At 70.5% G+C, this 54,138-nt stretch carries 58 protein-coding genes and 1 pseudogene (1 of these 59 only partly in view); 18 read left to right on the top strand and 41 right to left on the bottom strand.

All coding sequences use genetic code 11. The features are described 5' to 3' along the window. Window positions 1-161 carry the 5' portion of a TetR/AcrR family transcriptional regulator gene (locus Apa02nite_RS42760; RefSeq protein WP_203830197.1) on the bottom strand. The gene continues 490 nt to the left of window position 1, outside the view, so the window shows 161 of its 651 coding nt (coding positions 1-161); its start codon is at window positions 159-161; the stop codon falls past the left edge of the window. Between the two features lie 118 nt (window positions 162-279). On the opposite strand from Apa02nite_RS42760, the gene Apa02nite_RS42755 reads away from it, so the two are divergent. Further along, on the top strand, window positions 280-726 hold the full coding sequence (locus Apa02nite_RS42755; RefSeq protein WP_203830196.1) for a YybH family protein: 447 nt from the start codon (window positions 280-282) through the stop codon (window positions 724-726). A gap of 63 nt (window positions 727-789) precedes the next feature. Here Apa02nite_RS42755 and Apa02nite_RS42750 read toward each other — a convergent pair whose 3' ends face one another. Next, complete coding sequence (locus Apa02nite_RS42750; RefSeq protein ID WP_203830195.1) at window positions 790-1,158, bottom strand: VOC family protein; 369 nt, start codon at window positions 1,156-1,158, stop codon at window positions 790-792. A 62-nt stretch (window positions 1,159-1,220) separates the two neighbouring features. On the opposite strand from Apa02nite_RS42750, the gene Apa02nite_RS42745 reads away from it, so the two are divergent. Then, the gene (locus Apa02nite_RS42745; protein WP_203830194.1) at window positions 1,221-1,679 is read left to right on the top strand and encodes a MarR family winged helix-turn-helix transcriptional regulator; all 459 of its coding nucleotides are present in this window, start codon (window positions 1,221-1,223) and stop codon (window positions 1,677-1,679) included. 116 nt (window positions 1,680-1,795) lie between these two features. Here Apa02nite_RS42745 and Apa02nite_RS42740 read toward each other — a convergent pair whose 3' ends face one another. From Apa02nite_RS42740 to Apa02nite_RS42720, 5 genes are all read right to left on the bottom strand, one after another. Then, window positions 1,796-2,686, bottom strand: coding sequence for an aminoglycoside phosphotransferase family protein (locus Apa02nite_RS42740; RefSeq protein WP_203830211.1), 891 nt, complete (start codon window positions 2,684-2,686; stop codon window positions 1,796-1,798). Between the two features lie 108 nt (window positions 2,687-2,794). Then, the gene (locus tag Apa02nite_RS42735; RefSeq protein ID WP_203830193.1) at window positions 2,795-3,646 is read right to left on the bottom strand and encodes an ATP-binding protein; all 852 of its coding nucleotides are present in this window, start codon (window positions 3,644-3,646) and stop codon (window positions 2,795-2,797) included. A gap of 177 nt (window positions 3,647-3,823) precedes the next feature. After that, a complete protein-coding gene (locus tag Apa02nite_RS42730; RefSeq protein WP_203830192.1) occupies window positions 3,824-4,225 on the bottom strand; it encodes an STAS domain-containing protein in 402 nt (133 codons plus the stop codon). 176 nt (window positions 4,226-4,401) lie between these two features. Beyond that, entirely contained in the window at window positions 4,402-5,127 is a 726-nt protein-coding gene (locus Apa02nite_RS42725; protein WP_203830191.1) for a GAF and ANTAR domain-containing protein, read from the bottom strand. 42 nt (window positions 5,128-5,169) lie between these two features. After that, window positions 5,170-5,895 (bottom strand): GAF and ANTAR domain-containing protein, encoded by a 726-nt coding sequence (locus tag Apa02nite_RS42720; RefSeq protein ID WP_239164951.1) that lies wholly within the window; start codon window positions 5,893-5,895, stop codon window positions 5,170-5,172. A gap of 363 nt (window positions 5,896-6,258) precedes the next feature. Between Apa02nite_RS42720 and Apa02nite_RS42715 the strand changes: the two genes are divergently transcribed. Genes Apa02nite_RS42715 through Apa02nite_RS42700 form a run of 4 tightly spaced genes read left to right on the top strand, consistent with a single transcriptional unit; the run spans window position 6,259 to window position 10,405 of the window. Further along, window positions 6,259-6,867 carry an STAS domain-containing protein gene (locus Apa02nite_RS42715; protein WP_203830190.1) on the top strand — a complete coding sequence of 203 codons (609 nt, stop codon included), beginning with the start codon at window positions 6,259-6,261 and terminating at the stop codon, window positions 6,865-6,867. A 39-nt stretch (window positions 6,868-6,906) separates the two neighbouring features. After that, window positions 6,907-7,215 carry a hypothetical protein gene (locus Apa02nite_RS42710; protein ID WP_203830189.1) on the top strand — a complete coding sequence of 103 codons (309 nt, stop codon included), beginning with the start codon at window positions 6,907-6,909 and terminating at the stop codon, window positions 7,213-7,215. Next, window positions 7,215-9,866 carry a DUF4132 domain-containing protein gene (locus Apa02nite_RS42705; protein WP_239164950.1) on the top strand — a complete coding sequence of 884 codons (2,652 nt, stop codon included), beginning with the start codon at window positions 7,215-7,217 and terminating at the stop codon, window positions 9,864-9,866. The genes Apa02nite_RS42710 and Apa02nite_RS42705 overlap by 1 nt, the downstream gene beginning before the upstream one ends. Then, on the top strand, window positions 9,863-10,405 hold the full coding sequence (locus Apa02nite_RS42700; protein ID WP_203830188.1) for an SMI1/KNR4 family protein: 543 nt from the start codon (window positions 9,863-9,865) through the stop codon (window positions 10,403-10,405). The genes Apa02nite_RS42705 and Apa02nite_RS42700 overlap by 4 nt, the downstream gene beginning before the upstream one ends. A 32-nt stretch (window positions 10,406-10,437) precedes the next feature. On the opposite strand, the gene Apa02nite_RS42695 is transcribed toward Apa02nite_RS42700, so the two are convergent. Both Apa02nite_RS42695 and Apa02nite_RS42690 read right to left on the bottom strand, forming a co-directional pair. After that, on the bottom strand, window positions 10,438-11,289 hold the full coding sequence (locus Apa02nite_RS42695) for a HEAT repeat domain-containing protein (RefSeq protein WP_203830187.1): 852 nt from the start codon (window positions 11,287-11,289) through the stop codon (window positions 10,438-10,440). 95 nt (window positions 11,290-11,384) lie between these two features. Further along, window positions 11,385-11,834 carry a DUF4259 domain-containing protein gene (locus Apa02nite_RS42690; protein WP_203830186.1) on the bottom strand — a complete coding sequence of 150 codons (450 nt, stop codon included), beginning with the start codon at window positions 11,832-11,834 and terminating at the stop codon, window positions 11,385-11,387. Between the two features lie 154 nt (window positions 11,835-11,988). On the opposite strand from Apa02nite_RS42690, the gene Apa02nite_RS42685 reads away from it, so the two are divergent. Together Apa02nite_RS42685 and Apa02nite_RS42680 are read left to right on the top strand one after the other, a co-directional pair. Then, window positions 11,989-12,699, top strand: a complete 711-nt coding sequence (locus tag Apa02nite_RS42685; protein WP_203830185.1) for a hypothetical protein — start codon at window positions 11,989-11,991, stop codon at window positions 12,697-12,699. Between the two features lie 274 nt (window positions 12,700-12,973). Further along, window positions 12,974-13,522 carry a YciI family protein gene (locus Apa02nite_RS42680; protein WP_203830184.1) on the top strand — a complete coding sequence of 183 codons (549 nt, stop codon included), beginning with the start codon at window positions 12,974-12,976 and terminating at the stop codon, window positions 13,520-13,522. A 49-nt stretch (window positions 13,523-13,571) separates the two neighbouring features. Here the strand turns inward: Apa02nite_RS42680 and Apa02nite_RS42675 are convergent, their stop codons facing one another. Continuing rightward, window positions 13,572-15,041 carry an RICIN domain-containing protein gene (locus Apa02nite_RS42675; protein ID WP_203830183.1) on the bottom strand — a complete coding sequence of 490 codons (1,470 nt, stop codon included), beginning with the start codon at window positions 15,039-15,041 and terminating at the stop codon, window positions 13,572-13,574. 236 nt (window positions 15,042-15,277) lie between these two features. Here Apa02nite_RS42675 and Apa02nite_RS42670 point away from each other — a divergent pair, with 236 nt between their 5' ends. Then, window positions 15,278-16,441 (top strand): DUF5005 domain-containing protein, encoded by a 1,164-nt coding sequence (locus tag Apa02nite_RS42670; RefSeq protein ID WP_203830182.1) that lies wholly within the window; start codon window positions 15,278-15,280, stop codon window positions 16,439-16,441. Window positions 16,442-16,478: 37 nt separating this feature from the next. Here the strand turns inward: Apa02nite_RS42670 and Apa02nite_RS42665 are convergent, their stop codons facing one another. From Apa02nite_RS42665 to Apa02nite_RS42605, 13 genes and pseudogenes are all read right to left on the bottom strand, one after another. After that, the gene (locus tag Apa02nite_RS42665; protein WP_203830181.1) at window positions 16,479-17,000 is read right to left on the bottom strand and encodes a GAF domain-containing protein; all 522 of its coding nucleotides are present in this window, start codon (window positions 16,998-17,000) and stop codon (window positions 16,479-16,481) included. Continuing rightward, on the bottom strand, window positions 16,997-17,293 hold the full coding sequence (locus Apa02nite_RS42660) for a hypothetical protein (RefSeq protein WP_203830180.1): 297 nt from the start codon (window positions 17,291-17,293) through the stop codon (window positions 16,997-16,999). The genes Apa02nite_RS42665 and Apa02nite_RS42660 overlap by 4 nt, the downstream gene beginning before the upstream one ends. A 233-nt stretch (window positions 17,294-17,526) precedes the next feature. Further along, the gene (locus Apa02nite_RS42655; RefSeq protein ID WP_203830209.1) at window positions 17,527-18,300 is read right to left on the bottom strand and encodes a hypothetical protein; all 774 of its coding nucleotides are present in this window, start codon (window positions 18,298-18,300) and stop codon (window positions 17,527-17,529) included. 97 nt (window positions 18,301-18,397) lie between these two features. Next, on the bottom strand, window positions 18,398-19,840 hold the full coding sequence (locus Apa02nite_RS42650) for a GGDEF domain-containing protein (RefSeq protein ID WP_203830179.1): 1,443 nt from the start codon (window positions 19,838-19,840) through the stop codon (window positions 18,398-18,400). Between the two features lie 185 nt (window positions 19,841-20,025). Next, window positions 20,026-20,421, bottom strand: a complete 396-nt coding sequence (locus Apa02nite_RS42645; protein WP_203830178.1) for a hypothetical protein — start codon at window positions 20,419-20,421, stop codon at window positions 20,026-20,028. Between the two features lie 93 nt (window positions 20,422-20,514). Continuing rightward, a pseudogene (locus Apa02nite_RS42640) lies at window positions 20,515-20,616 on the bottom strand (zinc-binding dehydrogenase); the annotation flags it as partial. A 101-nt stretch (window positions 20,617-20,717) separates the two neighbouring features. Next, entirely contained in the window at window positions 20,718-21,248 is a 531-nt protein-coding gene (locus Apa02nite_RS42635) for an SUKH-4 family immunity protein (RefSeq protein ID WP_203830176.1), read from the bottom strand. After that, window positions 21,245-21,778 carry a hypothetical protein gene (locus tag Apa02nite_RS42630; RefSeq protein WP_203830175.1) on the bottom strand — a complete coding sequence of 178 codons (534 nt, stop codon included), beginning with the start codon at window positions 21,776-21,778 and terminating at the stop codon, window positions 21,245-21,247. Before Apa02nite_RS42630 ends, Apa02nite_RS42635 begins: the two co-directional genes overlap by 4 nt. Further along, window positions 21,775-22,335, bottom strand: coding sequence for an endonuclease (locus tag Apa02nite_RS42625; protein ID WP_203830174.1), 561 nt, complete (start codon window positions 22,333-22,335; stop codon window positions 21,775-21,777). Before Apa02nite_RS42625 ends, Apa02nite_RS42630 begins: the two co-directional genes overlap by 4 nt. Continuing rightward, window positions 22,328-22,822, bottom strand: a complete 495-nt coding sequence (locus Apa02nite_RS42620) for a WXG100-like domain-containing protein (RefSeq protein WP_203830173.1) — start codon at window positions 22,820-22,822, stop codon at window positions 22,328-22,330. The genes Apa02nite_RS42625 and Apa02nite_RS42620 overlap by 8 nt, the downstream gene beginning before the upstream one ends. Before the next feature lie 3 nt (window positions 22,823-22,825). Continuing rightward, window positions 22,826-23,149, bottom strand: a complete 324-nt coding sequence (locus tag Apa02nite_RS42615) for a WXG100 family type VII secretion target (RefSeq protein WP_203830172.1) — start codon at window positions 23,147-23,149, stop codon at window positions 22,826-22,828. Further along, window positions 23,146-23,571 carry a YbaB/EbfC family nucleoid-associated protein gene (locus Apa02nite_RS42610; protein ID WP_203830171.1) on the bottom strand — a complete coding sequence of 142 codons (426 nt, stop codon included), beginning with the start codon at window positions 23,569-23,571 and terminating at the stop codon, window positions 23,146-23,148. The genes Apa02nite_RS42615 and Apa02nite_RS42610 overlap by 4 nt, the downstream gene beginning before the upstream one ends. Before the next feature lie 131 nt (window positions 23,572-23,702). Continuing rightward, window positions 23,703-25,565, bottom strand: a complete 1,863-nt coding sequence (locus Apa02nite_RS42605; protein WP_203830170.1) for a ricin-type beta-trefoil lectin domain protein — start codon at window positions 25,563-25,565, stop codon at window positions 23,703-23,705. Between the two features lie 537 nt (window positions 25,566-26,102). Between Apa02nite_RS42605 and Apa02nite_RS42600 the strand changes: the two genes are divergently transcribed. Both Apa02nite_RS42600 and Apa02nite_RS42595 read left to right on the top strand, forming a co-directional pair. Continuing rightward, window positions 26,103-26,744 (top strand): DUF6000 family protein, encoded by a 642-nt coding sequence (locus Apa02nite_RS42600; RefSeq protein ID WP_203830169.1) that lies wholly within the window; start codon window positions 26,103-26,105, stop codon window positions 26,742-26,744. Between the two features lie 157 nt (window positions 26,745-26,901). Next, the gene (locus tag Apa02nite_RS42595; RefSeq protein WP_203830168.1) at window positions 26,902-27,984 is read left to right on the top strand and encodes an MFS transporter; all 1,083 of its coding nucleotides are present in this window, start codon (window positions 26,902-26,904) and stop codon (window positions 27,982-27,984) included. 34 nt (window positions 27,985-28,018) lie between these two features. On the opposite strand, the gene Apa02nite_RS42590 is transcribed toward Apa02nite_RS42595, so the two are convergent. Beyond that, window positions 28,019-29,041 (bottom strand): LacI family DNA-binding transcriptional regulator, encoded by a 1,023-nt coding sequence (locus tag Apa02nite_RS42590; RefSeq protein WP_203830167.1) that lies wholly within the window; start codon window positions 29,039-29,041, stop codon window positions 28,019-28,021. Between the two features lie 164 nt (window positions 29,042-29,205). Between Apa02nite_RS42590 and Apa02nite_RS42585 the strand changes: the two genes are divergently transcribed. The 3 genes from Apa02nite_RS42585 to Apa02nite_RS52130 are packed head-to-tail and all read left to right on the top strand — an operon-like array spanning window position 29,206 to window position 31,310. Next, window positions 29,206-30,468, top strand: a complete 1,263-nt coding sequence (locus tag Apa02nite_RS42585) for an MFS transporter (RefSeq protein WP_203830166.1) — start codon at window positions 29,206-29,208, stop codon at window positions 30,466-30,468. Window positions 30,469-30,481: 13 nt separating this feature from the next. After that, window positions 30,482-31,093 carry a DUF1349 domain-containing protein gene (locus tag Apa02nite_RS42580; protein WP_203830165.1) on the top strand — a complete coding sequence of 204 codons (612 nt, stop codon included), beginning with the start codon at window positions 30,482-30,484 and terminating at the stop codon, window positions 31,091-31,093. Continuing rightward, window positions 31,074-31,310 carry a DUF4253 domain-containing protein gene (locus Apa02nite_RS52130; protein WP_203830164.1) on the top strand — a complete coding sequence of 79 codons (237 nt, stop codon included), beginning with the start codon at window positions 31,074-31,076 and terminating at the stop codon, window positions 31,308-31,310. The genes Apa02nite_RS42580 and Apa02nite_RS52130 overlap by 20 nt, the downstream gene beginning before the upstream one ends. A gap of 12 nt (window positions 31,311-31,322) precedes the next feature. Here Apa02nite_RS52130 and Apa02nite_RS42570 read toward each other — a convergent pair whose 3' ends face one another. Both Apa02nite_RS42570 and Apa02nite_RS42565 read right to left on the bottom strand, forming a co-directional pair. Then, the gene (locus Apa02nite_RS42570; protein ID WP_203830163.1) at window positions 31,323-31,700 is read right to left on the bottom strand and encodes a VOC family protein; all 378 of its coding nucleotides are present in this window, start codon (window positions 31,698-31,700) and stop codon (window positions 31,323-31,325) included. Continuing rightward, complete coding sequence (locus Apa02nite_RS42565) at window positions 31,697-32,569, bottom strand: helix-turn-helix transcriptional regulator (protein ID WP_203830162.1); 873 nt, start codon at window positions 32,567-32,569, stop codon at window positions 31,697-31,699. Before Apa02nite_RS42565 ends, Apa02nite_RS42570 begins: the two co-directional genes overlap by 4 nt. 147 nt (window positions 32,570-32,716) lie before the next feature. On the opposite strand from Apa02nite_RS42565, the gene Apa02nite_RS42560 reads away from it, so the two are divergent. After that, window positions 32,717-33,412: an SDR family NAD(P)-dependent oxidoreductase gene (locus Apa02nite_RS42560; RefSeq protein WP_203830161.1), complete on the top strand. Its 696-nt coding sequence runs from the start codon at window positions 32,717-32,719 to the stop codon at window positions 33,410-33,412. Between the two features lie 22 nt (window positions 33,413-33,434). Here the strand turns inward: Apa02nite_RS42560 and Apa02nite_RS42555 are convergent, their stop codons facing one another. Beyond that, window positions 33,435-34,037 (bottom strand): TetR/AcrR family transcriptional regulator, encoded by a 603-nt coding sequence (locus Apa02nite_RS42555; protein WP_203830160.1) that lies wholly within the window; start codon window positions 34,035-34,037, stop codon window positions 33,435-33,437. Window positions 34,038-34,128: 91 nt separating this feature from the next. Here Apa02nite_RS42555 and Apa02nite_RS42550 point away from each other — a divergent pair, with 91 nt between their 5' ends. Beyond that, the gene (locus tag Apa02nite_RS42550) at window positions 34,129-35,103 is read left to right on the top strand and encodes a saccharopine dehydrogenase family protein (RefSeq protein ID WP_203830159.1); all 975 of its coding nucleotides are present in this window, start codon (window positions 34,129-34,131) and stop codon (window positions 35,101-35,103) included. A 13-nt stretch (window positions 35,104-35,116) separates the two neighbouring features. Then, a complete protein-coding gene (locus Apa02nite_RS42545) occupies window positions 35,117-36,172 on the top strand; it encodes an aldo/keto reductase (protein WP_203830158.1) in 1,056 nt (351 codons plus the stop codon). Between the two features lie 67 nt (window positions 36,173-36,239). On the opposite strand, the gene Apa02nite_RS42540 is transcribed toward Apa02nite_RS42545, so the two are convergent. The 14 genes from Apa02nite_RS42540 to Apa02nite_RS42475 form a co-directional block, all read right to left on the bottom strand. Next, on the bottom strand, window positions 36,240-36,770 hold the full coding sequence (locus Apa02nite_RS42540; RefSeq protein WP_203830157.1) for a GyrI-like domain-containing protein: 531 nt from the start codon (window positions 36,768-36,770) through the stop codon (window positions 36,240-36,242). Then, entirely contained in the window at window positions 36,767-37,882 is a 1,116-nt protein-coding gene (locus Apa02nite_RS42535) for a hypothetical protein (protein ID WP_203830156.1), read from the bottom strand. Before Apa02nite_RS42535 ends, Apa02nite_RS42540 begins: the two co-directional genes overlap by 4 nt. Before the next feature lie 2 nt (window positions 37,883-37,884). Continuing rightward, window positions 37,885-38,790, bottom strand: a complete 906-nt coding sequence (gene cysD, locus Apa02nite_RS42530; protein ID WP_203830155.1) for a sulfate adenylyltransferase subunit CysD — start codon at window positions 38,788-38,790, stop codon at window positions 37,885-37,887. Next, window positions 38,787-40,157 (bottom strand): cystathionine beta-synthase, encoded by a 1,371-nt coding sequence (locus tag Apa02nite_RS42525; RefSeq protein WP_067705795.1) that lies wholly within the window; start codon window positions 40,155-40,157, stop codon window positions 38,787-38,789. The genes cysD and Apa02nite_RS42525 overlap by 4 nt, the downstream gene beginning before the upstream one ends. A gap of 5 nt (window positions 40,158-40,162) precedes the next feature. Continuing rightward, window positions 40,163-41,566: a cation:proton antiporter domain-containing protein gene (locus tag Apa02nite_RS42520; protein WP_203830154.1), complete on the bottom strand. Its 1,404-nt coding sequence runs from the start codon at window positions 41,564-41,566 to the stop codon at window positions 40,163-40,165. Then, on the bottom strand, window positions 41,563-42,333 hold the full coding sequence (locus Apa02nite_RS42515) for an SDR family NAD(P)-dependent oxidoreductase (protein WP_203830153.1): 771 nt from the start codon (window positions 42,331-42,333) through the stop codon (window positions 41,563-41,565). The genes Apa02nite_RS42520 and Apa02nite_RS42515 overlap by 4 nt, the downstream gene beginning before the upstream one ends. Continuing rightward, the gene (locus tag Apa02nite_RS42510) at window positions 42,320-43,477 is read right to left on the bottom strand and encodes a pyridoxal phosphate-dependent aminotransferase (RefSeq protein ID WP_239164948.1); all 1,158 of its coding nucleotides are present in this window, start codon (window positions 43,475-43,477) and stop codon (window positions 42,320-42,322) included. Before Apa02nite_RS42510 ends, Apa02nite_RS42515 begins: the two co-directional genes overlap by 14 nt. A gap of 8 nt (window positions 43,478-43,485) precedes the next feature. Next, window positions 43,486-44,877: an FAD-binding oxidoreductase gene (locus Apa02nite_RS42505; RefSeq protein WP_203830152.1), complete on the bottom strand. Its 1,392-nt coding sequence runs from the start codon at window positions 44,875-44,877 to the stop codon at window positions 43,486-43,488. Then, window positions 44,877-46,598, bottom strand: a complete 1,722-nt coding sequence (locus tag Apa02nite_RS42500) for a thiamine pyrophosphate-dependent enzyme (RefSeq protein ID WP_275412890.1) — start codon at window positions 46,596-46,598, stop codon at window positions 44,877-44,879. Before Apa02nite_RS42500 ends, Apa02nite_RS42505 begins: the two co-directional genes overlap by 1 nt. Then, entirely contained in the window at window positions 46,595-47,800 is a 1,206-nt protein-coding gene (locus Apa02nite_RS42495) for an ABC transporter substrate-binding protein (protein WP_203830151.1), read from the bottom strand. Before Apa02nite_RS42495 ends, Apa02nite_RS42500 begins: the two co-directional genes overlap by 4 nt. 33 nt (window positions 47,801-47,833) lie before the next feature. After that, complete coding sequence (locus Apa02nite_RS42490; protein ID WP_203830150.1) at window positions 47,834-48,979, bottom strand: sulfotransferase family protein; 1,146 nt, start codon at window positions 48,977-48,979, stop codon at window positions 47,834-47,836. Then, on the bottom strand, window positions 48,976-49,953 hold the full coding sequence (locus tag Apa02nite_RS42485) for an NAD(P)-dependent oxidoreductase (protein WP_203830149.1): 978 nt from the start codon (window positions 49,951-49,953) through the stop codon (window positions 48,976-48,978). The genes Apa02nite_RS42490 and Apa02nite_RS42485 overlap by 4 nt, the downstream gene beginning before the upstream one ends. After that, window positions 49,950-51,080 carry a Glu/Leu/Phe/Val family dehydrogenase gene (locus Apa02nite_RS42480; protein WP_203830148.1) on the bottom strand — a complete coding sequence of 377 codons (1,131 nt, stop codon included), beginning with the start codon at window positions 51,078-51,080 and terminating at the stop codon, window positions 49,950-49,952. Before Apa02nite_RS42480 ends, Apa02nite_RS42485 begins: the two co-directional genes overlap by 4 nt. 631 nt (window positions 51,081-51,711) lie before the next feature. Beyond that, window positions 51,712-52,683 (bottom strand): helix-turn-helix domain-containing protein, encoded by a 972-nt coding sequence (locus tag Apa02nite_RS42475; protein WP_203830147.1) that lies wholly within the window; start codon window positions 52,681-52,683, stop codon window positions 51,712-51,714. A 70-nt stretch (window positions 52,684-52,753) separates the two neighbouring features. On the opposite strand from Apa02nite_RS42475, the gene Apa02nite_RS42470 reads away from it, so the two are divergent. After that, window positions 52,754-54,055: an APC family permease gene (locus Apa02nite_RS42470; RefSeq protein ID WP_203830146.1), complete on the top strand. Its 1,302-nt coding sequence runs from the start codon at window positions 52,754-52,756 to the stop codon at window positions 54,053-54,055. Window positions 54,056-54,138: the final 83 nt, after the last annotated feature.

The following is a 54,138-nucleotide window of genomic DNA, read 5'->3' as shown; positions in this document are numbered from 1 at the left end:
AGGACGGCGGACTTGGCCAGCCCGACGGCCACGGCGATGTCGCCCAGGCTGACCCGGGCCACGCCCGCGTTCTGAGCGAGTTCAGCGGCGGTGGCGAGGATGTGCTCGCGCCGCTCGATCTTCTGTTCCGGGCGCCGGGCCCGCTGAAACGACGCTTCCATGGCAGCCATCACCATAGCCCGCCACTTAAAAGAACATCGTTCCCTTGTTAGGAGAACGATGTTCTTATAAGGTCGGCCATCGACCGCGCTCCTCGTCCTTCTCACCATCGGCAGGCCCATGACCGACCTCAGCCAGACCATCGACGCCTTCGTTGCCGCGTTCAACGACCCGGCCCCCGATCTCGACCGGGTCATGTCCTTCTTCGCCGACGACGCCCGGTACCTGCCCGGGCACGGTCCCGAGCTGCACGGCAACGCCGCGATCCGGAAAGAGTTCGCCCCGCAGTTCGCCGGCCGGTACGGAGCGATGACGTTCGACGTGTACGACCAGGTGATCGACGAATCCCGCCGCCGGGCGACGATCCGGTGGGCGTGCCGGCTGGACCTGACCGGCGACCACGGCCGGCGCGCGATGCCGGCGGTGCGCTGGTTCGCCCGGATCCGCTACGGCGGCCGGATGCAGTGGCACGGCCTGGACGTTTTCCACTTCAACAGCGCGGGCCAGATCACCGGCAAGTTCACCTACGCGACCTTCCGCCTGCCCCTCTGGGAGCGGACGCGCTGACGTGCGGCCGGTCCGGCGCTTCGCGGGCGCCGGGCGCGCCACCCGTCGTGGTGGTGCGGCGGGTCAGGCGCGGTCGTGGAGGGTGATCTGGTAGCCGTCCGGGTCGGCGAAGGTGAACGTGCGGCCGAACGGGCCGTCGATCGGGGTGGTGACGATGGTGTGGCCGTCGGCGGCGAGGGCGTCGTGGATGTCCTGGACGTCGGTGGCGTGCAGCCAGATCGCCGCGCCGATGCCGGGCTGGGTGACGGACGCGAGATCGGTGCCGGGAACGATGTCGCGCAGGGCGAACGCGATCGGCTTCGTCTCGAAGACCACGGCGTGCGGCGGGCCGGCCGGCGAGCGGACCAGGCCGAGGTATTGCTCGTAGAACGCCTGCGACGCCGTGAGGTCGCGGGCCTGCAGGGAGATGAAGTCGGGGCCGGTGACGGGCATGTGCTGCTCCTTCTGTTCGTGTCAGTATCCTGACACGCACCAAGGTATGTCAGACTGCTGACATGAGTCAAGACGACGCCGCGGTGGACCTGGAAACGTCACTGGGCTACCTGCTGAAGGAGGCGTCGAGCGCCCTCCGCGCCGCCATGGAGGCGGTGCTGCGGCCGCTGGGGATGACCGTGACGCACTACTCCTGCCTCGAGCTGCTGGCGCAGCGGCCGGGCCTGTCGAACTCCGAGCTGGCCCGGGGCGCGTTCGTGACCAGGCAGTCGATGAACGTGCTGCTGCAGGCATTGGAAAGAGATGGGTACGTGAGCAGGCCGGCGGCGGCGCCGGTGGGCAAGGTGCTGCCGACGCGGCTCACATCCCGCGGCCGGCGAAGCCTCGCGGCGGCGTCCGCGGCGGTCCGCTCCGTCGAGGTCCGGATGCTCGGCGGGATGAGCGAGGCGGAGCGGGCGGCCGCGTACACCCTCCTGCGGGGCATGATCCGTGCCCTGAAGGACCCCGGTGAGGGCGTGTGATCGCTGCCGGAGGCGCGTCACGGTCCGGAGTGGCGCGGATCTGGCGCGAGACTGTCACGGGACATGGCTCGTAGCCTACGGACGTGCGCCCGGTATTCGTACCAAATGGGGTTGAATCAGACCTGTTCTATCAGGGCGTTGAGGGTGAATCGGGCGGTCGCGGCCATCGACGGGTTGGTGCCGGCGTAATAGGGGAGCGCGCCGATCGCCTGGACCAGCGCCCAACCCCGGCCGCGCTGCCAGGTCGCGTCGTCGGCGCCGAGTGCGTCGCGGTAGGTGCTCCGGGCCGGCGCGGGCAGCAGGTTCCAGGCGGGCATCAGGTCGACCGCGCGGTCGCCGATGCCCATCGCGCCGAGGTCGATCACCGCGGTGAGGCGGCCGCCGGCGGTCAGCAGGTTGCCCGGCATGAGATCGCCGTGCAGCCAGACCGGCGGCCGGTCGTCGTCGCCCGCGTCCAGGCACTCCCGCCAGATCTCGGCCAGCCGGGCGGTGTCGGTGAGATGGGCGCTCAGCGCCAGGGATTGACGGACCTCGTCGTCCTGGTCGGCGAGCGGGCCGCCGCGGGTCTCACCGTTCCACGGCCGGCCGCCGGTGTCGAGCGTGTGCACCGCGGTCACGAAGGCGGCCAGGTCGGCGGCGAAGACGTCCGGGTCGCCGATCGTGGAACCGTCCGCGATCTCGCCGGGGATCCAGCGGAACGCCGTCCACGGCCCGGGGTAGCCAGGCCCCGGCTCACCGATGCCCAGCGGCTCGGGCACGGCGGCGGGCACCCGGCCGGCGAGGCGGTGCGCGTTGACCTGTTCGTCGAGGAGGTCCTGCCGGTGGGCGTCGGCCGGCGACGGCTGCAGCGGGAACCGCAGGACGACGTCGTCGCCGAGCCGGAACAGCGCGTTGACCGTGCCGCCCGAGGCGACCGGCCGCACCGGCAGGCCACGCCAGCCGGGGAATTGGCTCCCGACCAGGGCGGCGACGGTTTCCACGGTGATGTCGACCTGGCCGGCATGCATTTTCACCCGGCGACTGTCACACCCGGAGAGCCACATCAACAAATCATTTTTCGGTACGAATGGAGCGCTATCCGCCGGGCTGCGCCGCGTCCGGCGAGTGGCGAGGCGCTATCTGTCCAGCCAGGTCGGTGTGGTGCGGATGTCCAGTGTGGCCCAGACGACCTTGCCGTCCTGGCATGCGATGGCGCCCCATGCCTCGGCCACGCTGCGGATCAGCCGCAGTCCCGCGCCGCGTTGTTCGATCAGGGCGCCGGGCATGCGGGTCTGAGCCTCGATCAGACGCGGTAGATCGTAGTCGTGATCCTGGATGGCGAGGTGCAGCAGGTGCCCGCGCAGCGACACCGCGACAGTGATGTCGGTACCCGCATGTTCGATGGCGTTGCCGGTGAGTTCCGAGACGATCAGCATCGCGGAAATGAACAGGTGGGGCAGAGCCCAGGCCAGACACGCGTCACCGGCCATCATGCGGGCCCGTGCGGCCGAGATCCCGTCGGGGGACAGCGCGATCTGGCGCCGGTGGGCCCATCGTGGCTGCTCCAGCCGGGCGTGGGCGGTGGCGACTGAGGCGGTGGTGGTGGTCTCGACGAGGGTGTCCTGCAGGCGGCTCAGCAGCGGTGCCGGCACGGCGGCGAGGATCAGGTCGACGCCCCAGGCCTGAGTGGCGGCTGACCGGCCGGCGTCGCGCCACGTGGCGAGCGATGCGCCGGTCGGATCGGACAGCTGGGCAAGGTCCACGATGATGGCGTGGGGCGTCTCGGCGATGCACGCCTTGAGCTGGCGCGCCGCGGTGTAGCGCAGGTGGTTGCTCCACCGTCCGCTCACGCTCACCACGGTCACACCGTCCTCGACGTTGTTGACCGCGGTGACCTGAACTGTGCCCGCGACGAGATGGGTGTTGTCCACAGCAGGTGTCTCCCGAATCAGCGAATTCGGCTGGCGCGGCTCGGGCGCGAGTGACACCGGACAGACGAACGACGGATACTGCCGCGATCCTAGACAGTGGTCGATGGGTACGCATGGACGCACGACACTTGACCATCTTTATCCGGCCGGCTCAATGTCGGTAGTCGCACAGGCCGTCCGGTGAGGCCACTGCTGTGATGCGGAACACCGATCCCGTACGCCGCCGACGGCTGCTCAGGAGGGCGCAGAACTCGTCCGAGGCGGCGACCATACGGCGCCATCGGCCGGCGGAGCGTCGCCGAACAGCAGCGCTGTCGTGGCCGTGGCGCGTATCAGCCAGACGGTCTGCGGTGACGGCCGGCGCAGGGCCAGTGTCGCGCCCCGCCCCGCAGCGAGGTGGAACGCCTGTGCCAGGGTGCGCAGACCGCCGACGTCGATGAAGCTGACCTGCGCCATGTCCACGTCCACGTGGCGGACTCGGCGATCCGCCAGGGCCTCGAACAGGTCGGCCAGCCGGGGGGCGTTGAAACGGTCGAGCTCACCGCTCAGCTCCACCGTCGTACGATCGGTGTCTTCTTGCAGAATCATCTGCAGTAAGGCGCCGTCGTCGACATTTTCAGCACCTGGCAACGTCATCGCAGGGACCCCTCTTTCGCCGCTCGGGCGTCGCCGTGCCGGGAAAACTCCCGACGCGGGAACAGACACGTCGGCGATACGTGGCGGGGTCTGAGCCGACGATCGCGGCATCGACGCTAGTCGGTTCCCCGTCGAATGTCTGTACTCCGGACGGGGCAACCGGGATCAGGCGTGCGTCACTGGCGCAGCAGCCTGGCGGAGCGGGGCAGGTCGCTGACGATCGTGCCGGTGACGTCGCTGAGAAGGCGGTTGTGGCTGCGGGCATAGTCGCGGATCAGGTGGAACGCCTCGTCGGGGATGACACCGTGTGCTTGGGCGATGATGCCTTTTGCCTGCTCGATGACGATCCGGCTGGTCAGCGCTCCCTGCAGCTGCTCGGTGAGGTGCTCACCGCGGCGGATGGCGCGTTCCTGCAGCAGCCCGATGACCGCGACGTCGGCCAACGCCTGCACGATGCGCGTGTCGGCCTCCATGAGTTCGCTGGCACCACCGAAGATGCTCATCGCCCCGATGACCTGCTTGCGCAGTCGCAGCGGGAAGGCGTGCACGGACGTGAAGCCGGCTTCGGTGGCGCGGGGGGCGAATCGGGGCCATCGGTCGGCGGCCGCGGCGAGATCGACGTTCGTGACCGGCCGGCCGGTACGGAACGCGTCCAGGCACGGGCCGTCGTTGTACTGCAGCTGGAAAAGTTCCATGAGCCGTGCGCTCTCGTCGGAGGCGGCCATGAAGGTGAGCCGGTCCCGATGGTCGGCGAGCATCAACCCCACCTCAGCGGTGGCGAACAGCCCGGCGACGCGCTGGGTGAGCATCTGCAGGAACTCGATCACGTCGAAGTCGTCGATGAGCGTGTCAGCGAATTCGACGAACACCGCAGCGAGACGTTCGGTGGAAACAGTGGACATCGGTGGCCTACCGCCTTTCTCCGGTTTCCGTGCCAACGGCGGTCACGACTGGTCACTGTCGAAGGTGAGCCTACGCTCCGTCACGTCCCGTGCCACGTCTCCCAAGGGGGTGTTCTGGGTGTAGGCGTGCGCGCGTAGCCGCACCAGCGCGTCACTGAGCGAGACGCCGAGTTGCATGGCCACCATGCCCTGGGCCTGAAACAACTCGGCTCGCTGACCCATCACCTCGTCGAGGCCGTCGGCCGCCGCGCCCGGGCCGGCCTGTTCCTGGCCGTCGAGCAGCGTGGTGACCGCCACGTCGGCGAAGGTCAGCGCTTCACGGAACTTGCTCGCCGGCAGCGAGCCCGGCTCGACGCGGAACACGTCGAGGACACCGAGACGGGCGGCGCCGATCTGCAACGGGAACGCGAACACCGCCCGGAGCCCGTGCTCATGAATGGCGGCCGTGTAACCGGGCCATCGGTGTGTCGCGCCGTCGGTCAGATCGGGCACCAGCACCGGCCGGCGGGAGGCGAACGCGTCCAGGCAAGGGCCTTCACCGAGGGTGAACTGCAACTCCTCGATCTGCTCGTAGGGTGGTCCGGACACCGCCGCCACCCCGCGCATGCCGGCCTCGGCCATCATGCTCACACCCACTCCCGAGGCCGGCAGGGACCGTGCGGCGGCACTGCACAACCGCCGTAACGTGCCCACCACACCGCCGCCGTCGGTGGTGCGCCCCGGTTCATCGGCGATCAGACGCAGCACCCGCTCGATGTGCTCATCCACGGCGCGTGTCCGAACCTGAGCGGTGCCGGCCGGGGGCAACGTCGGGATGCCAGTGACTGTTCATGGCTGCGCCTTCCCCTGACCGGGAACCGCCGGGGATCAGGGCAGCAGTTGTCAGATCGCTAGCGTTACTGGCGTGGACGATACACCGATCACGGTGCCGCTCTGCGGGTCGGCACACGCAGATGCTGACAGAAAGACCGGATCGAGGGTTCCGGTGGCACCTTACCGGTGGCCGGTGCGGCAGTAGAGTTGATTGCTCGATGCGGCCCAGCCCTCGCCGTGCGCCACCGACGCTGCCAGCGCCTGACGGAGTCTTCTGGCGCGTCTCCGCCACGAGGGCGATGGGGGGCGACCATAGCCATGACCGATGCCACCGGAGATGCCGTTCCGCTGCATTTCACCGTGGAGATCGACGGCAATCACCTGATCCTGGCACTCAACGGTGAGATCGACCTGTTGAGCAGACCCTCACTGGCCGAGCTGCTCGACGGCGCCGTGGACGGCACCCACCCGTACGTCGATGTGGACCTGGCGGAGGTCAGCTTCATCAACGCGACGAGCCTGCGCGTGTTGTCGCAGGCCTGTCGCCGGGGCGCCGAGCGGGGCGTCACGCTGACCGTACGCCGGCCATCGCCCTATCTGGTCTCACTGTTGCGGCGCCTCGACTCGACGACGCCGCTGCTCGGTGGTCACACCCCGGCCGTACCGTCGCAGGCGACGCTGAGCGACACCCCCGAGGCCCGGGGCCGGCGGGCCGACGAACGGGACCGGCGAGCCGACGAGCGCGAGCGACAAATCGGCGAACGCGAAGAACACGCCAGGGACCTGCAACTCCTCAACGAGGAACGCGGCCGGCTCCTGGACGAGCGACAGCGCAGTGTCCGGCACCACGAGCAGTGGGAAGACATCCGGGAGGACATCGCCAACGAACGGGAGTCGAAGCTCGAACAACGAGAGCGCGACTGCTGAGCGCGGCAATGTGTCGTACGCCCCTGTTACCTTCCGTCGATGCCGATCATTTCGATCTCGGACGAGACGACGACGGGTCCGAAGACGCCCGCCTGGGCCATGGAGATCTTCGAGGAGACGGTGCGGCTGGATGAGCTCATCCGCCGCCGGATCTTCCAGGAGGTCGCCGAGTCCGGCACGGCGGCCGACCCGCAGGAGAAGACCAGCACGGCGCTCGCCGCGTTCACTCGCAACGCGTTCGTGGTGCTCGTCGACGACCGGCAGGTGACCGAGCTGGACGACGAGGTGCACCTGCACGCGGGGTCACGGGTCACCTTCCTCAAGCTCGTACCGTTGGTGGGTGGCTGATGACCACCTTCGATCCGCCAGTGACCATGCGCCTGGTCGCCGGCAGCATCGCGGTCCTGGAGCAGCACCACCGGCGGTCCGGCGCCTCCGACAACGAGTTGCGCCAGTTCGCCCAGCACGCGGCCATGGTGTGCGGCTGGGCGCCGGCCGGCGTGGGGGAGCGGCTGCTCGCCGAGCTGGACGGGGCGTACCCGCTTCTGCCCGGGCAGCGCGCGGTGCTCCCGGAGCTGCAACGGCTCGCGCGCCAGCTGCTCGACGCGGTGGCGGTGCTGGAGAGCGACCACGCGAGTCACGACCAGCGGGTGGCCGCGGCGCAGACGGCGGTCGGGCAGCTGAGCACCGGCATCGTCGGCAGCGCCTATTACCCGCACGGCGATCAGTGGTTCGCCGCCGCGGCGGCGATGCACGACCGTGCCCGGCAGCTGCTGCGTGTGCAGCCGGCGCCGGTGCGGCAGACGCTGTTCGACGCGTGGACGGCCACCGACGGCCCGCACCATCCCGGCCGCGGCTCGCTGGGCCAGCTGATCGGCAGCCTGCTGGCGGCCGGCGGCGTGGACGGCACGGCCGGGCTGGACCGGTTCGGCCTCTTCTACCACCTGTCCTGCGGTGACTGGACCGGTGACCTCGTCAAGGCGGAGCACGCCGCCGGCCGTCCGCACCCGTGGGCGCTGGCCACCTGGCGCCGGATGCAGATCGAGCACTGGCAGACCGGCACCGCCGCCACCCTGTGGCCGGTGCCGAGCCCGGGCGAGCCCTGGGCCGACCGCGCCATCACCGAGGTCGAGGCGATGCCCGGGGAACGCCGGGCCGCCTGGCACGCGCTGCTCGCTCACTGCGTGCCCGACAAGGATCAGGCGCGGCCCTCGGCGGCCTGGCGCAAGCAGGCCGGGCCGCTGCTCGCCGCGGTCGGCGCCGCCGAGTTCGCCGACCACGTCGACGGCTGGCTCGCGCTGGTCGGCGCGCCCCGCAGCCGGCCTGCGCACGTCGTCGTCAGCTACTCCGGGTTCCGGCACGCCCCGGGCTCGCCGCGGATGCCCGACCGGTACAACGTCCGGCTGCTCTCCGGGCTGCTCTGGGCCCGCGCGTTGTGCCCGCCGACGCCGGACGCCGTGCGGCACCTCGGCCAGATCGCCGAGCGGGCCACCCGCAAGATCTCCGGCCACGGCCCGGCCAGCCCGAAACTGGCGAACGCGGCAGTTGCCGCACTGATCGACACCGATCATCCCGCGGCTGTCGCGCAGCTGGCCCGGCTGGCCTCGCGGCTGACGTACAAGAGCACGCTGCGGCTGGTCGAGAAGGGCCTGGACGCGTGTGCGACCGCGCTCGGCATCGCGCGTGAGGACGTCGAGGAGATGGCCCTGCCCGGCTACGGGCTGCCGCTGGCCGACAAGCTCGGCGACGGCACCTACGAGGTCGAGATCCACGGCACGGACGCGGTCGTGACCTGGCGTAACGCGGGCGGCAAGGTGGTCAGGGCCGTCCCGGCTCAGGTGCGCGCCGACCATCGCGAGGAGCTGAAGGAGCTCACCGCGACGGTCAAGGACATCGGCGCCACGCTGATCGCCACCCGCGACCGCCTCGACGGGCTGCTGCGCCGTGACCGGCAGTGGACCGGCGAGCAGTGGCGGGACCGGTTCCTCGACCACCCACTGGCCCGGACCCTGGCCCGCCGCCTGATCTGGACGGTCGACGGCGTCACCTGCGCCTGGGCCGCCGACGCCGTGCGCACCGTCGACGACGCGGTTTTCCCCGTCAAGGACGATGCGATCGTACGACTGTGGCACCCGGCCGGCGAGCACCCTGACGCGATCGGCGCGTGGCGTGACTTCCTGGCCCGTCACGAGATCACCCAGCCGTTCAAGCAGGCCCACCGCGAGCAGTACCTGCTCACCGACGCGGAACGGGCCACCGGCACGTACTCGAACCGGTTCGCCGCACACGTCGTCCTGCAGCACCGGCTCAACGCGCTGCTCGCGCGGCGCGGCTGGTCGTACCAGCAGTGGCGCGACGACGCGTACTCCCGGGAGTCACCGCGCCTGGCCCTGCCGGATCGGGGCCTGCGCGCCGAGCTGAGCATCGCCGGGATCGACCCCCGCGACGACGGGGTGTTCGACACGATGGCCACCGACCAGCTGCGGTTCCTCGGCGAGGACGGCACCTCCGTCGCGCTGGAGCAGGTCCCGGCAGTCGTGCTGAGTGAGGTGATGCGCGACGTCGACCTGTTCGTCGCGGTCGCCGGGGTCGGCAGCGACCCGAACTGGTTCGACGGCGGACCGCAAGGCCGGTACCGCGACTACTGGGCCAGGACCAGTTTCGGCGAGCTCACCCCGCCCGGCCAGACCCGCCGCGAGGTGCTGGCCGCGCTGATCCCGCGACTGGCGATCGCCGGCCGGTGCACGCTGACCGACAAGTTCCTCGAGGTGCGCGGCGACCTGCACACGTACCGGATCCACTACGGATCGGGCAACATCCTGATCGCGCCGCAGGACCGCTACCTGTGCATCATCCCGGCGTCGGCGAAGCGAGCCGCCGAACCCGACCTGTTCCTCCCGTTCGAGGGCGACAGCCGGCTCTCCGAGATCATCAGCAAGGCGCTGCTCCTGGCCGCCGACCAGAAGATCAAAGACCCGATCATCCTCCGGCAGCTGTGAACACGGCCGACGCTCTCCGCGAGTGGAGCGGATGGCTGAGCCGCGTCGGCGCCCCGGTCGCGGCACACCTGCGTCCGGGGCGGCCGCCCGAAGAGATCACCGCCGCGCTCGGCGCGGATCTGCCGGCGGCCGTGCTCGCCTGGTTCTCCTGGTGCGACGGCGTCGACGACGCACCCGGCCAGGTCATCGGCGACTGCTGGGTGATCCCGGGCTACTGGCCGGTCGCGCTCGCCGAGGTCCACGACGACTGGTCGGTCGAGCTACCCTACCGACATTGGGTCCCGCTGCTGCGTGACGGCGGCACCGATTTGTATGTGGCCGCCTGGTCCGAGCCGGGCGATGAGCCGGTGGTGGTGTCCCTGCTGGATCCGGGAGAACCGGTAGTCGAGTACACCTCCATCGCCGAGCTGGCCACCGTCACCAACGCTTGCTTCACCCAGGGCGTCTACGCCATGGCCGAGGACGGCCTGCTCGACCTGGTCGACGCCCCCGGCTACGACACCATCTACGAGGCGATCACCGGCCGCCCATCGACGTGACCGCGGCGAGCCGGTCGTAGTGCTGCGCGGGCTCAGTCGTCTGGCGAGGTGGTGCGCGCGATCAGACGGGGATCTCCGGTGTGGTCGGCGAGCAGGGAGAGGGCCTCTTCGAGGAGGCCGGCCACCTCGTGTGTTTTGTCATCGGTGGCATTCGTGGCGTTGTCCAGAGCGTCCAGAAGTGGCTGGACCGCTCGGGGCTCGCCGAAGTAGGCCAGCGCTCGCATGGCCTCCGCCCGCGTGACGGCGTCCTCGTCATCGATCCGGGCGAGGAGGGCGCGGCGGACCTCCGGAGTGTCACGGCCGGCTTGGTGCAGCCCGCAACAGGACCAGTCGCGGACCAGAGGGTCGGGGTCGGTGGTCAACTCGACCAGGTAGCGCACCGCGTCGTCGTCGGTGGCGGCGAGGCGGGTCAACGCGAGGGAGACCGCCCAGCGGACCATGACTTCGGGATGCGTGTGCCACCTGCCGAGGGATTCGACCGCCCGTGGATCGGCGAGATGCCCGAGCGCGGTCGCGATCGCCTGCTGTACCTGGTCGACGGTCTCGGTGGCGGCGAGGTCGAGCAGCAGCGTCACGGCCGGGGCGCGGAAAGGGCGCTGATCGCGGGGCACGGCCACGATAGTGCCTTCGGCCGAGAGCGCGACCGCGCCCAGCTGGCCGAGGACGTAGGCGCCCAACTCCCGCCGGACCGGCTCGGCGGAGCCGCACAGCGACCGAGCTGCCTCGAAGGTCTCCTGGTCGCCGCGTAGGTGCAGGAACCCGGTGTATTCCGTCCGGGTGTCCTCGTCAACGGCGAGAGCGGCGGACACGAGCTCGGCGACCGGCAAGGTGCGAAGCGGAACCTCGCCGTCCTCGGTAGAAACGGTCGCGTCAGTCCAGCTCATGTGAATCGACCGTAGCGGACCGCCGCAGCGCTCGCGCGCAGCGGCGCGCCGACGTCATGCCGGGAGCGCCGCCACCTTTGGCACCCCTGAACCCATCAGCGCGGAGATCCTTCCGGGTCGACGCTGCCCGAGGTGAGCACTTGCGAAAGTGTGGCGATCGTGGCGCGGGCTTCTGTGGCGTCCGTGGGGTTTGTCCAGCCCTGATGCCACGGGCCGGCTACGACCTTCAGGGCTGCCAGCGCGAGGGGTGCCAGGTCGGGCGCGGGTGCGGCGAGCCGGACCTCCGGGGCGAGCTCCTGGTCGGCGAGCGTGGCGAGTCGCTCGTCGAACTGTTCTCCGCCGGGCAGAGTCGCCGCGACGATTGCCGCAGCGGCCACGACCTCGTCGGGGAAGTACTCACGTCCGAGCAGTTCCGGCTTGTCCCTCACGAAGAGGAACATGCGGGTCAGAGCGGGCACCCGGCCCTCGGGAGGGCGCTCGGCGAGCTCCTCCAGGAAGTCCATGGCCCCGTCGCTGGAGAACGGGCCGGTCCCGAACGTACCCATGCTGTCTTGCCTCCTCGCGCTGGTCTTCGGCCTGAAGTTACAAGATTTGCGGGCCGGCTGGCTGGCTTCGGTGGGGGACGCGGGGTTCTTGTCGTAGGGCGGGGACAGGGTCTCGGGCGTGTTGTGGGGCGAGGTTCATGTCTTCGAGGGGCGCGTGTTCGTCACGCGCGGCCGGTTCACCACTGGTGTGGCCGTCGCCGATGATGCCTCCTGCGCGCAGCTGGGTGACGCGATTCTGCAGCTCTACTCATTGGCTTCCGAGGCCTACCGGGACGAGGGGGTCTCGTGGCGGTCGTTCTGTGAGGACGTCGCCGGTGTCCCGGTTCAGCGATACCGGCCCGAGAAATCCGCGCGGGTCTTCCTCAGCGACGGCACCTGGCACGCCGCCGTCGACCCGTTCGGTCCAGAGGCGGAGATGCCGTCGGCCGCCGACATCGCGCACGAACTCGGCGCGATGGTCCGTCGCGTGCTCGACGCGGTCCCGCCCCGGTGGCCGACGATCCATCAAGCAGCGATCGTCACCTCCGCCGTCGGCCGACTGATCGTGATGCCGGTCGTCAGGGGCTTTTCCGTCGGCCCGGCGTACACCGCAGATCCGGACGCCGGATCGCTGCTCGCGGCGGTCCGTGCCGCGCTTCCCGCATCGGAGCGAGGAGAAAATCCGGGGTACGCGGAGGCGCTCGCGGCCGCGGGTGTCGACTGGCGTCTGCTCGACGGCGGCGCGACCGTGCACCTCGAAAGCTGTCGACCGGCGACGTCCGGCTCACCGGCGCGGGCAGTGCCGGCAACCGGCCGGTCGCCGGGCAGACCTGGCTGGGCCGCGCCGACGACCTGGCCACGGTGTGCGCCGCAGCGGTGCGGATGATCGCGGATCTTCCGGTGGAGCACCTGCCGCCCGGTACTCCCGCCGTGGTGAGCTTCGGCGTCAAACGGACCTGGCTGGCGGTGCTGGCGGCACGGTCGAGCAGATCGCCGCGGCGATCGGCCTCCATAACGGCACGGAGACCGGCTGGGACGACGTCATGCGGGTCGCCGCGGCCTGGAGCGTCGATCCGAATCCCCTCAGCGTGATCGCATCGAGCCCCCGCCCGGGGCTCCTCGGCCGGCTGACCTGACGGTCCGGCTGGAAGGCTGTGGGTATGGAGTTCCTGTGTTATCACCGCGACCGGCCCGGTTCGCTGGCGCTGCGGTACGAGCTGGGGGAGGCCCATTGGGCGTACATGGACGGGTTCGAGGCGGAGCTGATTGCCCGGGGTCCGACCCTGGCCGCTGACGGGGAAACCCCGACCGGCAGCCTGCACATCGTCGATCTTCCCGATCCTGCCGCGGCTCGGGCGTTTGCCTTTGACGAACCCACCTATCAGGCCGGTGTGTATCGGGACGTGCTGCTGCGGCGGTGGCGCAACGCGCTCGGACGCACCATGTGGGACTTCCCCGGTGGTGCGGCCGAGGGCGACGGGTACCTGGTGCTCGGGTTCGGCGCGGGGGCGGCGGCCGACCTCGAGGTGCCGGCGGGCCGGGATGATCTGATCGCTTACGGGCCGCTGCTGGCCGACGACGGGGTGACCTGGTTGGGCACGGCATTGCTGATCGTCGCGCCGGGTCCGGATGAGGCGTGCGCGGTGCTGACCCGGGAGCGATACGACTCCATCGAGGTGCACCGCTGGACTTTCGGTGGGCGACGGTAGTGCGATCGGCGGGCACGGCGTTCCGGGGGAGCGCCGTGCCCGGCGTTTGTCACATGGTGATGTCGGCCTGGGGGCCTGAGTAGGTCTTGACCAGTGCGGGCACGTCCGCGGCCGCGTCCAGCACGTAGGCGTAGAACGCGCTCGGGGTGAACGCGGAACCGCCGGTCACCTGCTTGCCGGTGGAGTTGACCACGATGCTGCCGCTCTGCTTGAGCTGTCCCTTCGAGGTGTCGTCGATGTTGTACGGGTTGGCGACGCCGTCGAAGTAACTGTTCTCCAGCACCATTTTGGTGCTGCCGCGCGACAGATTTCCGTACGATGAAATGTTCTGCAGGTAATTGTTGTAGAGGTGCGCGTACTGCAGGTTGTCGGCGCTCGGGTTGCGCTGGTTGGTGTTGAAGAACCAGTTGTGGTGGATGGTCTCGCGGGCCGTCACGTTGTCGGTCCAGCCGATGCCGAACGTCTTGTTGTGGTTACCGAGCCGATTCCACGAGACGGTGACATAGGACGTGTCCTTGCGCGAGTCGATGTAGCCGTCGTTGATGTTCTGGAACGTGTTGTGGTCGATCCAGACGTGGTCGGCGGTGTCCATCTGAATGCCGTCGTAGTCATACGTCTTGTCGTCCGGGTCGTCGTCGGTCATCGCGGTGTCCCCGATGGTGAGGTTCCGGATGATCACGTTGTGCACGCCCGCGGCCAGGAAGAACCCGCCCGCCTTGATCCGGCCGGTGGTACCGACCCCGACGATCGTCTTGTTCGACGTCACCCGCAGCTCGTAGCCGTAGGTGGGGTAGGTGACCGTGCCGCTCACCCTGATCACAAACGGCTCGACCGCTGTCGCATATTTCAAGAGATCCGCGTACGTCGTGACCGTGACCGACGCGCCGGCCGCGCCACCGGTGGTCCCGCCGTCGGTGGACGCGAACCCGTCAGCCGCATTCGACCACCGCGACCCGCCGCCGACCTGCGTGAACATCCACTGCATGCGGGCGATGTCGGAGCAGGTCTCTTCGACGATCGGGTTGTTGCCAGCGGTGGAGCCGTCCTTGTTGCTGAGGCAGAGGCCGGTGGCGACGCTCTTGACCAGGTACTTTCCGGTCACCGCGGTGGAGGCGGTGAACGTCCAGAGTTGATTGTTCTTGGTGTTGTCGCCGCAGCTGTACTGCTGCAGCTGGGTGCCGGAATTGCTGGAGGAGCTGGGTACGTCGATGCATTTGCCGCTGTTGCCGTTGACCAGCTGGAACTGGCCGGTGTTCTGCTGCTTCGCGGTCCACTGCTGGTTCTTGGCGGTGGTGGTGCAGGCGAGCTGGATGAGCAGGGCGCTGCTGGCGGTGGACGCGCCGGTCACGTCGACACACTTGCCGCTGGAACCTGAGGCCAGGGTGTAGACGCCACTCGGGGCCGGTGCCGTCGCCGCATCGGAGGGCAGGGCGACGGCGACGACGGCCGCGGCGGGGAGAGCGAAAGCGACAACGAGGCCGAGCAACCGGCGTCGGTGTCGCGGGGAGGTCCCGGACATCGAGATCTCCTTCCTGAGGACGCGCCAGGTGAGGACGCACCTGGCTCTGCAGGAAGTGGATGCTCGGGGAACACGGCGACAACAGAAATCAGCAAACTTCTATTCGGAGTACCTGGGTCACTGGTTCGGCGGGCCACGCTCCTCCGGTCGGTGACGCGACGGGCGCCGGCGGTTCCGCGAGCTGCGGGCGCGTGCCATCCTGACATCGACAATGATGATTGGATGATCGGGGGATCATGCGGATCAGCAGAGCACTTCTGGGCGTACTCGTCGTGGGCGCGGCGCTGACCGTGCCCGGCGTGGCACTGGCCGACGTGCCGCCGCCGGCGCAGGTGGGGTCACGGTACGAGACCGCCAGCGGCAACAGTATCGGGCGCGACTGTGGATACAGCGCGCCCCTGCCGTCGGCGAGTGGGCAGGCGCTGTGGACGTTCTGCGACACGGCGGTCATCAACCCGGCCGGCACCGTGATCGGGTTCATCGGCGGGTCGACCGCGGCGGTCGGGTCGTACGTGGCCGGCCAGGTGCCCACCACGCTGAGCGAACTGCCGACGCCGCCCGCCGCGCCGGCGGTGCCGAGCACGCGGGGGCCGGCGCCGTTCCTGCCCACGCCGTCCGGGCTGGTGCTGCCGGGTACCACCACGGCGTGCGGGGCGAGCGGCACGCAGTCCTACGCCGCGTCGTGGATCACCGGCCTCACCCGCGGACCGAACCGGGTGATCAGTGGGCGGAGCGGCTCCGGGCTGCTCTTCCTGACGTACACAAATGTTTGTGTCTATAACAACGCCTGGACCACGCAGAGTTACGGGGTGACCTTCTACGACCCGGTGACCAACCAGTTGGTCGGACCGGCCACCGTCTTCCCGCGCCCGGCCGCCGGTGAGCTGGCCTGGCAGTATCGGCTCGGCTCGCCGACCTTCGCCGCCGACGGGTACCTCTATCTGTACACGTCGTTGTGCACCTCGTCGGCGTTCGGCGCGTGCGGTGCCGGGACCGTCGCGCTCGCGCGCACGCCGTGGTCGTCCAGCACCGGCTGGTCCACCGGGAGCAGCTACCGGTACTGGACCGGGACCACGTGGTCGGCGGACCCGGCGGCCGCGACGTCGGCGCTGCCGGGCGCGCGCCCGCTCGGGATCGACGTGCGGGTCTTCCCGGGGCGCGGCTACGTCGCGATCGAGCAGACCACCATCGCCGGCCACTACCGGGTCTGGACCGCCACGGCACCGACCGGCCCGTGGACGGCCGGCGCGGAAGCGGTGCTGCCGGGATGCGCCAGCACCACGACGAGCTGGTGCTACGCGTTCATCGGGCACCCGGAGTTGAGCACCGCGAGCTCGCTGTTCATCTCGCTGCACCACCCCGATGACCAGCACGTGCGGGTGGTCGCCGTGCCGTGGTGACCTGCGGCTGACGGCGGCTTTCCGCGACGGTGTCCGGTCAGGCGTCGTGGTATCGGCCGAGGACGCGCAGGGCTTCGGCGGCTCCTTCGGTGAGGGAGGCGATGTCGTGCTCGGTGAAGTGCCGGGGGACGGTGTCGAGCACACAGTGCGCGCCGAGCACCTGGCCGTTGTCGTCGATCAACGGCACTCCGGCGTAGCTGCGCAATCCGGTCAGGGTGAGCATGGGATTGCCGCTGTGACGCGGGTTGGTGGTGCCGTCCGAGACACAGTAGGGGGCACTGGTGAGGACGGTCTGGGTGCACAAGGCCCATTCCGCCGGCACACCCTGGAGGCCGGCGGTGGCGCCGGAGAGGCCGTGCCGGCCGATGATGAACTGCGCGCTGTCCAGCAGGACGGACACCAGCGACACCGGGGCCCGCAGACGTTCGGCGCTGTCGCGGGCGATGCCGTCGAGGTGGGTACGCAGGGCCGGGTGGTGCAGGTCGTACTCGGCGAGGCGGTGGATGCGGGCGGGATCGCCGAGCCGGGTGAACAGTTCGGTGTCGGTCATGGTGTTCATGCGGTGCTCCTGGTCGCGGGGTGCGCGGCGGCGAGGTGGGTGTAGGAGGTCAGGCGGATGTGCAGCGCTTGGGCGCAGAGCTGGCTGACCGGGTCCAGGTGGATCATCGCCTCCAGGATCCGGAGCAGGGCTGATCGGTCGGTTTCGGTGCCGGTGAGGCCGGCGATGGTGAGGAGCTGGGCCCAGGCGGAGCGTCCGGTGTGGCCGTGGGCGCGGTGAATGGCGTCGCGGGCGTCGGCCAGGGTCGGCGGCAGCAGGTCGTAGGCCCTGTCGGGACTGTCCGGTGTGGTCACGTGATCTCCGGTGTGAGGTGGAGCCGATGGCAGGTCAGTGGCGGAAGCCCGCTGACCGGATTCGTCAGGTCGCCGGCCGGCCCCGGCCCGAGACCGGGGCTCTGTCGCGGTCGGTGCTCGACCGTCCGTACCATTCCGATCGGTTGGCCGGTGGTATCACTGAGCGCCACCCGCCCGGTGCGATCACCGGTGAGCACGGTGTCGCCATCACCGTGGGGCCGGCTGTGTCCGGATCAGGCGAGGATCAGGCGAGCCGCGAGGGCGACGGTGGTCAGGTCACCGCGGCGTAGCTTCTCGGCGGCATCGGTCTCACCGAGGCCCTCCAGCCGGGTCGCGGAGGCATCGATCAGCGTTTCCTCGCCGGAGAGCAGACGGCGCGCGATGCGGGCCTGGGCGGGGCTGAGTTCCGCGTACGCGCAGGTGTCCATGGCGGCGACGGTGGCATCGTCGAGGATGCCGGCCATCGCCCGCTCGCCGACAATCTTGAGAAGCCACGACGGCCACCAGCTGTACTTGCCGAGGATCATGCCGGACCGCAGCGCGGCCGCGGGCTCCTGGCCGGCGGCGAGCATCTTCACCGCCAGGTCGTTGTCGAAGGAGGCGATCCGCAGGGCTCCGACGAACACCCGCAGGATGCCGTGTGTGGCGGTGAAGCTCTCGGCCGCGGCGGCGGCCTCGCCGAACCGGCCGCTGAGCAGGTGGACCAGCGCGTGCGCCTCAGGCAGCGCGAGTGCGTCACCGGAGCGCTCCTGCAGTCGTCCCACGGTGGTGGCCAGCCGGTCGGCGCCGTCGCGGGCGCGATGGGCCAGTTCCTCGCTGGCGGGCTTGTTCAGGTGCCGGACCATGATCTCCAGCGCGAGTTCGGCCTCCCGGCGCAGCAGCGGCGCGGGGATCCGGACGGTGATCAGGTCACCGAGGCCCTCGGTCAGGAAGGCGGTGTCGAACCGCTCGGACTGTTCGGGAAACTGTGCCCACCAGGACGCTGGGTGGCGTGGTTGCTCATGCATCACGTGACCAAGAGTGACTGGTTAACTACTCTGCGCCAAGTGATTCTTTGAACAGTCTGATTTTTTCAGGTCGGCCGGGAGCCGGCAGGCCGGGGGATCAGGTGGTCACGGGTTCCTGCGCGGCCTCGGCGATCTGGTTACGTCCCGCGTTCTTGGCCTGGTAGAGCGCGGTGTCGGCGCGTGCGGTCAGTTCGTCGGAGGTCTCGGCGCGGTCCCAACCGGCGATGCCGGCCGAGAACGTCTGTCCCAGCGGTGTGGCCAGGCGCATCCGGTCGACGATGGCGCGTGCCTGCGCGGTGGTGGCATCCGGTAGCGCCAGCACGAACTCCTCGCCGCCGAACCGGGCGAGGTGGTCGACCGTACGCAGCTCGTGCTGCCAGGCCGCGGTCGCCTCCTTCAGCAGCCGGTCGCCGGCCGGATGCCCGTACGTGTCGTTGAAGTTCTTGAAGTGGTCGATGTCGATGAGGGCCACGGTGAGCGGGTTGCCGGTGCGGCGGGCCTGCTCCATGGTCCGGGGCAGCTCGGTGTTCCAGGAGCGCCGGTTCGGCAGGCCGGTCAGCTCGTCGGTGACGGCCAGCTCGCGTACCTTCTCGGTCTGCAGGTCGAGTTGGGTGAGCAGCTGCGACATCCGGGTCAGGACCAGCAGGAAGACCGAGATGCAGCCGATGGCGATGGCCAGCGCGTCGGTCACCTGGTGCCGCAGCGCCTGCAGGAGCAGCAGCGCCGGTCCGATCAGTGAGGTGACGGTGAGCACGACCAGCAGGCCCCGGCTGATCCGGACCGGACGGGGTGCGACGGTGCGGGCCAGCGAGCGTACGTCGGGATGCACCGCGGCCGCGGCGAACACCAGGTAGCCGGCGAGGAAGACGTCGGCGAGGATCTTGTGGGCCATCGGGCCCGGTTCCCAGACCATCTGGTTGATGACCGCCCAGGTGGCGTCGCCGGTGAGGAAGCAGACCAGGGCGGCGCAGGTCAGCCGGAACGAGGTGTTGCGGGTACCGCCGCTGAGCATCAGCCGCACGGTCATCGCCAGCAGCACGACGTCACCGACCGGATAGGCCACGCTGACGATGTGGCCGAGCAGCCCGATGGACGGGTCGGAGGCAGCGGGTTTGACCATGAACACCCAGGCGAGCAGGCTCATGCCGGTGGTGAGTGTGGTGGCGTCGACCAGGCTCGACCAGTCGCGGGCCGTGCGCCGCCGGATGAGCAGCAGCAGCCCGGTCGCCACGGCGGGGTAGAGCGACAGGTACGCGACGTCGGCGACGGACGGGAAGCCGGGATCGGTCTGGATGTGGGCCAGCACGTACTCGACCAGGATGCCGCCGGCGTTGCCGGCGATCCCGAGCGCGACCAGCCACCAGGTCACCGGCATCGCCGGTCGGCGGCGCCGGATCCCGGCGATGATGATCGCGGCGGCGTACCAGCCGCACCCGACCTGCCAGATCACCTGGAGGGTGCTGCCGTCGGGGACGGCCAGGAAGCCGAACACCGCCAGCGCCGCGATCATCATGTGGAAACGCATCAACTGACTCGCCATGGGGTGCCGCTACCTCCGTCGTTCTTCTCGTCGGCAATGGCAGCACCCAAAGGATCGCAGAGCTGGTGCGGGTTCGGGTGCCGATCAGTGGCAGCCGGTCCGGCCGGCGAAGGCCGAAACGCTCAGGGGCTGCCGCCGGAGTGCCGATCAAGGAGATCCGAGCGGTGGCGGGACGGGGAGAGGGACTACTGCCCGGGGCGGCCGGCGTTGCACCTGGTCTCGAACTGTGACGGCACCGCGGTGCCGCGGGCGTCGGTGACCGTTGCCGTGACGCTGACCTCGGTCGGCGTCCAGCAGGTGGCGGAGTACGTCGCGCGCCGGGCCACGGAGTCGCTGGACTCCTGGCGGTCGCGCAGGTTGCCGCCGACGACCTGGAACACTCCGGTTGACGGGTCTTCGCCGCCGTCCCAGGTGACCGAGCAGTTGATCTTCCCGTAGTTGGAGCCGGCCTGGAAAGAGAAGCATTGCAGGGCCCTGATCCGCAGCGGATCGGCGGCTTGGGCGGCGGCCGGGACCAGCGTGGCGCCGGTGGCCGCGAGGACCGGGAAAAGGGTCACTGTCAGTAAGCGTCGTCGGAGCATCGTCTCCACCTTTCACGTTCGGTTGAAAGGTGTTCGCGGAGCGTCGCGTGGCGGACGAGGTCATCGGGGAAAGGTGACCGCGGTCACACGTTCCTACATGAGGAGCAGGGTCTTGCCCACGGCCGTGCGGTTCTCGATCGCGGCGTGCGCGTCGGCGGCGCGGTCCAGCGGGAAGGTCTGCCCGATGACCACTCGGCCCGGAACCAGCACCTCGGGACCACCGAAACGGACCACCTGCACCACTCGCATGCCAGCAGCCTGCAACCTCGACTGCGGTTGAGGTCAACCGTGGGAGCTCAGGCGCTGGTGGACTCGAGTTGCTGGAACGCCATGCTCCACCACGACTCCGGGTCGCCGAACGCGGACGGGTCGACCGGCGTCAGTTCGGCGCGGATGGCCGCGGCGCGCTCGGCGCGGGCCCGGCCGCCCGGATCGGTGTCGATGAGCCGCCCGAGCCGGTAGAGGAACTCGACGAACGCCGCGAACGACGCGTTGACGTGCTCGAAGTTCGGCGTCCCGAGGTCGAGCAGGACGACCGAGCCGTCCTGCGAGTCGAGGCAGTAGAGCATCTGGGCGTCCTCGGGCGAGCTGCCGAGGATGACGTAGACCCGCGGGCCCTCGTCGCCGATCTCGATCTTCAGTTTGCCGAACGGCGTCATTCCCGGGACGGTGACGTCCGCGGTGAACAGGATCGGCACCTCGACCGGGAGGGCCGCGCCGGCGGGCAGGACGCCCGGTGCGAACACGTCGCCGAGCAGGTCGGCCGGTACCTCGATCACGCCGTCCGGGCCCCAGAGTGCGGTGAGTTCCGCCAGTGAGACGCTCATTCGTTTTCCTCCTCGGCGGGGGTGGTCAGGTCCTGCTCCTCGAGGAAGCGCCACCAGTCGTCATCGTCGAAGCCGATCTCGGCGTAGCCGGCGCCGAACACGTAGTAGCCGAGGAACGAGTCCAGGTCCGGGGCGATCTGCTGGAAGGCCTCGCGCATGAACCACTCGTCGGTGCTGACCTCGGGGAAGTACCAGACCGCGCCGGTGTCACGGCGCAGCAACAGCGGCTCTTCCTTGATACGCCCGAGGTAGAACCACTCGGAGCTCTCGGCGGCGACGCCGGTGTACTCCGGCATGTCCTCGAGTTCGCCCTGCATTTTGGTCGACGTGGGGATGTGGGGAAAGTAGAAGCCGCCCGCCGAGATGCCCTCGGTGACTTCCATCAGCTCGCGTACCGGCTGCGGCACCGTCGGCGGGATCGTGCCCGGTGACGCGCCTGGGCTGAGGTTTCCCCAGCTGACCGTGTTGTCCCGGTCCGCCACCAGGTCGGCGCGCAGCTCCTCGATGAGCTCCCGCAGATCGGGGTTCAATCCACTACCTCTATTCGGATCGGTGTGCCGTCCGGCAGATTCATGATCTGCACCCGGATCTGAGTACCGATGTCCCGGTTCGTGCGGGCGTCCATCAGTTTGAGGTTACCGACCTCGTCGGGACCACCGAGTTGCAGCTCCCAGACGTGATCGGGGTTCTGGCTGACCACTCGTTGTCGCATCCGCTCGAACGCTGCCTCGTCGAGGGCCTTCTGCTCTGTGCTGCCGGTGTTGTTCTTGACGTACTTGTTGTAGAGCTTCTTGATGATCCGGTCCTTGAAGCCGCCGGTGACGCTGCCGTCCCGCGCCAGCGGGTTCGCCTGTTTGAAGAGTTTTCCCTGGTCACTCAGCCGTTTCAGGGCGGCCGCTTTGCGGTCGAAGTCAGTGCGGTGGTGGAAACTCTTGCGCTCGATCCGGATGGTGACCTCGGGCAGGTCGTTGTTGCGCTTCACCGGGGGCGCGGAGGCCTTCTTCACCGCTGCGCTGACGAGGTTGCCCTCACCCGGTTTGGCGACGCCGCCCCGCCTCTTGGTGCCCGTCGACGGCCGCCTAGCCATTCATCAGCTCCGAGATCACCTGGTCGATCAGCATGCTGACGACCTCCCGCGTGATCGTCTGGAAGATCGGGATCTCGGCCAGCGACGCGCCGAAGGTGGCGACCGCGGTCGCGATGGCCTGGGCCACCTCGAAGGCGAGGATGGCCAGTTGCACGATCATCTGGATCTTCAGGGCGAGCACGATCCCGGCGCAGATGATCAGCCCGGTGCCGACCAGCGTGGCGGCCTGGGCGTAGTCCGGCAGTGTGCCCGGCCCGCTCTCCGGTTGTGCCCACCACTGGCCGAACGCCTGCATGGCCTCGCCGCTGTGCTGCGCCAGCACCGCCGCGGCGGCCGAGCCGGCCTCCCCGGAGGCGCCGGCGACCGTGCCGGCGAAGTCGAGCCAGGCCTGACCCATCTCGAACAGCTTCTCCTCGTCGCCCTCCGGCCAGGACAGGCCGATCCATCCGAGGGCGGTGACGAGTTCACCAGGCAGCTGGAGTCCCATGGGTCAGCCCAGCAGCCGGTGGATGCCGAGCATCGCGTCCGCGGACTCCTGCTCGACCGACTCGTAGTTGTCGGCCATCAGGGTCAGGTCGCTGCCGGCCGCGCCGATCTCCTCGGCGGCCACCCCGATGCAGTCCAGCACCCAGGCCGAGACTCCGACGTAGACGGTGCCGATCAGCGAGCCGATGTCGTCGCCGCCCCACGGCTCGCCGTAGCCGGCCATCTGCGCCTCGAAGCTCTCCAGCTGCCCGATGAACCGCTCGGCCACGTCGATCACCTGTTCACCGCCGGCCCGCAGGGCCGCGGGCTCGGTCTCGAAGCCGCTCACCGGTGGGTGCTCCCGCCGGCCATCCGGGCCTGCGCCTCGGTCAACGCCTGCAGGAACGCCCCCATCCGCGGCACCGCCGTGTCCCGGACCTGTTGCAGCTGCTCGGTGAGCTGGCTGAGGTCGGCGGCGGCCGGCACGGCAGTGTCGCCGCGCATCGCGTCGATCGCCGCGTTCACCGCCTCGACGATCCGGTCGCACAGCTCGGGAGAGCCCAGGCGCATCATCCGCGGGTCCACGGTGAGCGCCGCGAGCCGGCCGTCGGCGCCGAACTCCGCGCGGACCTGGCCCTCCGCGGCCTCACCGGTCAGCCACCGGCGGGCGGTCTCCTCGTCCTCCGGGGGCGGGCTCACCGCACGGAGGGCACCGACGGTGGCATCGAGCATGCGGGTGAAATCCCCGTGCGCGGCTCCCGGCATCGACATGGACCGTCCTTCCGCTGGCTCTGCAAAACCCCCGCGATCATACGGACTCGGGTCAAAGCGACGTGTCCGGTGTGGAGTGACGCCGAACGCCGCCCGGCCGAGTGGCAGCCGGGCGGCGCGGGGGAGCAGGGTTACGGGAGGATCCAGCGCTGGTTGTCGCCGGCGAAGCAGTCCCAGATCTGCAGCTTCGTGCCGTCGGCCGTGGACGGCCCGGTGACGTCCAGGCACTTGCCGAGCGAGCGCAGGGTGCCGTCGGTGCCGGCGGTCCACTGCTGGGCGGTGGTGCCGTTGCAGTCGTAGATCTGGACCTTGGTGCCGTTGGTGCTTGACGCGGCGTTCACGTCGAGGCACTTGCCGAGAGCGCGGACCGTGTAGTCCGAGCCGACGGTCCAGGTCTGCGCGGCCGAGCCGTTGCAGGTGTAGAGCTGCACCGCGGTGCCGTTGGTGGACGCCGCGCCCGCGACGTCGACACACTTGCCGCCGAGGCCGGTGATCGGGCCCGACCGGGTCGGCGCCGCGCCCGCGTCACCGGCTCCGGCCCACACGTAGGTGCCGGTGGTCTTCGCCGGCAGGGTGCTGGTGAACTGGCGCGCTCCCGCCCGTACGGTGAAAGATTGGTTTGCTGCGGTCTGGTTGACCACGACCGTGACCAAGGAGTTGTCCGGATTGGCGAAGGCGACGTTGGTGACCGTTCCGGTCGAGCCGTAACCCGTGGCGACCCGCTTCGCGCCGGGCTGCACGAACTTGGAGAACTGGGCGATCATGTTGTAGTCCGGGGTCTTCCAGAACGTGTCCGGGTTCGACGTGCTCTGCACCAGCATCGTCGGGTCGGGCGAGCCGCTCCAGCGCTCCGGCGAACGGTTCTGGTCGAGCATCGAGACCCAGCCCTCGTAGAGAGTGGACTGGTTGCGGAAGTACTGTGCGACCCGGTCGGCGCCCGCGGTGCCCCAGACCGAACGCTCGGTCATCAGCACGTCCTTGTCGGGGAACTGCGCCTTGACGGTGGCCATCGCGGACGGCTCACCGGCGTAGTCGTGGAACGCGACACCGTCGACCGACGAGCGCGCGTCGTTCGTCAAAACCCCTTGAGCGTACGAGGGCCCCTCGCTGAAGTTGTGATCGAACGCCCAGATCTTGGTGGCGCCCAGCCCGTTGGTGGTGAGCTCGGTGCGCAGGGCGATCGCGAGGCGCCGCTCCTGGTCGGCGGTGACCCGCATGCCGGGGTAGTCGGCCGGCTCGAACAGCGGCTCGTTCTGCAGGGTGAGGCCGTAGATCGGGATGCCCTGTGCCGCGTACGCCTGGATGGCCTTGCGGTAGTAGGTGGCCAGCGTGGGGACGTACTGGTCGAGCAGGCTGCCCGTGATGATCGCGTTGCTGCTCTTCATCCAGCCCGGCGCCGACCACGCGCTCGCGAAGATCTTCAGGTTCGGGTTGATCGCCAGCGCCTCGCGGAGCGTCGAGATGATCTTGTAGTCGATGTCGCGCTGGATGGAGAAGCGCGACAGCGACGGATCGGCGGCGCCGTCGTCGTAGGTGTAGAAGTCGTGCGAGGTGAAGTCGCTGGTGCCGAACGTGATCCGGGTGACGTTGAAGCCCGCCCCGGCGCTCGGGTCGACGAGCGCGCGCAGGGCGTTGGTGCGCCCGGCCGGGCTCATCCGCGCCAGGTTGAAGATCGTCGACTCCTCCAGGGAGGACCCGACGCCGAGCACGGTCTGGAACTTCTGCGTGGTGTCGACCGCGATCGTGGCGGTGCCGCCGGCCGCCGCGGTGGCGATGTCGGCCTGCTTGCTGAGCTGGTACGGAGTGCCGGCCAGGCCGGTGGCGGGGCTGGAGTACCAGTTGGCGTTCTTCGGCTCGTAGCCCGCGGTGCGCGACTCGGAGCTGAACCAGGCCTGGACGCTGGCGGCGGGGGCCGCCTGGGTGGCTTGGGGAACGAGGAGGCCTGCGGTGGCCAGCAGGCCCGCCAACAGGCCGGCGGTACGGGGACGGGTCATTCGGCGGTGACCTCTCGACTCAACGTAATCGTAAAGAAACTTGCCGGAAATCCTTCCGGCCTGATCACATCGAGTCAATGAGATGGGCTTGGGTGGTCGGCCCGGGGAGCGGGAAATCCTGAAACAAGGCAGCGGCCGGGTGCGTCGGCCGGCTACGGGAAGGTCATGAGGGCCTTCTGCTGGCGGATCACGTCGAGGCAGGCTTCGTTGCCGATCTGCTCCTCGGGGCGGCGACCTGCTGCGGGGACGCCCCGGCCCGCAGGGCGGCGAGCTTCCCGTCGGCCGGATGTTTTCTGGTCATGAATCAGAACGGCGGCCCGGCGTCGACAAGGGGATCGAAGTCAGCTCGGATCGGTCGGGGTTGCCGTTTATCCAAGGGCCAGCGGCACACGTCACAGGGCACTAGTGGTCTTGCCTTCGTGGGTTGTCTGACAGTGGACATCGGATCCGGCAAGTGCAACAATCCACGCCTTGTCGCCGAAAGGTGATTCGCCGACGGAACGGTACTAAGGCTGTGGCCAGCGGGGGTGCTACGCGATGCAGGCTGAGGCCTTCTCGTCACCGAACAATGAAACCAGTGACGAAAACTGGGCACGCTATGTTTCGGTGGGGGGCGATGGTCCGGACGGGCCCCGATATCTGAGACTGCCCAGCGGCATTCTCTGGCCGCCGGAGGAGCAGGCCGACCAATTTCTTCCAGACCTGCTGCGTGATGCCCGAGACATTGACGACACGGCGCTGGAGGATTTGCTTCAGCCTGGCCGAATGCGAGCGAACTGGCGACCTCGGCTGGTTGCCGGATACCTCATCGCGATCGGTCGTCGGGAACGATTTCGGGAGCCGATCAGCGACTTTGTCCGCGCCGGCGCGACCGGAGGCGCCGGGAGCGGGTACTGTTTCGCTCTCGCGGCATGGGGAACCGATCAGGATGCCGGAACTCTCATGGCGTATCTCGATCAATACGTGCCCGAGGTCGAACTCCGGTATCACCAGGATTGGGCATTCGGTGCGCTGACACATATCGACCATAAGAACGGCACCCGGCACGCGGCTCGCTACCTTGACGGCGGTGCCTGGCAGCGTTGGTTCCGAGCTGGTACCAGTAAGTCGGATGTCAGTTTCTACTCGGGAGTCATGGCGGATCTCTGTGCCTTGTCGATCAGCGACAACGGCGATTGACGTTTCTTCGACGCGGCTTTCTCGGCTCCTGCCTGACGTCGGTCGTGCCTCACCCTTCGGGAATGAACGGGTATGAACTCCTACCGGCAGGTGCTCGGCGTCAAGGCGGGCGCGGCTTCCCCAGACGGGTGCGTTTCTGGCGGCGGTGCCGCTGGGGATGCTGAGTCTCGCGGTGTACCTGCTGGTAGTCGAGGCCGGCGGTACTCCGGCGGCGGCCGGGCTGACGAGCGGTAGCGTCGGCGCTGGGAACGCCCTCGGGCTGCTGATCCAGGGCTGGCTGATCGGCCGGCACGGGATGTCGCGGGTGATCGGGGTCTGCGCGGTGCTCTGCCCAGCCGCGTTGATCGGCGTGGTCGCCTCGCCGACCGCCGGGCCGCGCACCTACCTGATCGCCGGCATCGCCGGGGTGAGCGTGCCGGCGACGACCGCGTGCATGCGGGTGCTGTGGACCGTGCTGATCGACGACCAGCGGGCGCGGGCCTCCGCCTACGCTCTGCTCGCGACCTCGTTCCAGGCCGCGCTGATCATCGGTCCGCTGACCGTGACGGGGGCGCGCTACCTGGGCGGAGCTGTCTGCGCGGTCGTCCTCGCGGCCATCCTGTCGGGCGTCGGCGGTCTGGCATTCGCCGTGTCTCCGGCCTGCCGGGCCCAGCGGCCCCCGCGCAGCGGGCCGACCGGCCCGCTGAGGCTTTCCTCCGGCTTGCGGACGCTGCTGGCCGGTGGATTCGGCAGCGGAATCGCTCTCGGCATCATGGTCATCGCGGTCGCCGGCGCCCGGCCGGCGCTGGCCGGCACGCTGTTCGCGCTGTTCGCCGTGGGGGAGCTGAGCGCCGGTCTGGTCTACGGGGCGACCTTCCGGATACCGGTACCGGTCCGGCTCTTCTGCGGGATGGCCGGCATGGCGATCGTGTTGGCGCTGTTGACGGTCGGCCATCACGGGATCGCCGCGGCGGCGTTCCTGATGACGATCGGGGGAGTGTTCGCGGCTCCGGTCGCCATCGCCAATTCGGCGTTGCTCGACGACGTGGTGCCCGCCGCGGCATTGGCCCAGTCCTATACCGGTGTCGTCGCGGCGGGCTTGCTGGGAAACGCGGTGGGCAACAGCGCCGGCGGATACCTCACCGAGCACGCGTCGGTGGCCGCCGCCTTTGCCGTGGGGGCGGCGATCCTGGCGTGCACCGCGGTGATCCTCGCGATCCGCAGGAACACGTTGCTGCCGGCACCGCTGGAAACCCGGTGACCGGTCACGTCGCCCGGCCTCATCCGTGTCCGGATCAGAAAGAACCGCGGTGCAGCAGTTCGGTGCCCAGCAGTGCCGGGGCCGTCGGTGTTCCGGACAGCAGTCCGTCCACTTGATCCATGGCCAGCTGGCCCATCCGGCGTTTGTCGATGTACACGCTGCTGAGCGGGGGATCGAGCAACTCGCCGATGCTCAGGCCGTCACATCCGAGCAGGGCGCAGTCCTGGGGGACGGCCAGTCCCATCCGCCGTGCGGCCCGGAACGCGCCGATGGCCACCAGATCGTTGTAGCCGATCACGGCGGTCAGCTCCGGATGCCGGTGGCGCAGGTCGGTGAACGCCGCCTCGCCGCCGGCCATGGATTCCTCGCCCAGCACGATCCAACTGTTGTCCACCGCAAGACCGAGCTCCTCGGTCACCGCCCGGAAGCAGTCGCGGCGGGACTCTCCGCACTCGTTGGCGCAGTCGATCATCCCGATGCGGCGGTGGCCGCGCGCGATCAGGTGCTGAAGGCCCTGACGCAGACCCGGCCGGACGTCGACATCCACGACGCCGTGAGCGGTGCTCTGGTGCCGGTCCATCACCACCAGCGGCAGACCCTCGAGATGGGGGGCCAGTTCGGCGTCGGTGTGGGTCAAAAAGCCGATGAGGGCATCGACCTGGCGGCCGAGCGACCGTACCAGGGCCAGCTCACCGTCCCGGTCACCCTGGGTGCTGCCGACGACGACCTGCCAGCCCCGGACGTTCGCGGCCTCGATGACGCCGGCGATCAGTTCGGGATAGAACGGGTTGGCCACGTCCGGGATGATGAGTCCGACGGTGGTCATGTCCGGCCGGACCAGCCCGCGAGCGAACCGGCTCGGGCGGTAGCGCAGCTCGCGCGCGGCGTCGAGAACTCGCTGGCGGGTCAGCGGATCGATCTCGCCCTTGTTGTTGATCGCACGGGAGACGGTCTGATGCGACACGCCGGCCGCCCGCGCGACGTCCTTCAAGGTGGTGCGCTGGGGCGTGCTGCCCGCGCCTGAGTCCTGAGTCTTCTTGACCACGATGTACCTCATGGTAGCTGCTGGTCGGAGGCTCCCCGCCGGGAGTCCACGGCCTGCCGTTGACGCGTTCCGAGCAAGTCCGTTAACGTTAACGTGAGCGTTCCCGGACGAGCCGGGGCGGTGCCCGGCGTGCCGCATGTGCACGCCCTGACGTCCGACGAAAGCGGTGATCGCCGGTGACCACGCTCGGCCTGTCCGGCCTGCACCGCAACGCGCGCACCTCCATTCTCACCGAGCCGCTGTGGGCGATCTTCGGTACCGCGGCGCTGTTCTACCTGCCGCTGTTCATGAAGGACGTGGGTCTGTCAACGGTCGAGATCGGCCTGGTCATCTCGGTCAACCTGTACATGGCCGCCGTCATCCAGGTGCTGGCCGGCGTCGTCACCAACCGGCTCGGCCGCAAACGGGCGACGTTCCTCTTCGACGTCACCTCCTGGGTCGCGCCGATGGCGATCTGGGCCATCAGCGACAACTTCTGGTTCTTCCTGGTCGGCTACCTGCTCAACGCCACCTCGAAGGTCGTCAACGTCTCCTTCTGGCTGCTGGCCACCGAGGACTCCGAGGAGAGCCAGCGGCCGCGGATCTTCGCGGCGATCAAAGTCATCATCCTGCTGGCCGGGCTGCTGGTGCCGGCGGTCGGCTACTTCGCTGATCGCCACGGCGAACTGCCCACGTTCCGGGTCCTGTTCGTCCTCGGCACCCTCGCGATGCTGGCCCACAACCTGATCCGCAACGCCTACAGCGATGAGACCGCCGCTGGCGTGCGGGCGATGGATCTGCACCAGTCGGCCGGTCTGCTCCGGGGCGTGCTGGACAGCATCCGGCTGCTGGCGTCGGCGTTCCGCAACGCCACGTTGCGCCGCGTGGTCGGCTTTTTCGTGTTCAGCACCACGGCGGTGAACATCAACGTCCTCCTCAGCGTCTACCTGGCCCGGGAACTGGGGTTCTCCGGGATCGTCGTGGGGCTCGTGCCGGCCGTGGCGGCGTGCGGCGCACTCCTGTGCTTCCTGGTGGTCATGCCGGTGCTCGAACGGCGCGCGAGCACCGGCCGGCTTGCCGTGTACTCGGCGGTGGTCACCGTCGCCGGCTGGGTGGTGTTCCTGTTCACCGGACCCGGTGCGGTGGGACTGCTGCTGACCGGTGTGGCCGTGTTCAGCATCGGTACCTTCGCGCTCGAGTCGTATCGCGACGCCCTCGTGGTGAGCTGCGTGCACCCCGACGACCGGGCGGATCTCTTCGCGGCGGTGCAGAGCCTGGCGGGAATCCTGGCGATCCCCGGCGGGCTGGTCGCGGCACTGCTCTACGAGGCCACCCCGAAGCTGCTGTTCGGCGCGATCCTCGCCCTGTACGTGGCGGCCATGCTCTGCGGCCTCGGCACCAGATTCTCGCAGCAGATCACTGTGCGTCTGCGCCGCGCCGTGCCGACCGGCGCGGGATGACCTAGGAGGTCTTGTGTCACCGCTCGCTTTTCCTGAGGTCGCCCTAACGTTCCACCGGGCGGGCCCGCCGACCGCGTCCGACCCCGAGCCGGTCGCCGGCGGAACGAGGCTGCACTGCGGACCGAAGTCGGATCTCTTCCTGGATCCTGCGGGCGCCGCGGAACGGCCGGACGCCGAACGCTTCGTCGCAGCGGTCGACGGTGACTTCCAGCTGTCGGCCCGGGTCATCGTCGACTTCCGGGAGGTCTTCGACTCCGGGGTGCTGATCGGCTACCTCGACGACGACAACTGGTTCAAGCTCTGCGCCGAAATGGATCCCGAGGGTACGGCCCGAGTGGTGAGCGTGGTGACGCGCGACGGTGCGTCCGACGACGTGAACAGCTGGCCGATCGGGCCCACCGGGGTGCACCTGAGGATCAGCCGGCTGGGCCGGGCCTTCGCCCTGCACGCCTCCGGCGACGGACAGTCCTGGCGGATGGTCCGGTATTTCGGGATGCCCGGGGATACCCGGTCGATCAGCATCGGCATGCTCGCCCAGTCCCCGCGGGGCACGGGCACCAGCGCGGAGTTCACCGAAGTGACGTTCGACCGCACCCGGCTCGCCGATGTCCGCGACGGCTCCTGAACTTTGGCAAGGCGCCGCGATCTGTCCGAGCGAGCCGCTCGTTTCTTGCCAGAGCAGCAGGGGCTGGCGGGGCCCGGCCACCCGCCGATCCTCTCGCGCTCGCTGCGCCATCGAGCAGATGGTCTACTGCGGCGATCTGGCGCAGCGGGTCGGCGAGGTGGCGGACGCGGCGCGGGCGCAGGCGAGCAGCCGGCACTGGTCGTTCTGGTGGGACTGACCGCCGGTGGGGTCAGTGGTCGGGGGTCGGTGGGTGCTCGGCGACGCAGAAGAGGTTGCCCTCGGGGTCGGCCAGGGTGGTCCACCGCACGTGCGGGAACTCGTCCAGCACGTCCCAGCGGTGGGTGGCGCCGAGGGTCAGGAGCCGTTCGACCTCCGCCTGCCGGGTGCCCCAGTCGACGGTCAGGTCGAGGTGGGCGGCCTGGTGTTCGGGGCGCGGCGCGGTCCGGGGCTGGAAGAACATGGCGAAGCCGTCCGGTCCGGCCGCCGGCAGGTAGGCGCTGTCACCGTTGAACGACGGGACGGCGGTGGTGACGGACGCCCAGAACGCGGCGAGCTTCCTGGGGTCCTGAGCTTCCATGTTGATCGCACCGAGGGTGATCCGGCTCATCGGTTGTCTGGTCCTCTGTCGTAGGTGACGGTGGCGAGCGACTGTTCGTGCTCGGTGGTCGCGGCGAGAGTGCCGAGCAGGGCGAGCGCCTGCGCGGAACCGGTGCCCGGCATGGCGTGATGGATGACGAGTTGCATGCCGTCCCTGCCGCCGACGTCGAGTTTCTCGTGCCGTAGGTGCAGCTCGCCGACCTGGGGGTGGTCGAGGTGGCTGACGCCGTCCCGGCCGTGCGAGACCTCGGCGCGGGCCCAGAGCGTGCTGAACCTCTCGCTGCGCAGCGAGAGCTCACCGACCAGGTCGGCGAGTCGTGGATCGCCCGGGTCCGCGGTGGTCGTTGACCGCAACCCGGCCACCAACTCCGCGGTGATGCGCTCCCAGTCGAGGTAGAGCCCCTGATCGGCAGGGTCGAGGAACAGCTGACGCAGCAGATTGCGGCCGCGGCTGAAGCTGGGCGACAGCGCCCGCGCCATCGCGTTCGACGTCAGGACGTCGAAGTGGCTGCCCACCACGTAGGCGGGCAACGGCAGCTGGTCGACCAGCTGGGCGGTTCCGGCCGGCACCCGCTGCACGCGGTGGCGCACCGTAGACCGCGCAGGCGGGGCCGCGAGGCCGTGCAGGTGTGCCGCGGCGGCCTCGTCGAGCCGCAACGCGGTGGCGAGCGCCGCGATGACCTGTGGTGACGGCCGGCGGTCGCGGCCCTGCTCGAGGCGGAGGTAGTAGTCCGGGCTGACCCCGGCGAGCATCGCGAGTTCCTCACGGCGCAGCCCGGGTACGCGGCGGCGCGTGCCGGGCGGCAGACCCACGTCGCCGGGTGACACCGCGGCGCGGCGGGCCCGCAGGAAGTCGCCGAGCGCGTTCGTCGTATCCATGACTCGAGCGTAGGTGCGTGGCCGTCGCCGCACCTGGCCCTGGCACTCCCAGGTTGAGCGGGACATACCCTGCGGCGCCGGCGAGCGCGGAGAGTCGGTCCGGTCAGCCGATCAGGGCTGCACCGACCTCCGGAACAAGGGACTCGCATGACCATCACATTGATCACTGGCGGCAACAAGGGGCTCGGTTACGAGACGGCACGCCGGCTCGTCGGACTCGGCCACAAGGTCTACCTCGGCGCCCGGGACGAAGCGCGGGGCCGTGCGGCAGCCGAGCGGCTGGGCGCACACCTGCTGGTGATGGACGTCGCCGCGGACGCCTCGGTCGCCGCGGCCGCCGCGATGCTCACCGAGCACGAGGACCGGCTCGACGTACTGATCAACAACGCCGGGGTCTTCGACGCCATGGTCGGCGCTGCCGATGCCACCGCTGAGGACATGCGCCGCGTCTACGACGTCAACGTCTTCGGGATCGTCCGGGTGACCAGGGCGTTCCTGCCGCTGCTCGAAGCCGCGGACGCGCCCGCCATCGTCAACGTGGGCAGCGGGCTCGGCTCGTTCGGTATCGTGACCGACCCGGGCCGCTTCGAAGCCCAGTGGGCGCTGCCGGTCTATGCCTCGTCCAAGGCCGCAGTGGGCATGCTGACCGTGCAGTACGCCAAGGCGCTGCCCGGCATCCGGATCAACGCGGCCGACCCCGGGCCGACCGCCACCGACTTCACGAACAACCAGGCCGCCCAGACCGTGCGGGAGGGAGCCGAGCCGATCGTACGGCTGGCCGCGCTGGGCGGCGCCGCGCCGACCGGCACCTACTCGGGGCGTACCGGAACCATTCCCTGGTAGGAGCCGGCCGGGCGATCGGCACTCACTCCGGCGGCAAGGCGCTTGCCGCCGGAGCTCGAAGTCCGTCCAGCGCGATGGTGATCGTCCGGCGCCACTGGTTCTCGCCGCGCGTGGCGCCGAGGCATTCCTCGCCGCCGATCGGGGCGATCGAGATCAGCACCAGGTCGCGCCAGGTCACGTCGGCGCGCAACGAGCCGTGTTCCTGGGCGCGGCGCACCAGCCGGTCGATGGCCGCTGCGAGCAGCGAGCCGTGCTCGGCCACCTCCGGCGGGAGTTCGCGCGCCTGGCCACTGGTGAATTCCGCGAGCCCGAGGTTGGCCAGCTGGGCTTCGGTGAAGGCGTACAGGAAACCGGACAGGGCCGCCCACGGGTCGGCGTCGATGAGCGCGGCGTCGGCCCACGTCTGGATCTCCGCCAGGCCGTCGATCAGCACGTCGGCGACCAGCGCCTCCTTGGAGCCGAACCGCCGGTACAGCGTCCCGACGCCGACCTCGGCGCGTTCCACGATGTCGGTCGTCGACGCTTGCAGGCCGTGCTCGGCGATCGCCGAGCGAGCCGCCTCGATCAGGCGCAGGCGCTTGCGCCGGGAGTCGGCTCGTTCCTGGGAGGCCTCGGCTGTCACCATCCGCCGAGCCTAGCGGGTGAAACGGAACGCTCCGAATGGATCACACCTCTCCGAACGGAGAGATGCTCTCCGTTACTGCTGCGGTCGGGCCATGGAAACGTTGATTTACGGCGCCACCGGGTACACCGGGCAGCTGATCGCCGAGGAAGCCGTCCGCGCCGGGCTGGACATCACGGTCGCCGGCCGCGACCGCGCCAAGACCGAGGCGCTTGCGGACCGCCTCGGCGTTCCGGGCCGCGTCTTCACCTTGGAAAACCCCGCGATCGTACGAGGTGAGGTGCGCGGCGCCCGGGTCGTGCTCAATGTCGCCGGGCCGTTCAGCCGCACCGCCGGGCAACTGATCGACGCGTGCGTCGCCGAAGGTGCGCACTACCTCGACACCTCCGCCGAGTTCGCGACGTTCGCACTGGCCGAGGAGCGGTCCGCGGCTGCCGTCGACGCCGGGGTGATGCTGGTGCCGGGCGTCGGCTGGGACGTGGTGCCGAGCGACGCGGTCGCCGTGCACGCCGCGGCCCGGACGCCCCGGCCGGTCCGGCTCCGGGTGGCCCTGAAGGTGACCGGAGGGTTCTCCCGCGGCTCGGTCGCCAGCGCCGCCGGGATCGCCGACCTGATCGGGTTGGTGCGCTCCGGCGGGCAGCTCGTGCGCAAGGCCGGCGCGGCGCCCGCGGCCTTCGACTTCGGCGCGGGTCCCGAGGACTGTGTCCCGGTGCCGATGGGTGACCTCATCACCGCCGTGCACTCGACCGGGCTGGCCGACGTCGAGGTGTTCATGCGCTCCGACGGCGCGATTCCCGCGCCCGGCGACGAACTGCCCGCGGGCCCGACGGCGGCCGAGCGCCTGCAGGGCCGGTACTGGGCCCTCGCCGAGGTCACCGACGCGGACGGCAGCATCGTCCGCTCGGTCATCGAGACCCCGACCGGCTACACGTACACCCAGCTCTCGGCGGTCGCTGCCGCGCGGCGTGCGCTCGCCGGGCCGCAGCCCGCCGGCTTCCGGACACCCTCCTCGGCGTTCGGCCCGGGATTCGCCACGACCATCGCCGACAGCACGATCACTGATTTCTGAGCGGGAGAAACTCATGCGCTACACCACATTCGGCCGGCGGTCGGGCCTGCGGGTCTCCGAATACGCGCTCGGCACCGGAAACTTCGGGACGGCGTGGGCCAGCGGCACCGGCGCCGCGGACGCCCGTACGATCTTCGACCGGTTCGCCGAAGCCGGCGGCACCTTCCTGGATACCGCGGGCATGTACCAGGCCGGTGAGTCCGAGACGATCCTCGGCGACCTGCTGACCACGGATCGCGACCACTTCGTCGTCTCGACCAAGTACGCCGCGAGCGACACGGCGCAACCGCACGTCTCGCTGACCGGTAGCGGGCGCAAGAACCTGGTGTCCTCGGTGGAGGCGAGCTTGAAACGGCTGCGCACCGATCACCTCGACCTGCTGTTCGTGCACTTCCCCGACGGTGTCACGCCGATCGACGAGATCGTGCGCGGCATGGACGACCTGGTGCGCGCCGGGAAGATCCATCATGTCGCGTTGTCGAACTTCCCGGCGTGGCAGGTGTCGGCCGCGGCCACCCTGGCGGACCTGCGCGGCTGGGCGCCGATCGTCGGTATCCAGACCGAGTACAGCCTGATCGAGCGAACTGCCGAGCGCGAACTGCTCCCGATGGCCGAGGCGCTCGGACTGGCCGTGAACCTGTGGTCGCCGCTGGCCGGCGGCCTGCTCACTGGCAAGTACCGCACCGGCGGGGACGGCCGGGCGACCGATCCCAGTCGATTCGTGACCCCCGAATCCACCACCCAGCGGACCGCCGTCATAGACACCGTCCTCGCGGTCGCCGAGGAGACCGGCGCGAGCGCCGCGCAAGTGTCCATGGCCTGGCTGCGCGAACGCAACGAGCGGACCGCCGCGACGATCGTCCCGATCGTCGGCCCGCGCACCCCGGCCCAGTTGGATGACTACCTCGGCGCGCTCCAGGTGACCCTTACCGGCGAGCAGTACACCCGACTCGACCAGGTCAGCGCCGTCGACCTGGGTGTCCCGCACGGCATCAACGCCATGATCCGCCCGAGCCTGCTGGGCGGTGATGCGAGCCGGTTCATCAGCCCGCTCACCCCGATCGCCTGACCACGGCGAAGCTGCGGGGCCGGCTCGTGACGAAACCCCGGCCTGCCGCGAGGTGGCAGGCCGGGGGTCATCCCCGCCGGTGGACCGGGTAGCGCACCACGGTTTTGAGCCGCTCCGGGGCGGTCCGTTGGGGGTTGGACAGGTAGATCTCGTGGTGGCCCTCGGCGATGTCGTAGCCGAGCTTTCCCACGTGGGTCAGCATCCGGTTGACGGTCGTTCGCACCTCGCGGTACGGGCCCACGTGCAACGCCTGGGCGCACAGTGTCTCCGCGTGGCTCTCCCACCGCACCCCCAGGTCACCGGCGACCACCCGGGCCACCAGGTCGGCCGTGACCTGCGGTGGCTGGCGCATCATCAGCTGCCACCGCCACGCCGAGCCGATGTCCGGCCACACGCCCTCCGGCGGCGGCAGGGAGTACGACGCACCGAGCGCGCGGCGCACCGCCGCCGAGGCGGTGTAGAGCGCCTTCGCCGCCGCCCGGAACCGGGCACCGTCACGCTCGCCGGTCCCGTCGACGACCAGGACGTGATGCCGGGGCACCGCGATCAGCATCGGTCGGCTGGTGATCGCCGCGAGGTGCCCCCGGGTGGTGGTCACAGGCGCAGCCAGGTGGACGGGTCGCCGGCGCCGGTGACCTGCAGGCGTTCGATGCCCACCGGCGCCGGGCCGAGGGGGACCAGCGCGGTGCGGATCGCCTGACGCGACGGGGAGTCCACCACCATGCGCAGGGTGCCGCTGCTGTTCTCCAGCTGCCGGATCGTCATGTCCCGGTGGTCGAGGGCGGTGATCACGGCGTGGACGCCGGCCGGCCCGGTCGCGGGACAGCTGACCAGATAGGCGGCCGGAGTGTGGCCACCGCGGACGTGCTGAGGCGACGGCCACGGCGACGCCACCGGTGCGCGCGTCGCCAGCGCGAGGTCGCTGTGCAGGGCCCAGTCGCTGACCGCGGAGCTGCGGTGCGAACAGGTGAAGACCAGGGTGCCGGCCCCGGCCGCCTCCACCACGAACCCGGACCGCACGCTCGCCGCCGCCATCGGGTGTGTCGGTGGCAGCAGGGCGTGGAAGACCTCGGTGTGGACGGTGCCGCCCCGCCGGGTCGCGCCGACCACGAGGCGTCGTTCCCAGCGTGGGCGCAGTGCGGTGTGCGGCGCGGCCGCGTCGTCCACCGCCACGTCGTGCGCCGTGGTCGGTGACCGGAACGCGGCCGAGGCCAACGCGGCCGCCCGATGGGCCATCACCGCGCGGGCCGGTGGGGGAGTCACCGGCAGGAAGGCGATCACCGATCGCAGGGTGTCACCCGGCAGCGACGTGCGCAGGATGGCGCCGATCGGCAGGTCGAAGCCCAGCGCCGCCTCGGTGTAGAAGCCGACGCCGTGCTCGGCGGCCAGCGCGTGCAAGGCGCGGCCGGCGGCGCCGATCAGGGCCGCCGACATGGTCACGACCGACGCGCCGTGCCGGATCGCGTGCGCCGCCAGACGCGGCGACATCACCGGATCGTCGATCGCTTCGACGACGACCCGCGGCCGGGTGCTTGTGATCGTACGATTGGCCACCGCCAACACGCCGGAGTCCAGGCCGTCCGGAGAAACGCCGTGTATCGCGGATATCTGCAGGGGTGCCGCGTCAGCGGACGGCTGGAACCGGGTCAGCGCGGCGATGAGCGCCCGGCTGTGCGCGCCGTGCGTGACGATCAGAACCGGTACCGACATGGCTAGAAGTAGCCTTCCCGTTTGCGGTCTTCCATCGCGGCCTCGCTGACCCGGTCGTCGCCGCGGGTGGCGCCCCGCTCGGTGACCCGGGTCGCCGCGACCTCGTCGATCACCTTCTCGACCGTGTCGGCCTCGGAGAGCACCGCGGCGGTCTGCGACGCGTCGCCGACGGTGCGATAGCGCACCCGGCGGATGGCAACCTGCTCGCCGTCGCGGGGCACGATGAACTCGTTCACCGCGTAGAACATCCCGTCGCGTTCGACGACGGCGCGGTGGTGGGCGTAGTAGATGCTCGGCAGCACGATCCGCTCCCGGGCGATGTAGTGCCAGACGTCCAGCTCGGTCCAGTTGGAGAGCGGGAACACCCGGATCGACTCGCCCGGGTGGTGCCGGCCGTTGTAGAGCGACCACAGCTCGGGGCGCTGGCTCTTCGGGTCCCACTGGCCGAACTCGTCGCGGAAGCTGAACATCCGCTCCTTGGCCCGGGCCTTCTCCTCGTCGCGGCGGGCGCCGCCGAAGAGCGCGTCGAAGCGGTACTTCTCCACCGCGTTCAGCAGCACCGGGGTCTGCAGCCGGTTGCGGGTGCCGTCCGGCAGCTCGCGCACCAGCCCGGAGTCGATCGCCTCCGGCACGCTCGCCACGATCAGGTGCAGACCCAGCGCGGTCACCTGGGTGTCGCGGTAGTGCAGCACCTCCGGGAAGTTGTGGCCGGTGTCGACGTGCAGCACCGGGAACGGCATCCGGGCCGGCGCGAACGCCTTCTGTGCCAGGCGCAGCATCACGACCGAGTCCTTGCCGCCGGAGAAGAGCAGCACCGGCCGTTCGAACTCGGCCATCACCTCCCGCATCACGAAGATGCTCTCGGCTTCGAGAACGTCCAGGTGCGAGAGGGTACGGGCGCGGCTCATCGGGTGATCAGGTGGCCGAGGACGTCCTGGCGGGTCAGCACGCCGCACGGGCGGCCGTCGCCGAGCACCAGCACCGCGCCGACCCGGCTGAGGGCCGCGATGACCGCGCCGATCGGCTCGCGGAACCCGACGATCGGCAACGGCGCGGCGAGGTGGTCGGCGACCAGGTCGTCCGGTGCGGCGGTGCCGTTCACGATCGCGGTGAGGAGCTCGTCCTCGTGCACGGCGCCGGCCACCTCGGCGGCCATCACCGGCGGGGTGTGCCGGAACACCGGCAGCTGGGAGACCCCGCTGTCGCGCATGGCCGTGATGGCCTGGCTCAGGGTGTGCTCGGGGAACGCCCACACCATGTCCTGCGCGCCGGAGCCCTTGGCCCGCAACAGGTCACCGGCCCGGACCGTCGCGTCGGTGGGCACCTCGAAGCCGTGTGCGGAGATCCAGTCGTCGTTGAACACCTTCGACAGGTAACCCCGGCCGCCGTCGGGCAGCAGCACCACGATCACGTCGTCCGGCCCGGCGGTCGCGGCCACCCGCAGCGCGGCGACCACGGCCATCCCCGCCGAGCCGCCGACCAGCAGGCCCTCCTCGCGGGCCAGCCGGCGGGTCATCGCGAACGAGTCGCCGTCGCTGACCGCGATCACCTCGTCGAGCACCGACCGGTCCAGCGCCGACGGCCAGAAGTCCTCGCCGACCCCTTCCACCAGGTACGGCCGCCCGTCACCACCGGAGTAGACGGAGCCTTCCGGGTCGGCGCCGACGATCCGCACCCGCCCGCCGGAGCGTTCCTTGAGCAGCCGTCCGGTGCCGCTGATCGTGCCGCCGGTGCCGACCCCGGCGACGAAGTGCGTGATCCGGCCCTGCGTCTGCTCCCAGAGTTCCGGTCCGGTGCCCTCGTAGTGGGCGCGCGGGTTGTTCGGGTTGGCGTACTGGTCCGGCTTCCACGCGTCGGTGATCTCCCGTACCAGCCGGTCCGAGACGCTGTAGTAGGAGTCGGGATGCTCGGGCGGCACCGCGGTCGGGCACGTCACGACGTCCGCCCCGTACGCCTTAAGGACGTTGATCTTGTCGATGCTGACCTTGTCGGGGCAGACGAAGATGCAGTGGTAGCCGCGGCGCTGCGCGACCAGCGCCAGGCCGACACCGGTGTTGCCGCTGGTCGGCTCGATGATGGTGCCGCCCGGTTTCAACTCGCCGGCGTCCTCGGCGGCCTGGATCAGCGTGGGGGCGATGCGGTCCTTGACCGACCCGCCGGGATTGAAGTACTCCACCTTGGCCAGCACCAGCGGCCCGCCCGGCTCGGTGACCGAGCAGAGCTGGATCAGGGGAGTGTTGCCGATGAGGTCCAGGACCGACGTGTGGAATTGCACGGTGATCACCTGTCTTCGGAGGTGGCGGGTTCCAAGCGGGGCACGGGAACGGGTGCCGGCCGGCGCAGGACGCGGCGCAGCAGCGGACCGGTCATGGCCGTGGTGACCAGGGCCATGACCACGAACATCGCGAACAACAGCGGGTTCAGCACGCCGAGCTGCAGGCCGATGCTCAGCACGATCAGTTCGGTGAGGCCGCGGCAGTTCATCATCAGCCCGAGCGCCAGCCCGTCGCGCGGCCCGGAGCCGGTGGCCAGCGCGGCCACCGCGGTCCCGCCGACCTTGGCGACCACGGCGATCAGCACCAGGGCCACCAGGATCAGCCATCCGCCGGCCAGGTCCAGCGCGCCCAGGTCGAGCTGCAGGCCGAAGACCACGAAGAACAGCGGCAGCAGCACCCAGAGCGCGACGCCTTCGAGCTTGGTGGTCAGCTCCCGGGTCGCCGACGACCCGCGCGGCATGATCAGCCCGGCGAGGAACGCGCCGAAGATGGCGTGCGCGCCGATCAGGTCGGTGACCGCGGCCGAGACCAGGATGACGAAGGTGAACAGACCGAACAGCGCGGCCCGCCGGCCGCTGTCGGACTCGCTGCGGGCGGCCGCCCGGGCCAGCAGCGGGCGGACGACGCCGGCCAGCACCGCGGTGACCACCGCGACGAGCAGCACCGTCCAGGCCGCGGCCCACACCGACGTGCCGCGGATGTAGGCGACCACGGCCACCAGCAGGCACCACGCGGTGACGTCGCCGATGCCGGCGGCCGCGATCCCGGCCGTGCCGACCGGGGTGCGCAGCAGGTTCTGCTCGGTGAGGATCCGGGCCAGCACCGGGAACGCGCTGATCGACAGGCACAGCCCCACGAAGATCAGGAAGGCGCCGTCGCCGATCCCGGCCGGCTGGAACCGGTCCGGGAGGGCGGCGGCGAACAGGATGCCGATCACGAACGGCACGGCGATCGAGGCGTGCCCGACCACGACGCTGCGCGCCCCGCTGCTGCGCACCAGCCGCCAGTCCATCTCGCAGCCGACCAGGAACATGAACAGGATGACGCCGATCTGGGCGAGCGCCGAGAGGTACGGCAGGATCGACGCCGGGAACAGCCAGTGCTGGACCGACGGTTGCAGCGCGCCCAGCACGGACGGGCCCAGCGCCAACCCGGCGGCGAGCTCACCGATGACCGCCGGCTGACCGATTTTGCGGGCCAGCGCCCCGCCGAGCGCCGCGGCCGCGACCGCCGCGGCGACGGCCAGCAGCAGGTGGTAGAGCACCAGTCCACCGCTCGTGGCGGCGGTGCGCCCGTCGCCGCCGGTGTGCGCCAGCAGCACGATCAGGCCGATCGCGAGCGCGGCGGGCAGCACCGCGGTGGCCAGATAGACCAGCGCGAGGCGTACCGATCCCGGCGGCCGGCTCATGCGCCCAGCCCGCCGGAGACGACCAGCTGGGTGCCGGTGACGTAGCGGGAGTCGTCGCTGGCCAGGTAGGCCACCGCGCCCGCGACGTCCTCGGGCCGGCCCAGCTCGCCGAGCGGGACCCGGGTCAGGTAGCCGTCCCGGGCGCGCTGCGGGTCGGCGTCGAACTGCTGCAGCAGCGACGCGCCCAGCTCCGTGTCGATCATCGCGGGGTGCACCGAGTTGCAGCGCAGGGTGAGCCCGGTGCGGGCGCAGTGCACCGCCACCGACCTGGTCAGGTGGGTCACCGCGGCCTTCGCCGCCCCGTAGGCCACGAAGCGCGGGGTGGACATCAGGGCCGCCGTCGACGACATGTTGACGATCGAGCCGGGGGTGGCGCGGCCCATCACCGCCACCGCCGCCCGGCAGCCGAGGAAGACGCTGTCGAGGTTGTCCGCCATGATCGTCCGCCAGTGCGGCAGCGTGGTGCCCGCCGGATCCTGCGGCTCGTCACCGCCGGACGAGCCGGCGTTGTTGACCAGGATGTCCAGCCGGCCGAAGCGGCCGATCACCTCGTCGAGCAGTGCCGGCCACTGTTCCTCCCGTACGACGTCCTGGGCCCGGAAGTGCGCGTGTTTGCCGAGCTGGTCGGCCACCTCGGCGCCGCGCCGCGCGTCCCGTCCGGTGATCACCACGGCCGCGGCGCCCTCGTCGAGCAGACGCTGGGCCACGGCGCGGCCGATACCGCTGGTGCCGCCGGTCACCACGGCCACCCGGTCAGTCAGTCGCATCGGTGTCCTCCTTGCCCATCAGTCGCGCACCGGCGGCGTGCAGGGTGGACAGCTGTTTGCAGAACGCGAAACGCACCAGGTCCCGCCCGCCGCTGCGGTCGTGGTAGAACGCGGATCCGGGGATGGCGGCCACGCCCGCGCCGCGGATCAGCTCGGTCACCCAGCGCTCGTCGTCGTCCGGGCAGCGCGCCATCACGAAGAACGCGCCGGCCGGGCGGGCCGCCGGCAACCCGGCCCGGTCCAGGTAGTCGATCAGCACGTCGCGCCGCTCGGTGTACTCCGCCCGCAACGCGTCGAAGTAGCCGCTGCCGGCTCCGGTGGACAGCGCGGTGGCGACGGCCTGCTGCAACGGGGTGGGCGCGGCGAACGTGATGAACTGGTGGACTCGGCGGACCGCGTCGGTCAGCGGTGGCGGGGCCAGCACCCACCCGACCCGCCAGCCGGTGACGCTGAAGGTCTTCGAGGCCGACGAGACCACCATCGTACGATCGCGGCATCCCGGCACCGCGGAGGCCCGCAGGTGAACAGCGGCGTCGTAGACCAGGTGTTCGTAGGTTTCGTCGCACAGCAGGTAGGCGTCGTACCGGTCGGCGAGCGCGGCCACCGCGGCGAACTCCTCGGCGGTGAGCAGGGCGCCACCGGGGTTGTTCGGGCTGTTGAGGAACACCAGGCGGGTGCGGGAGGTGAACGCGGCGGCCAGCCGGTCCAGGTCCAGCCGGAAGTCCGGGAACGTGGTCGGCACGTAGCGCACCACCCCGCCGGCCGCGGCGACGACGGCCGGATAGGTCTCGTAGAACGGCTCGACGACGATGGCCTCGTCGCCGGGGGAGATCAGCGCGGTCACCGCGGCCCAGATCCCCTCGGTGGCCCCGACCGTGACGGTGACCTCGGTGTCCGGGTCGTAGTCGACGCCGTACCGCCGCCGCGAGTGCTCGGCGATCGCGGAGCGCAGCGCGGGCAGGCCGGGGCTGGGCGCGTACTGGTTGAACTGGTGCCGCATCGCGTTGTCGGCCGCGTCGAGCAGCGCCGCCGGCGGGTCGAAGTCCGGGAAGCCCTGCGCCAGGTTGATCGCGCCGTGCTGGTTGGCCAGCTGCGTGAGCCGGGTGAACACCGACGTGCCCAGGGTCTGCAAGGAGGGGCGCAACGGCCCGTTCACTGTGATGCCTCGTCGAGGATCCGGCCGGGGCTCAGGATTCCCCGCGGGTCGAGGGTCTGCTTCAGCAACCGCATCAGGGTGATCTCCTCGGCGGTCCGCGAATAGTGCAGGTACGGCCGTTTCTCGAAGCCGATGCCGTGCTCGGCCGAGATGGAGCCGCCGTGCCGGCGCACCGCGCGGTAGATGATGTGCTCGACGACGGCTTTGCGGTCGCGGGTCTGCTCGCCGGTGACCACGGCGATGTGCACGTTGCCGTCGCCGAGGTGGCCGAACACCAGCAGCTTCACGGCGGGCCAGTGACCGCGCAGCTCCTCGCGGACCTCGGCGAGGTAGGACTCGAGCAGACCGGCGGGCAGGCTGATGTCGAAGCCGAACAGCGGCTGCATCTGCAGGATCTCTTTGGGGATCCGCTCGCGGGCCTGCCACAGCAGCCCGACCTGCTCGGCCGTGGCCGCGACGGTGGACTCCTCGACGATGTCGGCGCAGTCGTCGAGCGCGCGGTGGAGCCGGTCCAGGTCCTTGCCGGCGTCGACACCGGACACCTCGATCAGCACGGCGATCGGGTGCACCTTCTGCAGCGGCAGGGTGATCTCGTCACGGACCGGGAGCAGTACCTCGTACGCGTCGTCCCAGACCGCCTCGAACGCGCTGACCATGCCGGGCAGCGCGGCCTGCAACCGGTGCAGCAGGTCCAGAGCCGCGTCGAGGTCGGCCACCCCGCACATCGCGGCGAATCGGCACTGCGGGGCCGGGCGCAGCCGCAGCGTCGCCCGGGTGACCACCCCCAGCGTGCCCTCGGTGCCGATGAACAGCTGTTTCAGGTCGTGACCGGCGTTGTTCTTCACCAGCTTGTGCAGGCCGTTGACGATCGTGCCGTCGGCCAGCACCACCTCGAGGCCCAGCACCAGCTCGCGCATCATGCCGTAGAGCAGCACCCGCAGCCCGCCGGCGTTGGTGGCGATCGCCCCGCCGATGGTGGCGGCCGTGCGCGGCGCCACGTCCAGCGGGAACATCAGGTCCTGCTCGGCCGCGAGGTCCTGCACGGCGGCCAGGGTGCAGCCGGCCTGCACGGTCATCGTCCGGGTGCTGCGGTCCAGCTCCTCGACCCGGTTCATCCGCTCCAGCGACAGCACCACCTCGTCGGCGCCGGGCACACCACCGGAGACCAGCCCGGTCATGCCACCCTGCGGCACGACCGGCACGCCGCGCTCGTGGCACAGCCGCAGGATCGCCGCGACCTCGGCGGTGCCGCCGGGCCGGACCACGAGTTGCGGGTCGCCCTTGCGGTCGCTGCCCCACAGGTCCTGCGCGTAGCGCGCGCCGATGTCGGTTCCGGTCAGGCAGTGCTCCGCGCCGACGATCTCCGCCAGTTCCTTCGACAGGGTCATCAGTGGTGGGTCCCTTCGGTCGGCGGTGTTGCTGCCGGGCTGCCGAGCCCGGGCAGGTGCTGGAAGGCCGAGATCCACTCCAGGCTGGTCCGCACGTGGATCACCACGGGGCCGGTGCAGTTCAGCGCGACCTGCAGGGCCGGTTCGATCTGCTCCGCGCAGTTCACCGACAGGCCGGTGGCGCCGAACGCCCATGCCATCGCCGCGAAGTCCGGGTTGACCAGGTCGGTGGCGATGACCCGGCCGGGGTACGAGCGTTCCTGGTGCTGGCGGATGGTGCCGTAACTGCTGTTGTCCGCGATCACGATGATCAGCCGGCAGCGCCGGTGCACGGCGGTGGCCAGCTCGGTGCCGGTCATCAGGAACCCGCCGTCGCCGACGAACGCGTACACCTGGCGGCCGGGGTGCCGCAGGGCCGCGGCGACCCCGGCGGGCACCCCGAAGCCCATGGCGCTGGCCGAGGTACCGAGCATCCGGCGGCATCCGGTCGTCGGCAGGTAGCGGTGCACCCAGCTGGTGAAGTTGCCGGCGTCCACGGTGAACACCGCGTCCGGTGCGGCGGTCTGGTCGATGGCCGCGGCCACCGCGCCGAAGACCACGCCGTCGGCCGCGGTCGTCGGGTGCCAGGCGCCGGCGTCGGCCTCGAGGGCCCGCAGCGACCGGGTCCAGCCGTCCCCGCCGGGCCGGCGCGGCGGCGCGGCCGCGCACAGGTCGTCGAGGAACGCGGCGGGATCCGCGTCGAGGCCCAGCTCGGGCGGGTGCACGTGGCCGAGCCACTGCGCGTCCGGATAGACGTGGATCAGCGGCTGCCGCGGGCCGGGCAGGGTGTGTGTCTGTGTCGTCGTCGCGTCGAGCCGGGTGCCGACCGCGATGATCAGGTCGGCGCCGGCCAGCGCGGCGCGGCGCTGCGGCTGGGTGGCGATGGTCAGGTGTCCCACGTATGCCGGGTGGTCGCCGGGCAGCAGGTCCTGGCGCTTGTTGCTGGTCAGCACCGGCACGCCGAGGGTGTCCGCGGCGTGGGCCAGGGCCTGCCGGCCGCGCTCGTCACCGAGCCGGTCTCCGACGATCAGAAGCGGTCGCTGGGCCGCGGCGAGCATCGCGGCGGCCCGCGCGACGTCGTCCGGGTCGGCGCGGCCGATGGTCGCCCGCCGCACCCGGCCCCCGGTCGCGGCGGCGACAGGTTCGCCGAACAAATCCTCCGGTACGACGATGACGGCCGGCCCGGGGGTGCCCGACTCGGCGACCCGCAGCGCCCGGGTGACCAGCTCGGCGAGCCGTCCCGGGTCGTGCGCGGTCCAGACCCGTTTCGCGCAGTCGGCGAACGTGGTGTGGTAGTCCATCTCCTGGAACGCGGACCGTCCGATCTCGGAACGGCGCACCTGGCCGACGATCAGCACGAGTGGGGTGCCGTCCTGCCGGGCCGAGTGCAGCGCGATGGCCGCGTTCATCGCGCCCGGCCCCCGGTTGACCAGCAGCACACCGGCGCGGCGGGTGAGTTTCGCGTCGGCCAGCGCGGCGAACCCGGCCGACCCCTCGTGCCGGCTGGTGACCACGTCCAGCGCCGGCTCACCGGCCAGGGCGTCGAGCAGTGCCAGGTAGCTCTCCCCGGCCACGCAGAACACCCGGTCCACGCCGTGCGCGACCAGCGCGGTCACCATCGACTGGGCGGCGGTCCCGGTCTCGGCCACCGTCCGCGCCGCGGTGTGCGCCGTGGTCGTCACCGCGGTCCCACGTAGTCGCCGGTGCGTACGTCCTCGGGGTAGATCACCGTGGCGTCGTCGAAGCCCTGACCGACCTGCTGGTACTGCATCAACATGAACTGCGGCGGGCTGTGGTGCCAGTGCTCGGGGCCACGCTCGAAAGAGACCGGGCCGCGCCAGGTGTCGAAGGTGCCGTGCTCCAGCGACTGCACCAGCGCCTCCGGCTCGGCGGCCGCGGAGGACGCCAGGGCCTGACCGATGACGGTGATGTCGGTGAACGCGTTCAGGGCGTTGTCCGGCGGGAACGAGCCGTACGCGTCCAGGTACGCCTGGGTGAACCACTGACCGATCGGGGTCAGCCCCTGCCACGACGGGCGGTAGGCGGTCGCCGGCCACACCACGTGGTTGCCCGCCGCACCGGCGAGCTTCCAGTAGTCCTCCGAGCGCATCGGGAACGGGAACATCACCAGCATCTGGGTGTCCGGCAGGATCCCGAGCTCGGTGGCCTGCTCGATCACCATGTAGTTGGTGCGCACCACCCCGCAGTTGATCAGCACGTCGGGCTGGAACGCCTTGATCTGCCGCAGCTCGTCGCGGACGTCCGTGGTGGTCTCCTGCGGGAAGTCGAGCCGCAGGATCTCGAACCCGGCCGCCGTGGCCACCGCCTGCAGCGTGCCGGCCATCGTCGCGCCGAAGACGGTGTCGGGGGCGATGATGCCGAGCCGGGTCAGCTTCTGCTCGGCGAGAAAATCGACGATCATGGGTACGCGGTCGGCGATGCTGAAGTACGTCCGGAACAGCGTCCGGCGCTGCCGCGCGGTGATGGTGTTGTGCCCGTTCTCCACGAAGATCGGCACGCCGAGCAGCTCGGCGGTCTTCGTCACGTGCTCGGCGGTGCGCAGGTGCCACTGGCCGACGACCGCGACCACCTCGTCCACCATCGCCAGCTTCGCGAGCCCGGCGACGGCGGAGCGCTGCATCCCCTCCTCGGCGGCGGAGTACTGGTCGTTCTGCACCACGAGGGTGAGGTCGGCGATGCCGTTCGCGCGCAGGTACTCCACGCCCAGGCAGGCGCCGCGCACGATGAGCTCACCCGCGACCGGGTCACCCGGCCCGGTCAGCGGGGTCAGCACACCCACCGGCGCGGACCCGGCGCCGGCGGCGGCGTTGACGGCATCGACCAGCGCGCGGGCGCGAGACTCGTTCGTGTCCGGTGTCGACATGCAACTCTCCTTGAGGATCGGTGGAGCGGGGCCTCAGCAGCCGAAGGTCTCGCGGTAGGCGGTGAACCGCCGGGACAGGTCGGCGGCGTCGAGACCGAACTGCGCCGGGTGGTAGTCGTGCCGGCCGTGCCGGGTCGCGCTGTTGGCGGCCAGATACGCCTGGGCGCCGGCGGTGGCGGCCGCGGTCATCGGCACCCCGGCGAACGCGCAGATCCGCGCGATCTGCGCGACCGGGTCGCGGACCAGGTCCCGGTAGCGGACGTCGAGGACCTGACCGGCGGGCAGGGCGCGGCGGGTCTCCTCCACATCGGTCATGATCGGTTCGATCCGGTGCAGCCACTGGTGGCCGATCTCGGTGCGGTCGACGCGTTCGCTGCGGGCCCGGCGGATGACCGAGCACAGGCTGGCGGTCGACGGCACGGTCTCGGCCGGGTCCCGATGCATGTGGATCACCCGGGCGTCCGGGTAGACCGCCGCCAGCGCGGTCAGCGACCACAGGTGGAACGGGCACTTGAGCACCACCGGCGCGCCCGGGATCCGCCAGAGCATGGCCTGCACCTGCCGCCGGTGATAGCGGTACTCCTCGACCATGTCCTTGTCGCGCAGCCAGGCGCCGTAGCTGGGCACCCGGTAGCGCATCTCGTAGACCATGCTGGCGAACGTGGTGCCGATCAGCCGCTGGCACTCGTCCGGGCGGCGTGCGTCGAGGAAGTGGATCCGGGGCAGCTCGGGGGCGACCTTGTTGTATTCGTCGACGTAGTGCTGGGCGCGGTCGGCCAGCGCCTCGTACCCCTGCTGGTCCTGACGTTCGGTGGCCGGGTTCATCAGCTCCCACAGCGCGGGCACCCGCAGGCCGGGGTGCTGGGCGAGCAGGTTGTGCACGAGGGTGGTGCCGGTGCGCAGCAGTCCGGTGATCACGATCGGTCGCGGGACCGGCGTCGCGAGGATCTCCGGGTGCCGTTCGATCAGCCGGTCCAGGGTGATCTGCTGTTCGAGCGTGGCGACCAGCGTGGCCCGCACCGTCCGCGCGCCGTCCGGAGTGAGCCGGCCCTCCCGCGCGAGGGAGTCGGTCAGCCGGTCGAGCGCGTCACGGAACCGGAACCGCTCCGGGTCGACGCCGGCCCGGTGCGCCGCCTCGCTGACCACCGAGCCGGCGGTCAGCTCCAGGGTGCCGGTCACGCCGTCACCAGACCGTTGGCGCTGGGGCTCCGCAAACCCGGGTACACCTGGTCGCGCAGCGGCAGCGCGGCCCGGAAGTCGGCCAGGTTCTCCAGGAACACCTCGCCCACCCGGCGTTCCTCGTCCGCGAAACGGAAGGCGCAGTGCGGGGTGATCCAGAGATTCGGTACGTCCCACAGCTCGTCGTGGTGGTACAACGGCTCCTGGGCGTGCACGTCCAGCATCGCCGCGCGCAGCCGGCCGTCGCGCAGCCGCCGCACCAGCGCCGCTGTGTCGAGCACGTCGGCCCGGCCGACGTTGATGACGCAGCCGTGCCGCGGCAGCGCGTCCAGGACCGTCGCGTCGACCAGGCCCCGCGTCTGCGGTGTCGACGGCGCCGCCACGATCAGGTGATCGGCCTGGGCGGCGGCCTCGGCCAGCCGGTGCGACGGCAGGGTCCGCCCGGCCAGTGGCGAGGGCCGGCCCTGGCGGGTCACCGCGGCGACGGTGATCCCGAACGCGGCGGCCCGCCGGGCGATCTCGGTGCCGATCCGGCCGAGCCCGAGCAGCAGCAGGCGGGACCCGGCGACCAGCTGGGCGTCGGGCATCCGCCACCGCCGTTCGCGCTGGCTGTCCACCAGCGTGACCGCGTCCTTGGCCAGCGCCAGCAGGCCCATCAGCGCGAACTCGGCCACCGGCACGGCCGGCACCCGGGCCGACGTGGACACCTGCAGCGACGGGCGGGGCGCGCCGCCGGCCACGTGGTCGGTGCCGGTGCCGGTCAGGTGCAGCCACCGCAGCCGGGAGCATCGGGCCAGCAGCCCGGCCGGGAACGTGTTCGCCACCAGCACGTCGATCAGCTGCGGATCCGGCGGGTCGATCGCGGTGTTCGCCACGACGTCGACGCGGACGTCAGGGTGGGCGGCGCGGACCTGCGCGGCCAGGACCGTACCCATGGTGGGGTGATAGACGCAGACCCGGAGCGTGTCCGTCATGCCGGGATCAGCTTCCGCTCCCGGTCGGCGAGGCGCTCGCGGGCCAGGTCGTCGGCGATCCGGTAGAGCGGCCGGGTCTGCACCGCCGCGCGGTCGAGCAGCTCGGTGATGTTGCCGCGGACCCGGTCGCCGACCTGGGCGAACAGCCAGTCGACGAGCTCCTCGACACTGGCGCCGACCGGCGCGGCGCCGAGCAGCAGCAGCCCGGTGACGGCGGCGCCGCCGCAGTTGACCACGATGCCGGGCAGCACCGGGACGCCGCGCAGCGCCAGCACGTCGCAGGCCGGGGGAGTGCAGGCCAGGTTGCCGCCCTCGACCACGATGGCGGCCCGTACCCGGTCGACGTTGTCCGTCGTGATCGCGTCGCCGCCGGCCGCGAGGACCAGGACGTCGGCGGCGACGTCCAGCCAGGCGTCCGCGGTGTCCGCGCAGGTCACGCCGGGGCTGATGGCGCCGCGGTCGATCGTGCCGTACTCGTCGGTGGCCCGCAGCAGCGCGTCCACGTCGAGCCCGCCGGGGTCGGCGATCGTGCCGTGCCGGTCGGCGACGGCGACCACCGTGAAGCCGCGGCCGCGCAACCCGGTCGCGACGGCCCGGCCGACGGTGCCGAAACCCTGAATGGCGACGGTACGGCAGACCGCGTCCAGCCCGAGCTGCTCCGCGGCGGCGGTCACCGCCTCGCACACGCCGAACCCGGTGATCTCGTGGCACTTGTCCCAGAGCTCGCTCCAGCTGCACGGCAGGTCCACCGGGCTGTCGCGTTGCATGTCGAAGTGCGCGGCCTCGAAGAAGTAGTCCCGGTCGCGGTAGGAGATGCCCTGGTCGCAGCCGAGGTAGACGCCGTTGCGCAGCAGCGGCGCGACGGCCTGGCCGAACGCGGTGAGCTGACGGTCGCGTTCCGGGCCGGACGGCAGCCCGCAGACGATGCCGGCCTTGGCGCCGCCGATCGGCAGCCCGGCGAGGGCCAGCTTCAGCGTCATCGCCTCGGCGAGCCCGGCCACCTCCTGCAGGTCGACCTGGGGGGTCATCCGGGTGCCGCCCATGGCCCGCCCGTCGACGAAGTCGTTGACCACGACGAACCCGCGGAATTCCGATTCGGGGTCGCTTACCTGGATTCGCACTTCCATGCCCATGACGATTCCTCCGGTAGACGAAGACGTGTTCCTGCACCGGCGGTCGGCCGGCAAGAACCTACACAGGATCTGTCGAATGGCGGGGGTGAAGTCGGTGTAATAGCAACGTGGATCGCATTGTCGTCGCCATTATTCGCTCCTGCGAAACGCTCGCCGCGCCGAGACGAGTTAAGCATGGTCGATGTCTTGCTGCAACCGGCCCGGACCTCGGCAGAATCGTGATCATGCTGCCGGGAAGCGAAATTCTGACGGAGTGTAGAAGTGTCAAAATCTTGCTTTCCTATGTGGACACTAGGACTATATTTCGCATGCGTCGATGATTTCGGAAAAGTAAACGCGATGATCCGTGCGCGCGGTGACGGCGGCCGGTCGGGCGGCTGCGGCGGGGGCGGCGGCGCGGCCCGTGCGGCTCGGCGTAGCTGCGGTCCGGCGGCGGATCACCCTCAGTGGCCGAGTGGCTACCGAAGCCGGTGATCCAGGTTAAGCCTGGGTTACCGGCCCGGCTTATGACGTGAATCGATAACGCGTTCGAATCGGTCGTCAGGGTCGCCGAACCACAATCAACGGCCCGGATGGCCCGCGAGGGGCAACTACGTTCAGTAGTTTTTGGGCGAAGTCGTGTCGGTCAGAGCGCGCGCTGCCGGCTCGTCCGGAAGACGTGCCGGTAGGTCTGCGGCGGCACGGCGACCGCCCGCTGGAAATGCAGCCGCAGCGCGGCCGCCGAGCCGAATCCGGCCTGCTGTGCCACTTTTTCGACCGATTCGTCCGTCGTCTCCAGCAGCTCCTGTGCACATCGGATCCGCTGCTGCAGCACCCAGCGCAACGGGCTCACCCCGGTGATCTCCTGGAATCGGCGGGCGAACGTGCGCTGGCTCATGTTCGCCCGGCGCGCCAAGTCGGCCACGGTGAGTGGTGCTGCCAGGTTCTGCCGGGCCCACTGCAGGACCGGGGCCAGCTCGTCGGCGCGCGACAGGCCGGTGGGTGGTTCGACGAACTGCGCCTGCGACCCGTCGCGGTGCGGCGGGACGACCATCCGGCGGGCGACCGCGTGCGCCACCGCGGTGCCGTGGTCCGACGCCACCACGTGCAGGCAGACGTCCACGGCGGCGCCGGTGCCCGCCGACGTCAGGATGTCGCCCTCGTCCACGAACAACACCCCGCCGTCCACCTTGACCTCGGGATACCGGTGCGCGAAGTCCACCACGTTCATCCAGTGCGTGGTCGCCCGCCGGCCGTCGAGCAGCCCGGCGGCGGCCAGCAGGTACGCCCCGGTACAGATCGACACCATCCGGGCGCCGCGCCGGTGGGCCCGCTGCAGTGCCGCGATCAGGTCGGCCGGCGGGTTCAGCTGCGTCGGCCGCGAGCACGCCGGCAGGATGATGGTGTCCGCCTCGTCCATCGCGCTGAGGTCGTACGGCACCTGGATGCCCGGGCCGGACGAGGTGCCCAGCGTGCCCGGCTCACTGGCGCAGAACCGCAGGTCGTACCAGGGGTCGACGAGGTCGGCGCGGTCGATGCCGAAGACCTCGCAGGGCACCGCCAACTCGAAGATCGGCAGCCGGTCGGTCAGTGGCATCACCACGATGTGGGCAGGCATGGCAAAAACCTAGCGTGTTTTGGCAGTCACTCAGCTGGTGGCCCGATGCCGTTCTGACGAATCTTGGTGCATGGCTTCCACCGTGTCCGAGAACACCGACGACGGCGTGCTGACGTCCGAACGCGGACTCACGTTCGTTCAAGGCACCGCCTTGTACGTCGGCGCGGTCCTGGGCACCGGGGCGATCGCCCTGCCGGCCATGGCGGCCCGCGCCGCCGGGCCCGCGTCGCTGCTCGCCTGGCTCGGCCTGATCGTGATGTCCATTCCGCTGGCGGCCACGTTCGCCGCCCTGGGTTCGCGCTATCCCGACTCCGGCGGCGTCTCGACCTACGTCCGGCGGGCGTTCGGCGCGCACTGGGCCGGGCTCGTCGGCTGGTGCTTCTACCTGACGGTGCCCCCGGCGATGGCCGCCGCGGCGCTGTTCGGCGGCGCCTACGTCGCCGACGCCGTCGACGGCGGCACCACCACGACGGTGCTGGTGGCGGTGGCGCTGATCGCGTCGGTCACCCTGGCCAACGTGTTCGGCCTGCGGGTCTCCGGCCGGCTGGCCCTCGGCCTGGCGGTCGTGCTGGCGCTGCTGCTGTTGCTGGCGGCCGGCTCGTCGCTGCCACACGCCCGGCTCGACAACCTGCAGCCGTTCGCCCCGCACGGCTGGGCGGCCGTCGGAAGTGCGGCGGCCCTGCTGGTGTGGAGCTTCTCCGGCTGGGAGGCGATGACACACCTGTCCGCCGACTTCCGCCGCCCGCACCGCGACATCCCCCGCACCACCGCCGCAGCCGTGGTGATCATCGGGGTGCTCTACCTGGCCGTGGCCGGAGCCAGCATCCTGGTGCTGGGCGCCGCCGCCGGTGACTCGAACGCGCCGCTGGCCGACCTGCTCAGCATCGGCATCGGCAGGGCCGGTGGCGTGCTGGGCACCGTGGTCGCGCTGCTGCTCACGCTCGGGGTGATGAACACCTATCAGGCGAGCGCCGCCAAACTCGGCGCCGCGCTGGGCCGCGACGCCGCGTTGCCGCGCTGGCTCGCGCCCGGCAGCGAGTCGGGCGGTGTACCGGTGCGCAGCGTGCTGATCGTTGCCGCATTCGCCGCGACCGCATTGTCCGCGGTCGTGATATTCGGCGACGCGGATCCGGAACCCCTGGTGCTGCTCACCACTGGCGCATTTGTGACAGTGTATGTGCTGGGTTCCGCGGCGGCGGTTCGGCTTCTTCCGCACCGTTCCTGGGGCCGAGCGGCGGCGATCATCTCACTGATCGCCTCGGTATTGCTGCTCGGCACCACCGGCCGATATTTGCTGTGGCCGGCCCTGCTGGCAATAGGGTGCATGCTCTATCTGCGCCGATCGGCCCGCACCAGCAGATCGGCATTCTGATGAGCCAGGCGATTCTGGAGCCGGACGCCGCTGTCGCGCGGAACATGGATCTGTTGCGGTTCGCGACGGCGGGCAGTGTCGAC

Origin of the sequence: Actinoplanes palleronii (assembly GCF_016862315.1) — a bacterium.
Lineage (GTDB): Bacteria > Actinomycetota > Actinomycetes > Mycobacteriales > Micromonosporaceae > Actinoplanes > Actinoplanes palleronii.
The sequence above is the reverse complement of the archived record's forward strand: the minus strand, read 5'-3'. Positions and strand labels throughout refer to the sequence as shown.

Coding starts and splice junctions, on each gene's coding strand:
- Apa02nite_RS42740 (WP_203830211.1), bottom strand. CDS start 2,686: ATGCATGCCGGCCAGGTCGACATCACCGTGGAAACCGTCGCCGCCCTG.
- Apa02nite_RS42480 (WP_203830148.1), bottom strand. CDS start 51,080: ATGGAAGTGCGAATCCAGGTAAGCGACCCCGAATCGGAATTCCGCGGG.
- Apa02nite_RS42470 (WP_203830146.1), top strand. CDS start 52,754: ATGGCTTCCACCGTGTCCGAGAACACCGACGACGGCGTGCTGACGTCC.
- Apa02nite_RS42550 (WP_203830159.1), top strand. CDS start 34,129: ATGGAAACGTTGATTTACGGCGCCACCGGGTACACCGGGCAGCTGATC.
- Apa02nite_RS42535 (WP_203830156.1), bottom strand. CDS start 37,882: ATGTCGGTACCGGTTCTGATCGTCACGCACGGCGCGCACAGCCGGGCG.
- Apa02nite_RS42745 (WP_203830194.1), top strand. CDS start 1,221: ATGAGTCAAGACGACGCCGCGGTGGACCTGGAAACGTCACTGGGCTAC.
- Apa02nite_RS42605 (WP_203830170.1), bottom strand. CDS start 25,565: ATGACCCGTCCCCGTACCGCCGGCCTGTTGGCGGGCCTGCTGGCCACC.
- Apa02nite_RS42620 (WP_203830173.1), bottom strand. CDS start 22,822: ATGGGACTCCAGCTGCCTGGTGAACTCGTCACCGCCCTCGGATGGATC.
- Apa02nite_RS42715 (WP_203830190.1), top strand. CDS start 6,259: ATGACCGATGCCACCGGAGATGCCGTTCCGCTGCATTTCACCGTGGAG.
- Apa02nite_RS42475 (WP_203830147.1), bottom strand. CDS start 52,683: ATGCCTGCCCACATCGTGGTGATGCCACTGACCGACCGGCTGCCGATC.
- Apa02nite_RS42705 (WP_239164950.1), top strand. CDS start 7,215: ATGACCACCTTCGATCCGCCAGTGACCATGCGCCTGGTCGCCGGCAGC.
- Apa02nite_RS42645 (WP_203830178.1), bottom strand. CDS start 20,421: ATGCTCCGACGACGCTTACTGACAGTGACCCTTTTCCCGGTCCTCGCG.
- Apa02nite_RS42695 (WP_203830187.1), bottom strand. CDS start 11,289: ATGAGCTGGACTGACGCGACCGTTTCTACCGAGGACGGCGAGGTTCCG.
- Apa02nite_RS52130 (WP_203830164.1), top strand. CDS start 31,074: ATGTCCGCGACGGCTCCTGAACTTTGGCAAGGCGCCGCGATCTGTCCG.
- Apa02nite_RS42655 (WP_203830209.1), bottom strand. CDS start 18,300: ATGCATGAGCAACCACGCCACCCAGCGTCCTGGTGGGCACAGTTTCCC.
- Apa02nite_RS42730 (WP_203830192.1), bottom strand. CDS start 4,225: ATGACGTTGCCAGGTGCTGAAAATGTCGACGACGGCGCCTTACTGCAG.
- Apa02nite_RS42595 (WP_203830168.1), top strand. CDS start 26,902: ATGCTGAGTCTCGCGGTGTACCTGCTGGTAGTCGAGGCCGGCGGTACT.
- Apa02nite_RS42650 (WP_203830179.1), bottom strand. CDS start 19,840: ATGGCGAGTCAGTTGATGCGTTTCCACATGATGATCGCGGCGCTGGCG.
- Apa02nite_RS42545 (WP_203830158.1), top strand. CDS start 35,117: ATGCGCTACACCACATTCGGCCGGCGGTCGGGCCTGCGGGTCTCCGAA.
- Apa02nite_RS42560 (WP_203830161.1), top strand. CDS start 32,717: ATGACCATCACATTGATCACTGGCGGCAACAAGGGGCTCGGTTACGAG.
- Apa02nite_RS42675 (WP_203830183.1), bottom strand. CDS start 15,041: ATGTCCGGGACCTCCCCGCGACACCGACGCCGGTTGCTCGGCCTCGTT.
- Apa02nite_RS42495 (WP_203830151.1), bottom strand. CDS start 47,800: ATGTCGACACCGGACACGAACGAGTCTCGCGCCCGCGCGCTGGTCGAT.
- Apa02nite_RS42625 (WP_203830174.1), bottom strand. CDS start 22,335: ATGGCTAGGCGGCCGTCGACGGGCACCAAGAGGCGGGGCGGCGTCGCC.
- Apa02nite_RS42520 (WP_203830154.1), bottom strand. CDS start 41,566: ATGAGCCGGCCGCCGGGATCGGTACGCCTCGCGCTGGTCTATCTGGCC.
- Apa02nite_RS42590 (WP_203830167.1), bottom strand. CDS start 29,041: ATGAGGTACATCGTGGTCAAGAAGACTCAGGACTCAGGCGCGGGCAGC.
- Apa02nite_RS42610 (WP_203830171.1), bottom strand. CDS start 23,571: ATGTCGATGCCGGGAGCCGCGCACGGGGATTTCACCCGCATGCTCGAT.
- Apa02nite_RS42505 (WP_203830152.1), bottom strand. CDS start 44,877: ATGACCCTGTCGAAGGAACTGGCGGAGATCGTCGGCGCGGAGCACTGC.
- Apa02nite_RS42635 (WP_203830176.1), bottom strand. CDS start 21,248: ATGAGCGTCTCACTGGCGGAACTCACCGCACTCTGGGGCCCGGACGGC.
- Apa02nite_RS42710 (WP_203830189.1), top strand. CDS start 6,907: ATGCCGATCATTTCGATCTCGGACGAGACGACGACGGGTCCGAAGACG.
- Apa02nite_RS42750 (WP_203830195.1), bottom strand. CDS start 1,158: ATGCCCGTCACCGGCCCCGACTTCATCTCCCTGCAGGCCCGCGACCTC.
- Apa02nite_RS42725 (WP_203830191.1), bottom strand. CDS start 5,127: ATGTCCACTGTTTCCACCGAACGTCTCGCTGCGGTGTTCGTCGAATTC.
- Apa02nite_RS42670 (WP_203830182.1), top strand. CDS start 15,278: ATGCGGATCAGCAGAGCACTTCTGGGCGTACTCGTCGTGGGCGCGGCG.
- cysD (WP_203830155.1), bottom strand. CDS start 38,790: ATGAGCCGCGCCCGTACCCTCTCGCACCTGGACGTTCTCGAAGCCGAG.
- Apa02nite_RS42600 (WP_203830169.1), top strand. CDS start 26,103: ATGCAGGCTGAGGCCTTCTCGTCACCGAACAATGAAACCAGTGACGAA.
- Apa02nite_RS42755 (WP_203830196.1), top strand. CDS start 280: ATGACCGACCTCAGCCAGACCATCGACGCCTTCGTTGCCGCGTTCAAC.
- Apa02nite_RS42570 (WP_203830163.1), bottom strand. CDS start 31,700: ATGAGCCGGATCACCCTCGGTGCGATCAACATGGAAGCTCAGGACCCC.
- Apa02nite_RS42485 (WP_203830149.1), bottom strand. CDS start 49,953: ATGACGGACACGCTCCGGGTCTGCGTCTATCACCCCACCATGGGTACG.
- Apa02nite_RS42515 (WP_203830153.1), bottom strand. CDS start 42,333: ATGCGACTGACTGACCGGGTGGCCGTGGTGACCGGCGGCACCAGCGGT.
- Apa02nite_RS42555 (WP_203830160.1), bottom strand. CDS start 34,037: ATGGTGACAGCCGAGGCCTCCCAGGAACGAGCCGACTCCCGGCGCAAG.
- Apa02nite_RS42680 (WP_203830184.1), top strand. CDS start 12,974: ATGGAGTTCCTGTGTTATCACCGCGACCGGCCCGGTTCGCTGGCGCTG.
- Apa02nite_RS42565 (WP_203830162.1), bottom strand. CDS start 32,569: ATGGATACGACGAACGCGCTCGGCGACTTCCTGCGGGCCCGCCGCGCC.
- Apa02nite_RS42690 (WP_203830186.1), bottom strand. CDS start 11,834: ATGGGTACGTTCGGGACCGGCCCGTTCTCCAGCGACGGGGCCATGGAC.
- Apa02nite_RS42665 (WP_203830181.1), bottom strand. CDS start 17,000: ATGAACACCATGACCGACACCGAACTGTTCACCCGGCTCGGCGATCCC.